At 72.9% G+C, this 55,340-nt stretch carries 55 protein-coding genes and 3 pseudogenes (1 of these 58 running past the window's edge); 25 read left to right on the forward strand and 33 right to left on the reverse strand.

Annotated features, from left to right (window positions below):
- Both ACWDEN_RS26670 and ACWDEN_RS26675 read right to left on the reverse strand, forming a co-directional pair.
- Positions 1–630, reverse strand: a 630-nt coding sequence (locus ACWDEN_RS26670; protein ID WP_351623439.1) for a maltotransferase domain-containing protein, incomplete at its 3' end; no start/stop codon positions are given.
- Between the two features lie 107 nt (positions 631–737).
- Positions 738–1,037 (reverse strand): DUF5133 domain-containing protein, encoded by a 300-nt coding sequence (locus tag ACWDEN_RS26675; protein WP_228622012.1) that lies wholly within the window; start codon positions 1,035–1,037, stop codon positions 738–740.
- 327 nt (positions 1,038–1,364) lie between these two features.
- Here ACWDEN_RS26675 and ACWDEN_RS26680 point away from each other — a divergent pair, with 327 nt between their 5' ends.
- The gene (locus ACWDEN_RS26680; protein ID WP_450860283.1) at positions 1,365–1,976 is read left to right on the forward strand and encodes a pep a2; all 612 of its coding nucleotides are present in this window, start codon (positions 1,365–1,367) and stop codon (positions 1,974–1,976) included.
- The gene (glgX, locus tag ACWDEN_RS26685; RefSeq protein ID WP_450860284.1) at positions 1,973–4,117 is read left to right on the forward strand and encodes a glycogen debranching protein GlgX; all 2,145 of its coding nucleotides are present in this window, start codon (positions 1,973–1,975) and stop codon (positions 4,115–4,117) included. The genes ACWDEN_RS26680 and glgX overlap by 4 nt, the downstream gene beginning before the upstream one ends.
- A 58-nt stretch (positions 4,118–4,175) precedes the next feature.
- On the opposite strand, the gene ACWDEN_RS26690 is transcribed toward glgX, so the two are convergent.
- On the reverse strand, positions 4,176–4,985 hold the full coding sequence (locus ACWDEN_RS26690; RefSeq protein ID WP_351620853.1) for a VOC family protein: 810 nt from the start codon (positions 4,983–4,985) through the stop codon (positions 4,176–4,178).
- A 129-nt stretch (positions 4,986–5,114) separates the two neighbouring features.
- Here ACWDEN_RS26690 and ACWDEN_RS26695 point away from each other — a divergent pair, with 129 nt between their 5' ends.
- Entirely contained in the window at positions 5,115–5,429 is a 315-nt protein-coding gene (locus ACWDEN_RS26695; RefSeq protein WP_351620854.1) for an ANTAR domain-containing protein, read from the forward strand.
- 42 nt (positions 5,430–5,471) lie between these two features.
- Here the strand turns inward: ACWDEN_RS26695 and ACWDEN_RS26700 are convergent, their stop codons facing one another.
- Positions 5,472–6,263, reverse strand: coding sequence for an RNA polymerase sigma factor SigF (locus ACWDEN_RS26700; protein WP_351620856.1), 792 nt, complete (start codon positions 6,261–6,263; stop codon positions 5,472–5,474).
- A 249-nt stretch (positions 6,264–6,512) separates the two neighbouring features.
- On the opposite strand from ACWDEN_RS26700, the gene ACWDEN_RS26705 reads away from it, so the two are divergent.
- From ACWDEN_RS26705 to ACWDEN_RS26720, 4 genes and pseudogenes are all read left to right on the forward strand, one after another.
- The gene (locus tag ACWDEN_RS26705) at positions 6,513–6,998 is read left to right on the forward strand and encodes a MarR family winged helix-turn-helix transcriptional regulator (protein ID WP_351620859.1); all 486 of its coding nucleotides are present in this window, start codon (positions 6,513–6,515) and stop codon (positions 6,996–6,998) included.
- Positions 6,999–7,702: 704 nt separating this feature from the next.
- A pseudogene (locus ACWDEN_RS26710) lies at positions 7,703–8,518 on the forward strand (ATP-binding cassette domain-containing protein); the annotation flags it as partial.
- The gene (locus tag ACWDEN_RS26715; RefSeq protein ID WP_450860285.1) at positions 8,478–9,338 is read left to right on the forward strand and encodes an ABC transporter permease; all 861 of its coding nucleotides are present in this window, start codon (positions 8,478–8,480) and stop codon (positions 9,336–9,338) included. The pseudogene ACWDEN_RS26710 and the gene ACWDEN_RS26715, both read left to right, overlap by 41 nt.
- A 191-nt stretch (positions 9,339–9,529) precedes the next feature.
- Positions 9,530–10,054 (forward strand): hypothetical protein, encoded by a 525-nt coding sequence (locus ACWDEN_RS26720; RefSeq protein WP_450860286.1) that lies wholly within the window; start codon positions 9,530–9,532, stop codon positions 10,052–10,054.
- Positions 10,055–10,124: 70 nt separating this feature from the next.
- On the opposite strand, the gene hemC is transcribed toward ACWDEN_RS26720, so the two are convergent.
- From hemC to ACWDEN_RS26755, 7 genes are all read right to left on the reverse strand, one after another.
- Positions 10,125–11,060, reverse strand: a complete 936-nt coding sequence (gene hemC, locus ACWDEN_RS26725) for a hydroxymethylbilane synthase (RefSeq protein ID WP_351620866.1) — start codon at positions 11,058–11,060, stop codon at positions 10,125–10,127.
- Between the two features lie 72 nt (positions 11,061–11,132).
- Positions 11,133–11,957 carry a hypothetical protein gene (locus ACWDEN_RS26730; protein ID WP_450860287.1) on the reverse strand — a complete coding sequence of 275 codons (825 nt, stop codon included), beginning with the start codon at positions 11,955–11,957 and terminating at the stop codon, positions 11,133–11,135.
- 26 nt (positions 11,958–11,983) lie between these two features.
- Positions 11,984–12,460: an N-acetyltransferase family protein gene (locus tag ACWDEN_RS26735; protein WP_450860288.1), complete on the reverse strand. Its 477-nt coding sequence runs from the start codon at positions 12,458–12,460 to the stop codon at positions 11,984–11,986.
- Positions 12,457–12,975, reverse strand: coding sequence for a hypothetical protein (locus ACWDEN_RS26740; RefSeq protein ID WP_450860289.1), 519 nt, complete (start codon positions 12,973–12,975; stop codon positions 12,457–12,459). Before ACWDEN_RS26740 ends, ACWDEN_RS26735 begins: the two co-directional genes overlap by 4 nt.
- 84 nt (positions 12,976–13,059) lie before the next feature.
- The gene (locus ACWDEN_RS26745) at positions 13,060–14,016 is read right to left on the reverse strand and encodes an ATP-dependent DNA ligase (RefSeq protein WP_450860353.1); all 957 of its coding nucleotides are present in this window, start codon (positions 14,014–14,016) and stop codon (positions 13,060–13,062) included.
- A 469-nt stretch (positions 14,017–14,485) separates the two neighbouring features.
- Positions 14,486–15,991 (reverse strand): glycerol kinase GlpK, encoded by a 1,506-nt coding sequence (gene glpK / locus ACWDEN_RS26750; protein ID WP_450860290.1) that lies wholly within the window; start codon positions 15,989–15,991, stop codon positions 14,486–14,488.
- Positions 15,992–16,035: 44 nt separating this feature from the next.
- Entirely contained in the window at positions 16,036–16,803 is a 768-nt protein-coding gene (locus ACWDEN_RS26755) for an IclR family transcriptional regulator (protein WP_450860291.1), read from the reverse strand.
- A gap of 166 nt (positions 16,804–16,969) precedes the next feature.
- Between ACWDEN_RS26755 and ACWDEN_RS26760 the strand changes: the two genes are divergently transcribed.
- On the forward strand, positions 16,970–17,392 hold the full coding sequence (locus ACWDEN_RS26760) for an ATP-binding protein (RefSeq protein WP_450860354.1): 423 nt from the start codon (positions 16,970–16,972) through the stop codon (positions 17,390–17,392).
- Here the strand turns inward: ACWDEN_RS26760 and ACWDEN_RS26765 are convergent.
- The 3 genes from ACWDEN_RS26765 to ACWDEN_RS26775 all read right to left on the reverse strand — a co-directional run bounded on the left by ACWDEN_RS26765 (position 17,389) and on the right by ACWDEN_RS26775 (position 20,430).
- Entirely contained in the window at positions 17,389–18,561 is a 1,173-nt protein-coding gene (locus tag ACWDEN_RS26765) for a PP2C family protein-serine/threonine phosphatase (RefSeq protein WP_450860292.1), read from the reverse strand. The genes ACWDEN_RS26760 and ACWDEN_RS26765 overlap by 4 nt on opposite strands.
- Positions 18,562–18,656: 95 nt before the next feature.
- A complete protein-coding gene (locus ACWDEN_RS26770) occupies positions 18,657–19,415 on the reverse strand; it encodes an IclR family transcriptional regulator (RefSeq protein ID WP_351620888.1) in 759 nt (252 codons plus the stop codon).
- A gap of 124 nt (positions 19,416–19,539) precedes the next feature.
- Positions 19,540–20,430, reverse strand: a complete 891-nt coding sequence (locus ACWDEN_RS26775; protein ID WP_450860293.1) for an EamA family transporter — start codon at positions 20,428–20,430, stop codon at positions 19,540–19,542.
- Positions 20,431–20,498: 68 nt separating this feature from the next.
- Here ACWDEN_RS26775 and ACWDEN_RS26780 point away from each other — a divergent pair, with 68 nt between their 5' ends.
- Positions 20,499–21,356 (forward strand): LysR family transcriptional regulator, encoded by an 858-nt coding sequence (locus ACWDEN_RS26780; protein WP_450860294.1) that lies wholly within the window; start codon positions 20,499–20,501, stop codon positions 21,354–21,356.
- 471 nt (positions 21,357–21,827) lie between these two features.
- Here the strand turns inward: ACWDEN_RS26780 and ACWDEN_RS26785 are convergent, their stop codons facing one another.
- The 3 genes from ACWDEN_RS26785 to ACWDEN_RS26795 form a co-directional block, all read right to left on the reverse strand.
- On the reverse strand, positions 21,828–22,643 hold the full coding sequence (locus ACWDEN_RS26785) for an XRE family transcriptional regulator (protein ID WP_450860295.1): 816 nt from the start codon (positions 22,641–22,643) through the stop codon (positions 21,828–21,830).
- Between the two features lie 185 nt (positions 22,644–22,828).
- Entirely contained in the window at positions 22,829–23,461 is a 633-nt protein-coding gene (locus ACWDEN_RS26790) for a hypothetical protein (protein WP_450860296.1), read from the reverse strand.
- Between the two features lie 243 nt (positions 23,462–23,704).
- On the reverse strand, positions 23,705–23,992 hold the full coding sequence (locus tag ACWDEN_RS26795) for a putative quinol monooxygenase (protein WP_351617923.1): 288 nt from the start codon (positions 23,990–23,992) through the stop codon (positions 23,705–23,707).
- A gap of 184 nt (positions 23,993–24,176) precedes the next feature.
- Here ACWDEN_RS26795 and ACWDEN_RS26800 point away from each other — a divergent pair.
- The 4 genes and pseudogenes from ACWDEN_RS26800 to ACWDEN_RS26815 all read left to right on the forward strand — a co-directional run bounded on the left by ACWDEN_RS26800 (position 24,177) and on the right by ACWDEN_RS26815 (position 28,031).
- Positions 24,177–24,700: pseudogene (locus ACWDEN_RS26800) on the forward strand (MarR family winged helix-turn-helix transcriptional regulator).
- Positions 24,701–24,781: 81 nt separating this feature from the next.
- On the forward strand, positions 24,782–25,162 hold the full coding sequence (locus ACWDEN_RS26805) for a DoxX family protein (RefSeq protein WP_450860297.1): 381 nt from the start codon (positions 24,782–24,784) through the stop codon (positions 25,160–25,162).
- Entirely contained in the window at positions 25,159–25,626 is a 468-nt protein-coding gene (locus ACWDEN_RS26810) for a peroxiredoxin (protein WP_351617929.1), read from the forward strand. The genes ACWDEN_RS26805 and ACWDEN_RS26810 overlap by 4 nt, the downstream gene beginning before the upstream one ends.
- Positions 25,627–25,667: 41 nt before the next feature.
- Complete coding sequence (locus ACWDEN_RS26815) at positions 25,668–28,031, forward strand: SpoIIE family protein phosphatase (protein WP_450860298.1); 2,364 nt, start codon at positions 25,668–25,670, stop codon at positions 28,029–28,031.
- 18 nt (positions 28,032–28,049) lie between these two features.
- On the opposite strand, the gene ACWDEN_RS26820 is transcribed toward ACWDEN_RS26815, so the two are convergent.
- The 4 genes from ACWDEN_RS26820 to ACWDEN_RS26835 all read right to left on the reverse strand — a co-directional run bounded on the left by ACWDEN_RS26820 (position 28,050) and on the right by ACWDEN_RS26835 (position 31,136).
- Entirely contained in the window at positions 28,050–28,484 is a 435-nt protein-coding gene (locus tag ACWDEN_RS26820) for a cupin domain-containing protein (protein WP_351617933.1), read from the reverse strand.
- A gap of 105 nt (positions 28,485–28,589) precedes the next feature.
- The gene (gene ligD / locus ACWDEN_RS26825) at positions 28,590–29,600 is read right to left on the reverse strand and encodes a non-homologous end-joining DNA ligase (protein WP_450860299.1); all 1,011 of its coding nucleotides are present in this window, start codon (positions 29,598–29,600) and stop codon (positions 28,590–28,592) included.
- A gap of 6 nt (positions 29,601–29,606) precedes the next feature.
- On the reverse strand, positions 29,607–30,215 hold the full coding sequence (locus tag ACWDEN_RS26830) for a DNA polymerase ligase N-terminal domain-containing protein (RefSeq protein ID WP_450860300.1): 609 nt from the start codon (positions 30,213–30,215) through the stop codon (positions 29,607–29,609).
- A 57-nt stretch (positions 30,216–30,272) separates the two neighbouring features.
- A complete protein-coding gene (locus tag ACWDEN_RS26835; RefSeq protein ID WP_351617941.1) occupies positions 30,273–31,136 on the reverse strand; it encodes an oxidoreductase in 864 nt (287 codons plus the stop codon).
- Between the two features lie 160 nt (positions 31,137–31,296).
- Between ACWDEN_RS26835 and ACWDEN_RS26840 the strand changes: the two genes are divergently transcribed.
- Complete coding sequence (locus ACWDEN_RS26840) at positions 31,297–32,172, forward strand: helix-turn-helix domain-containing protein (protein WP_351617944.1); 876 nt, start codon at positions 31,297–31,299, stop codon at positions 32,170–32,172.
- Positions 32,173–32,185: 13 nt separating this feature from the next.
- On the opposite strand, the gene ACWDEN_RS26845 is transcribed toward ACWDEN_RS26840, so the two are convergent.
- On the reverse strand, positions 32,186–33,016 hold the full coding sequence (locus ACWDEN_RS26845; RefSeq protein ID WP_450860301.1) for an aldo/keto reductase: 831 nt from the start codon (positions 33,014–33,016) through the stop codon (positions 32,186–32,188).
- A gap of 291 nt (positions 33,017–33,307) precedes the next feature.
- Between ACWDEN_RS26845 and ACWDEN_RS26850 the strand changes: the two genes are divergently transcribed.
- Entirely contained in the window at positions 33,308–34,303 is a 996-nt protein-coding gene (locus ACWDEN_RS26850; RefSeq protein WP_450860302.1) for a TauD/TfdA dioxygenase family protein, read from the forward strand.
- 196 nt (positions 34,304–34,499) lie between these two features.
- On the opposite strand, the gene ACWDEN_RS26855 is transcribed toward ACWDEN_RS26850, so the two are convergent.
- The gene (locus ACWDEN_RS26855; RefSeq protein ID WP_351617953.1) at positions 34,500–35,528 is read right to left on the reverse strand and encodes an LLM class flavin-dependent oxidoreductase; all 1,029 of its coding nucleotides are present in this window, start codon (positions 35,526–35,528) and stop codon (positions 34,500–34,502) included.
- 68 nt (positions 35,529–35,596) lie between these two features.
- Positions 35,597–37,099, reverse strand: coding sequence for a metallophosphoesterase family protein (locus ACWDEN_RS26860; protein WP_351617955.1), 1,503 nt, complete (start codon positions 37,097–37,099; stop codon positions 35,597–35,599).
- 94 nt (positions 37,100–37,193) lie between these two features.
- Between ACWDEN_RS26860 and ACWDEN_RS26865 the strand changes: the two genes are divergently transcribed.
- From ACWDEN_RS26865 to ACWDEN_RS26880, 4 genes and pseudogenes are all read left to right on the forward strand, one after another.
- A complete protein-coding gene (locus tag ACWDEN_RS26865; RefSeq protein ID WP_450860303.1) occupies positions 37,194–37,481 on the forward strand; it encodes a DUF1905 domain-containing protein in 288 nt (95 codons plus the stop codon).
- A 79-nt stretch (positions 37,482–37,560) separates the two neighbouring features.
- Positions 37,561–37,800: a hypothetical protein gene (locus ACWDEN_RS26870; RefSeq protein WP_351617961.1), complete on the forward strand. Its 240-nt coding sequence runs from the start codon at positions 37,561–37,563 to the stop codon at positions 37,798–37,800.
- 667 nt (positions 37,801–38,467) lie between these two features.
- Positions 38,468–38,983 (forward strand): annotated as a pseudogene (locus tag ACWDEN_RS26875) (hypothetical protein); the annotation flags it as partial.
- A gap of 125 nt (positions 38,984–39,108) precedes the next feature.
- Entirely contained in the window at positions 39,109–40,785 is a 1,677-nt protein-coding gene (locus tag ACWDEN_RS26880) for an IS1182 family transposase (RefSeq protein WP_450860304.1), read from the forward strand.
- A gap of 55 nt (positions 40,786–40,840) precedes the next feature.
- Here ACWDEN_RS26880 and ACWDEN_RS26885 read toward each other — a convergent pair whose 3' ends face one another.
- Together ACWDEN_RS26885 and ACWDEN_RS26890 are read right to left on the reverse strand one after the other, a co-directional pair.
- Positions 40,841–42,040, reverse strand: a complete 1,200-nt coding sequence (locus ACWDEN_RS26885; protein WP_450860305.1) for a glycoside hydrolase family 64 protein — start codon at positions 42,038–42,040, stop codon at positions 40,841–40,843.
- Positions 42,041–42,225: 185 nt separating this feature from the next.
- Entirely contained in the window at positions 42,226–42,846 is a 621-nt protein-coding gene (locus ACWDEN_RS26890; protein ID WP_450860306.1) for an L-threonylcarbamoyladenylate synthase, read from the reverse strand.
- Positions 42,847–43,108: 262 nt separating this feature from the next.
- Between ACWDEN_RS26890 and ACWDEN_RS26895 the strand changes: the two genes are divergently transcribed.
- Positions 43,109–44,665, forward strand: coding sequence for a helix-turn-helix domain-containing protein (locus ACWDEN_RS26895; RefSeq protein ID WP_351617969.1), 1,557 nt, complete (start codon positions 43,109–43,111; stop codon positions 44,663–44,665).
- Between the two features lie 177 nt (positions 44,666–44,842).
- Here ACWDEN_RS26895 and ACWDEN_RS26900 read toward each other — a convergent pair whose 3' ends face one another.
- Positions 44,843–46,093, reverse strand: coding sequence for a serine hydrolase domain-containing protein (locus ACWDEN_RS26900; protein WP_450860307.1), 1,251 nt, complete (start codon positions 46,091–46,093; stop codon positions 44,843–44,845).
- A gap of 281 nt (positions 46,094–46,374) precedes the next feature.
- Between ACWDEN_RS26900 and ACWDEN_RS26905 the strand changes: the two genes are divergently transcribed.
- Positions 46,375–46,611 (forward strand): hypothetical protein, encoded by a 237-nt coding sequence (locus tag ACWDEN_RS26905; RefSeq protein WP_351617974.1) that lies wholly within the window; start codon positions 46,375–46,377, stop codon positions 46,609–46,611.
- A gap of 4 nt (positions 46,612–46,615) precedes the next feature.
- On the opposite strand, the gene ACWDEN_RS26910 is transcribed toward ACWDEN_RS26905, so the two are convergent.
- A complete protein-coding gene (locus tag ACWDEN_RS26910; RefSeq protein ID WP_351617977.1) occupies positions 46,616–47,083 on the reverse strand; it encodes a hypothetical protein in 468 nt (155 codons plus the stop codon).
- Between the two features lie 289 nt (positions 47,084–47,372).
- On the opposite strand from ACWDEN_RS26910, the gene ACWDEN_RS26915 reads away from it, so the two are divergent.
- On the forward strand, positions 47,373–48,722 hold the full coding sequence (locus ACWDEN_RS26915; protein WP_450860308.1) for a transaminase: 1,350 nt from the start codon (positions 47,373–47,375) through the stop codon (positions 48,720–48,722).
- A 33-nt stretch (positions 48,723–48,755) separates the two neighbouring features.
- Complete coding sequence (locus ACWDEN_RS26920) at positions 48,756–49,196, forward strand: Lrp/AsnC family transcriptional regulator (protein ID WP_228622050.1); 441 nt, start codon at positions 48,756–48,758, stop codon at positions 49,194–49,196.
- A gap of 12 nt (positions 49,197–49,208) precedes the next feature.
- On the opposite strand, the gene ACWDEN_RS26925 is transcribed toward ACWDEN_RS26920, so the two are convergent.
- Positions 49,209–50,315 carry a PP2C family protein-serine/threonine phosphatase gene (locus ACWDEN_RS26925; protein ID WP_351617983.1) on the reverse strand — a complete coding sequence of 369 codons (1,107 nt, stop codon included), beginning with the start codon at positions 50,313–50,315 and terminating at the stop codon, positions 49,209–49,211.
- 262 nt (positions 50,316–50,577) lie between these two features.
- Here ACWDEN_RS26925 and ACWDEN_RS26930 point away from each other — a divergent pair, with 262 nt between their 5' ends.
- Both ACWDEN_RS26930 and ACWDEN_RS26935 read left to right on the forward strand, forming a co-directional pair.
- Positions 50,578–51,486: a GNAT family N-acetyltransferase gene (locus ACWDEN_RS26930; RefSeq protein ID WP_450860309.1), complete on the forward strand. Its 909-nt coding sequence runs from the start codon at positions 50,578–50,580 to the stop codon at positions 51,484–51,486.
- Positions 51,487–51,610: 124 nt separating this feature from the next.
- Positions 51,611–52,456, forward strand: a complete 846-nt coding sequence (locus ACWDEN_RS26935; RefSeq protein ID WP_450860310.1) for a lipocalin-like domain-containing protein — start codon at positions 51,611–51,613, stop codon at positions 52,454–52,456.
- A gap of 151 nt (positions 52,457–52,607) precedes the next feature.
- On the opposite strand, the gene ACWDEN_RS26940 is transcribed toward ACWDEN_RS26935, so the two are convergent.
- From ACWDEN_RS26940 to ACWDEN_RS26955, 4 genes are all read right to left on the reverse strand, one after another.
- Positions 52,608–53,510: a Gfo/Idh/MocA family protein gene (locus tag ACWDEN_RS26940; RefSeq protein ID WP_450860311.1), complete on the reverse strand. Its 903-nt coding sequence runs from the start codon at positions 53,508–53,510 to the stop codon at positions 52,608–52,610.
- Between the two features lie 35 nt (positions 53,511–53,545).
- Entirely contained in the window at positions 53,546–54,529 is a 984-nt protein-coding gene (tgmB, locus tag ACWDEN_RS26945) for an ATP-grasp ribosomal peptide maturase (RefSeq protein ID WP_351617992.1), read from the reverse strand.
- A 16-nt stretch (positions 54,530–54,545) separates the two neighbouring features.
- Positions 54,546–54,737 (reverse strand): putative ATP-grasp-modified RiPP, encoded by a 192-nt coding sequence (gene tgmA / locus ACWDEN_RS26950; protein WP_020938095.1) that lies wholly within the window; start codon positions 54,735–54,737, stop codon positions 54,546–54,548.
- 177 nt (positions 54,738–54,914) lie between these two features.
- Positions 54,915–55,340, reverse strand: the 3' portion of a protein-coding gene (locus ACWDEN_RS26955) for a fructosamine kinase family protein (RefSeq protein WP_351617999.1). 417 nt of this gene lie beyond the right edge of the window; 426 of the gene's 843 nt are visible here — the last part of the coding sequence; the start codon falls outside the window, past its right edge; the stop codon is at positions 54,915–54,917.

Here is a 55,340-nt window from a genome sequence, read left to right on the forward strand (position 1 = left end):
CGAGCGCGGGAAGAACTCGTACCAGGAGCCGTACAGGGCCCGCTCCCGCTCCACCAGCAGCGGCATGGGATCGGAGGCGGTGACCAGCTCCCGCAACGGATAGCGCGTCAGCAGCGCGTCCACCTCGGGCGACAGGGCCGCCTCCAGGCGCTCGTGCACCGACAGGGAGTCGTCGCCGAGGGCCTGCGCGGCGGCAAGGACAACGTTGCGCTCCGGGCCCTTCGGCACTCCGGCGGCCGCCCGCTCGTACAGCTCGGCGCCCTCCTCCAGCACCAGCCCGATGTCGATCCCGGCCGGCACCTTGACCGAGGCGGTGTGCCGCCAGGTCGCCAGCGGATGGCTCCAGGCCTCCACCCGGAAGGTCCAGCGGCCCGTCACGTCCGGGGTGACGTCCGCACCCCACAGGTCACTGCCGGGGGAAAGCTCCCGCATCGGCGTCCACGGGCCACGGCGGCCCTTGGGATCGCGCAGGACCACATTGGCGCCCACGGCATCGTGCCCTTCACGGAACACGGTGGCGGTGACCTGGAAGGTCTCCCCGGTCACCGCTTTCGCCGGGCGCCTGCCGCACTCCACGGCCGGCCGGACGTCACGTACCGGGACGCGGCCGATGGCCGGGGTCCTGCGCATGTATCTCACCTCCGCCGTGCGCGAAGCCGGGCACCCGGCCCGGCTTCGCGATCCGAGAGGGGCCGACTCACGCCGGCCCCGGGGGGAACGCCTTGTACGGTGCCAGGTCAGGGGCTTGGCGCCGTGGAACGCCGCTCCGGTGGCGGCGCCCTTCTGGCCGATCGGCGCGGCCGCGGCCGTCCGTCCTGCTCGCGCAGGTAGGTGACCAGATTGGTGCGCAGATAGCGTTCGGCGGCGTCCGCGGCCTCGCGGGCGCAGCGTTTGCCCATCAGTACGCACAGCGTGTAGCCCGAGTCCTCGAAGGTGGCCCGGACCGTGCGGTCGTGGGGCGAGGCGAGCATCACGCGCTCCCACGCCCGGTAACGCCGCAACGCCCGGGCCACTTCGGCCTTGGCGGGTAGCAGCATTGCCCTCTTCACCTTCCACGCTCTCGACTGGGCGCGTTCCCGACGGTCGGGTGGTGTCCGCGCACGGAAGGGCACGGCACCGTTACGGCGATCGAGGCTTTCACTTATGGTGCACGGACGACGACGCAGCGTCTTGTTGGATCTTCAACGACGGATGTGTGTCGGGCCCTCGTGTTGCACGAATGGCGTAGCGCGGTCACCGTGGAGGTGACTCAGAAGCGATCAGCGCTCACGCTATGTGTCCGGGATCCCTCCCGGACAGGCATCCGGGACCCGTCCCGGGCGGGCGAGGGGAGCGAGAGCTTCGCCGGTGAGGAGCAAGCGACGATGAAGACCGCAGTGCCCTGCTACTACCACCTCGACGTGGAAGTCAGCCCGGAACGGGTGGGTCAGGTCAGCCGCATCCTGGCCGCCCACCTCCGCTACTGGGATCTCGAGAACCTCACGGATCCCGTCTGCCGCGGCGCCGAACTGCTGCTGCGGGCGATCGACCAGCACGCCTCCGACAAGCACACCTCGATCGAGATGTGGTGGAACGGCCAGCACCTCATCACCGCCTTCGGTGACGACGACCCCGACCTGCGGCCCGACCTGGACCTGCGGTCCTGCCTGGCGGACATCGCCGCCATGAGCGACGGCTGGGGCTGCTGTGCCTCGGACACCGGCAGCAAGATCATCTGGTTCTCGCAGCGGGCCCGCGCAGGTGAGCGCGTCCCGCTGGTGCCGACCGCCCCCGCGCCGACGCTGCGTCAGGGGCTGCAGGTGCCGCGCGAGGAGCGGATGGCGGTGCTGGCCGCGCCAGCGGGGGCCGTGGACGACGCGCTGGGCGCGCCGGCCGCTGATCCGGCGGAGGCGATGGCCGTGTCGGCCGCCGATCCGGGCGGCGCGATCGCCGCGCCTGCCGCCGGTCTGGACGACGCCCTGGAGGGCAGCCGGTGACCGCCCGAAGGACCAGGAAAGGGCTGCCCGTGTGGAGCGGGCAGCCCTACCCGTTGGGTGCCGCGTTCGACGGGCAGGGCACCAACTTCGCCCTGTTCAGCGAGGTGGCCGAGCGGGTCGAGCTGATCCTCGTCGACGACGCGGGCAAGCAGACGCCCGTGCGGCTGCACGAGGTCGACGGATTCGTCTGGCACGCCTATCTGCCCGGCATCGGGCCGGGCCGGCGCTACGGCTACCGGGTGCACGGCCCCTGGCAGCCCTCGCTCGGCCACCGGTGCAATCCGGCGAAGCTGCTGCTCGACCCGTACGCCCGCGCCGTGGACGGCCAGATCGACAACCACGCCTCGCTGTACGAGCGCGCCCCGGACGGCCCGGCCCCCGCCGACAGCGCCGGGCACTCCATGCTGGGCGTGGTCACCGACCCGTACTTCGACTGGGGCGACGACCGTCCGCCCCGGACGCCGTACTCGGACTCGGTGATCTACGAGGCCCATGTACGCGGCCTGACCCGCACCCACCCCGAGGTCCCCGAGCGGCTGCGCGGCACCTACGCGGGCCTCGCCCATCCCGCCGTCGTCGAGCACCTGACCTCGCTCGGCGTGACCGCGGTGGAACTGATGCCGGTGCACCAGTTCGTGCAGGACGGCGTGCTCCAGGACCGCGGCCTGTCCAACTACTGGGGCTACAACACCATCGGCTTCTTCGCCCCGCACAACGCCTACGCCGCCTTCGGCACCCTGGGCCAGCAGGTCAACGAGTTCAAGGCCATGGTGAAGGCGCTGCACGCGGCCGGCCTCGAGGTGATCCTCGACGTGGTCTACAACCACACCGCCGAGGGCAACGAGCTGGGCCCCACACTGTCCTTCCGGGGCATCGACAACGCGTCCTACTACCGCCTGGTCGACGGCGACTGGGCGCACTACTACGACACCACCGGCACCGGCAACAGCCTGCTGATGCGGCACCCCTACGTGCTCCAGCTGATCATGGACTCGCTGCGGTACTGGGTCACCGAAATGCACGTCGACGGCTTCCGCTTCGACCTCGCGGCAACGCTCGCCCGGCAGTTCCACGAGGTGGACCGGCTCTCGGCGTTCTTCGACCTGATCCAGCAGGACCCGGTCATCAGCCGCGTCAAGCTCATCGCCGAGCCCTGGGACGTGGGGGAGGGCGGCTACCAGGTCGGCAACTTCCCGCCGCTGTGGTCGGAGTGGAACGGCAGGTACCGGGACGCCGTACGGGACTTCTGGCGGGCCGAGCCCGGTTCGCTCGGCGAGTTCGCCTCCCGGCTGACCGGCTCCTCCGACCTGTACCAGCACAGCAGGCGCCGGCCGCGCGCGAGCGTCAACTTCGTCACCGCGCACGACGGTTTCACCCTGCGCGACCTGGTGTCGTACAACGACAAGCACAACGAGGCCAACGGCGAGGACAACCGGGACGGCGAGAGCCACAACCGGTCCTGGAACTGCGGCGTGGAGGGCGCCACCAAGGACCCGGCCGTCCTCGAACTGCGCGCCCGGCAGCAGCGCAACCTGCTGGCCACGCTGCTGCTGTCGCAGGGCATCCCGATGCTCTGCCACGGCGACGAACTCGGCCGCACACAGCACGGCAACAACAACGCCTACTGCCAGGACAACGAGATCTCGTGGATCGACTGGGAGGTGACCGAGGAGCAGCGGTCCCTCGCGGAGTTCACCCGGCGGCTGATCGCCCTGCGCGCCGCGCACCCCGTGCTGCGGCGGCGCCGCTTCTTCCGCGGCGAGACCGTGACCAACGCCAGGCAACCGCTCCCCGACCTGATGTGGTTCAGGCCCGACGCCCGTGAGATGGCGGCCCGGGACTGGCAGCGCGGGGACGCGCACTCGGTGGGGGTGTTCCTCAACGGCGACGCCATCGCCGAGCGCGACGCCCAGGGGCGCCGGATGGTCGACGACTCCTTTCTCCTGCTCGTCAACGGCTACTGGGAACCGGTCGACTTCCGTCTGCCCGACGACACCTTCGGCGAGCGCTGGACGACCCTGATCGACACCGCCGACCCGGACGGCATCCCCGACGAACGCGAACGCAAGGCCGGCACGAGGCTGCGCGTGGTGGCCCGCAGTCTCGTCCTGCTGTCGCGCCCGTCACGCGTGGCGAGCTGAGGGGCCGGCTGCGGCGGACGGCCCTCCGCCCGGCGCACCCGGCGTGACCGGCCCCGGCTCAGCGCAATCGGCGTGACGTCACGGTGAACTGGGCCCCGTCGGCGTCGCGGAGGATCGCCTCGTCCTCGCTCTCGCTCAGCACGCTGCCACCGTGCTTCTCCGCCGCCCGGGCGCAGTCCGTGACGTCCGCGACGGCGAAGTGGATCTGCCAGTGCGGCCGGACGGAGGGATCCGGTGCCGCCTCCGCCGCCCCCGAGTCGATGCGCGCCACGATGTCGCCCTGGCTGCGCAGTACCACCTCGCCGCCCTCGTACTCCACCTCGCAGCAGCCCGGCAGCCCGGACGCCCAGTCGAGGATCTCGCCGTAGAACATCGCGGCGTCGAAGGCGTCGCGGGTGTGCAGCCGGATGAACGTCGGTGCCGCCCGCCGCCAGGCCTCCCAGTTGGCGACCAGCTCCCCCTGCCAGATGCCGAAGGTGGCCCCGTCCCGGTCGGCCAGCAGCGCGGCACGGCCCGGCGGGAAGGACAGCGGCCCGACGGCCGCCGTACCGCCGCGCTCGCGGACCCGCGCCACCGCCACGTCGGCGTCCGGCACGGCGAAGTACGGCGTCCAGGCCACCGCCATCTGCCACATGGCCGCGACGGCGGCGATGCCGGCCACCGGCACCCCGTCCGCCAGCGCGAAACGGAAGTGCTCGCCGAGTTTCGCGCCGCGCCAGCGCCAGCCCAGGACGGCCGAGTAGAAGTCCTGGGTGGCCTTGAGGTCGCGGCTGGTCAGGCTCACCCAGCACGGGGCACCGAAGACGGAGTGCGTGGAGACGACGTCTCGCCTCCGCGGTCCACCACTGACGGGGGCGTTGTGGTTCATGTCAGTCGCGTCCTGCTCTCGGGGGCCGGGCGGCCACCGCTCTCGCACCAGTGTCCAACCGGAAGGGGGCCGATGCCTCCTCGAGTACCCCCGGTGGCATCGGTGCAGGCCGGCGAGGACGATGGGGGCATGGGAGCGAACGAGCCCGACAGGCTCTCCGCGCTGCAGGCCGAGGTCGACCAGATGAAGGAGGCCGTGGTCTCCCACGCGGTCGTCGACCAGGCGATCGGGATGGTGGTGGCCCTGGGCAGGGTGACCCCGGACGAGGGCTGGGAGGTGCTGAGGGAGGTCTCCCAGCACACCAACATCAAGCTGCGCAACATCGCGGAGCTGATCCTCATCTGGGGGCGCTGCGGCGACATCCCGCCCGATGTCGGCGCGGCGCTGGAGGACGCCATGGACAGGTACGGCCCCACTCAGGTGCCCGGAACCTCGGACGGGTGAGTTTCGGGGGGTGTGCCGGTCGTACGGCGGGCCCGGCGTGAATCAGCGGGCCTCGGCGAGCAGTTCCTCGCGCAGCCGGTCGAAGCAGCTGCTGAGCAGCCGGGAGACGTGCATCTGCGAGATGCCCAGCTGCTGGGCGATCCGGCTCTGCGTCATCCCGCGGAAGAACCGCAGGTAGAGGATGATGCGCTCGCGTTCCGGCAGCGCCTCGAGACACGGCCTGACGGCGGTCCGGTCGATCACCAGGTCGTATCCGGGGTCGGGGTCGCCGAGGGAGTCCCCGAGGGCGTAGCCGTCGGTGCCGGCCACCTCGGCGTCCAGGGACAGCGCGGAGAAGCACTCGAGCGCCTCCATGCCGGTGCGGACCTCGTCCTCGCTGAGCCGCGTGTGGGCGGCGATCTCCGCCACGGTGGGCGGGCGCCCCGAGGTGCTCTGGGCCAGTTCCTTGCAGGCGGAGCGGACCCGGTTGCGCAGGTCCTGTACCCGGCGCGGCACGTGCAGGGTCCACATGTGGTCGCGGAAGTGGCGCTTGATCTCACCGGTGATGGTGGGCACGGCGTACGCCTCGAAGGCACGGCCACGCTCGGGGTCGTAGTGGTCGACGGCCTTCACCAGGCCGAGGGCGGCCACCTGGTACAGGTCCTCCAGGGTCTCCCCGCGGCCGCGGAACCGCACGGCGATCCGCTCGGCCATGGGCAGCCAGAGCCGGACCAGTTCATCACGCAGCGCCCGCCGGTCGGGGCCGTCGGGCAGCGTCGCGAGCCGCTCGAAGGAGTCCGCCGTGTCGGGGGCGTCATCGTGGGGGTGGGAAGTCGTGCTGGCGGTGACACTCATGGTGCGCACCTCTCTCAGCAGGTGCTGGATGTACAGACACCGTGGGAGGCGCGCTCGGACCGGGAAACGGGTAACGGGGCGTCCGGCAAGGTGCCGACTCCCACGGAAGTGCCTCCGGTCCGAAGCACTGCCCATTGTTTTCCCCCTCCCGGACATCACAAACAATTCAGTACAAATGGGGTGCGAGCCGGGTCGGTCTTGGCCTCCCCTTGGCGGGAATTACCTCTGTAAGAGAGGTAATCTTCTGGTGTGGAACCCGGTACGCCACAGCGAACGGCAACGGAGTCGGAGACCCTTCCGGAGGAGCTGGCGGACGCGCTGGTGCGCATCCAGCGGCTGATCCGGCGGCGGCTGCGTGACGGGCTGACCGAGCCCCGGCTGCGCGGCGCCGAGGTGGAGCTGCTCCGACTGGTCGAATCCCGGCCCGGCATCGGCATCTCGGACGCGGCGAGGGCACTGCACCTGGCCGGCAACTCCGTGTCGACGCTGGTCAACCAGCTGCTCCGGGGCGGCTACCTGGTCCGTGAGACCGACCCCGCCGACCGGCGCGCGGCCCGGCTGCAGCTGACCGCCGCCGCCGCGAAGCGCCTCGGCGACTGGAAGCGGCGCCGGGCCGAACTGGTCGGCCGGCACGTGTCCCGCCTCGACGACACCGACCGGGAGGCCCTGCGCGCGGCCCTGCCGGCACTGCGCAAGCTGGCGGCCGGCCTGCACGAGGAGGCCGAGGAAGCATGACGGAGGCCGACGACCATGACGGAGGTCCACGAGCCATGACGAGGAACACCGCGGAAACCCCCGCCGACACCTCCGGCGCCTCCACGGACGCGGCCGACAGCCCTGCCGCCTCCGTGGACACCGCCGACAGCCCCTATGCCGCAGCCGCCGCCGGGGCCGTCGGTGCCGACGCGGTTTCTGGCGCGTCCGGGCAGGCTCTCGATGTGCCCGGTGCGGCCGTCGGCTCTGCGGGAATCGTGGGCGCGTCGCCCGAATCCGCCGAGGGCGTCGACGCATCCGTCAGGGCCGCTGGTGGCCTTGGCGCGTCCGGTGAGAGCCCCGGTGCGCCCGCCGCAACCGTCGGCTCGGCGGTAGCCGTCGGCCCTGCCGGAACCGTCCGTGCGGCCCCCGGATCCGCCGAGCATGTCGATACAGCTGACGCCGCCCCCGGCGCTCCCGCCGCTGCTGTCGGCGCCGCCGGAATCGTGGGCGCGTCGCCCGAATCCGCCGAGGGCGTCGACGCGTCCGCCAGGGCCGCCGGTGGCCCTGGCGCGTCCGGTGAGAGCCCCGGTGCGCCCGCCGCAACCGTCGGCTCCGCCGTCGCCGTCGGTCCCACCGGAACCGCCCATGCCGCCCCCGGATCCGCCGACCCCGTCGATACAGCCGGTGAAGTCGCGACAGCCGGTGCAGTCGCGCGCCCCGCGGCCGCCCCCGCCCCGGTCGCCGACGCAGTCAGCTGCACCCGGCTCGTCTACGCCTTCGGTGACACGCGTGCCGTCGACGGGCTCGACCTGGTTGTCCGGGAGGGGGAGGTGTTCGGGCTGCTCGGGCCCAACGGTGCCGGGAAGACGACCGCGATCCGCTGCATCACCACCCTGCTGCCCGTCCCCGCCGGCATGGTCGGCGTCTTCGGGCACGACGCGGCCAAGGAGCGGATGGCGGTGCGCCGGCTGCTCGGCTATGTCCCCCAGCAGCTGTCCGCCGACAGCGGGCTCACCGGCCGGGAGAACGTCGCCCTCTTCGCCCGTGTCTTCGACGTCCCCCGCCGCGAGCGTGCCGAACGGGTCACTCAGGCGCTGGCCGCCGTCGGCCTCGCGGACGCCGCCGACCGGCTCGCCGGCACCTACTCCGGCGGCATGGTCCGCCGCCTGGAGCTCGCCCAGGCGCTGGTGAGCGCGCCCCGGCTGCTGATCCTCGACGAACCGACCATCGGGCTCGACCCGATCGCCCGCACCGGCGTCTGGGAGCACATCAACGCCGTCCGCGCGGCCACCGGCATGACGGTCCTGGTCACCACCCACTACATGGACGAGGCCGACCAGTACTGCGACCGGGTCGGCCTGATGCACCGCGGCCGCATCCGCGCCCTCGGCACCCCGGCCGAGCTCCGCCGCGGCCTCGCCGAACGCCTGGGCACCGGCACCCTGCCCACGCTGGAGGACGTCTTCCGCGACGTCGCCGGCAGCGGCCTCGACGACCACTCCGCAGGAGGTTTCCGCGATGTCCGCAGCACCCGCCGCACCGCGCGCCGAGTCGGCTGACCGCGCCCCCGGCAGCGCCACCGCCCTGCTACTCAGCCCGCCCGTGCCGCGCACCGGCTGGCGGCTGCTGCCCGCCCGGGTCGCCGCCCTGTGCGCCGTCGAACTGCAGAAGCTGCGGCACGACCGCACCGAGCTCTACACCCGCGCGGTCCAGCCCGCCCTGTGGCTGCTGATCTTCGGCCAGACCTTCACCCGGATACGGGCCATACCCACCGGCGGCGTCCCGTACATCGACTTCATGGCGCCCGGCATCATCGCCCAGTCGGCGATGTTCATCGCGATCTTCTACGGCATCCAGATCATCTGGGAGCGCGACGCGGGCATCCTGAACAAGCTCCTCGTCACCCCGACCCCGCGCTCGGCGCTGATCACCGGCAAGGCGTTCGCCGCCGGGGTGAAGTCGCTGATCCAGGCGGTCGTCGTGATCGTCATCGCGGCCCTGCTCGGAGTGGCCCTCACCTGGAACCCGCTGAAGCTGCTCGGCGTCGCCCTCGCCGTCGTACTCGCCTCCGCGTTCTTCTCCTGTCTGTCGATGACCATCGCCGGCATCGTGCTCAGCCGCGACCGGCTGATGGGCTTCGGGCAGGCGATCACCATGCCGCTGTTCTTCGGCTCCAACGCCCTGTACCCCGTCTCGGTGATGCCGGGCTGGCTCCAGGCCGTCAGCAAGGTGAACCCGCTGAGCTACCAAGTCGACGCCCTGCGCGGCCTGCTGCTCGGCACGCCCGCGCACCTCGGCGCCGACTTCGCCGTCCTGGCGGTGGCCGCCGCGCTCGGCGTCACCGCGGCCTCCTCGCTGCTCGGCCGCCTGGCCCGATGATCTTGCCCGCGGACGTGATGTGCGGCACGCACCCGTACCCCCTGCGAAGCCGCCGGGTACGGATTCTTCCTGGGCAGCGCTTGATCAGCGATCAAAGCGGGCGAACCCGCTGGCCACAGTGCATTCCACTCATTTGACAGTGCGCTCAGCGCACAGATAGACAGCAGCTCTCGGAGGTCGAGAGGGGCACTGTGTACGAGCCGAACGTGGTCGGGGACTGGCAGGAGTACGACGAGCATGCCGGTCTGCGGGTCCGCGTCCACCGTCTGGAGGCCGCGGAGCCGCCGCGCGGACGTGACGACGCCGCCGTCGGGCTGACGTACTTCACGGTCCGTGTGACGGTCGAGAACCGCGGCGCCCAGCCCTACGGCATCCACCTGGAGGACGGCCAGATCGACGTCCGGGTCGGCCCCGACGGCGAGGGCGCGTTCATCGACTGGCGCAACTCGCAGTTCATCGAGGGCTTCGACGTCTACCCCCTGCGCCGGGCCACCGCCGTGCTCTACGCCGCCGCCCCCGAGGCCGCGCTGTCCCACGTGGACGTGCAGGTGCAGCTGCGGGTGGAGGACGACTGGGCCGACCGCCGGCTGTGGACCGGCGGCATCGGCGTCGTGGAGGCGACCCCGGCGGCCGCCCCTGCCTCCGCCGGGCAGCACAGCCTGGCCCACCAGGTCAGCGCCTTCCTGAAGGACCAGACGGAGCCCGGCACCGCCTGACGCGGCCGGACGGGCGCCGCCGCAGGTCCCGGGACGGAGCCGTCGCACGACCCCGTGCCCGACCGTGTGGTCAGTGCGGGATGCCGTCGATGATCTCCCGCGCGCCCTGCCGCAACAGCGCCACCGCGACCGAGGTGCCGAGCGTGGCCGGGTCGAGCCGGCCCGCCCACTCGTGGGCGTTCAGCCGGGTCTTGCCGTCCGGAGTGAACACGCAGGCCCGCAGGGACAGTTCCCCGCCGCGGTCCACGCGCGCGTACCCGGCGATGGGGCTGTTGCAGTGGCCCTGCAGCACGTGCAGGAACATCCGCTCGGCGGTCGCCTCGCGATGCGTGTCCGGGTCGCCGAGCCCGCTGACGGCGTCGATCAGATCGCTGTCGTCCTCCCGGCACTGCAGCGCGAGGATGCCCGCACCGATCGGCGGCATCATCTCGTCCGGCGACAGCACCTCGCTGATCACGTCCGTCCGGCCGATCCGCTCCAGACCGGACATGGCCAGCAGCAGCGCGTCCGCGTCCCCGGCGGCCAGCTTCTCCAGCCGTCGATTGGCGTTGCCGCGGAACGGCACGCACTCCAGGTGCGGATGCGTGGCGGACAGCTGGGCCACCCGGCGCACCGCGGAGGTGCCGATCCGGGTGCCGGCCGGCAGTTCGTCCAGGGTGAGCCCGCCCGGGTGCACCAGCGCGTCCCGGATGTCGTCCCGCTTCAGGAAGGCGGCGAACACCGTCCCGGCGGGCAGCGGCCGGTCGGCGGGCACGTCCTTGACGCAGTGCACCGCGAGATCGGCCTCCCCGGCCAGCAGGGCCGCGTCGACCTCCTTGGTGAAGGCCCCCTTGCCCTCGACCTTGGACAGATCGCCGAGCCACTTGTCGCCGGTGGTCTTCACCGGCACCACCTCGGTGCGCACACCGGGGTGAAGGACGGCCAACTCGGCGCGCACGCGCTCGACTTGGGCCAGGGCCATGGGGGAGTCGCGGGAGACGACACGGATCAATTCCGGGACGGACATGGGGACACGATAGACCCTCGGGCCCGACGCCCGGTCGGGGCCCACTGGCGCTGCGCCGGGGTCCCGCTCCGGTCACCGCCAGTCGTACGGGTACAGGTCCGAAGCCCAGCCGGGACGGGCGGCGAGCGCGTCGGCCCGCTCCGGGGTGCGCAGCAGGCACCGGTGCCGCAGCAGGTCACGCCGCTCGGCCGGGGTCAACAGCGCCTCCGCGCCGTCCGCGTCGACGGCGTCCACGTGCGTGTCGCCCAGGATGTTGAGACGGTCGCCGGTGTTGGTCCTGACGTCGACGCGGAAGCCGGTGCGCCACTGGGAGTTGGATCCCCAGCCCATGGACGGATCGACCGTGGGCCGGTGCCGGCGCCGGAAGGTCCAGTACAGCGGGGAGCGGTCGGCTACGCCGCGCTCCGCGTGCCGCGACCCGGCCCGCACGCGCACGCCCGCCCGGCCGAACAGGACACCGCCACCCAGCCACAGGCCCGGCCAGACGACCCCGGTGATCCTGATCGGCTCGGCGGGGTCGGCCGCCTGCTCGACCTCCACGATCTCGTGCAGGAACGGGTCGAACACCGCGGTCTCCTCGAACGGCGCCATCCCGAGCCCCGTGAAGAACGCCGGATACTGCTCCCCGCTGATCCCGGGTCCCGCCCAGTGGTCGTGCCCGGGCGGCTGGAAGCAGAGCAGCAGCGCGTCGGCGACCCGGCTCAGCGCGTACAGCTCCCACAGGTCCTCGTGCAGCCGCGCCCGCTGTGGCTCACCCTGCTCCGGCAGGGGTCCGCCCAGCAAGCCGGCCACCGTGGCGAGGCGCTCCCGGTAGGCCGCTCCGGCGTATGCGGCCCATGGGCCGGCGACGGCGTCGTACGCGTCCGTGCCCGTGTGCTCGAGCAGCCGCAGGTACAACTCCCGGGCGGCGACCGGTTCCCGGCTCAGGCGACCGCTCCGCCGACCGGGAGGCTGTAGCGCAGCTTCTGCTTCGCGCGGGCGCTGAGCCGGTCGTAGAACCGGACCGCCCCTTCGTTCCAGGCGGGTGTCTGCCACTGCACCTCCGGGACGCCGAGCCGCCGTGCCTCGGCGACCACCGCGTCCACGAGCAGCGGGCCGAGGCCGAGGCCGCGGTGGCCGGGGGCCAGGAACAGGCAGTCCATGTGCAGGTACTCCCGCCCGTCCCAGGTGGACAGTTCGGGCGCGCAGGTGGCGTAGCCGACGATCTCCCCGTCCGGGGTCTCGGCGACCAGGCAGCGCAGTCGCGGGGCGGGGGTGTCGAACAGCAGGCCGGCCAGCCGGCCGGCGAGGTCCGGCACGGGCGGGGCGGCGCGTTCGTACGCGGCGTGCTGGGCGGCCAGTTCGGCCACGCGCGGCAGATCGGCCCGGCCGGCATGCCGTACCAGGGCAGTCCCGGTCACCGGACCTCGCCCTCCAGGGTGTCGGCGCTCCAGGCGGTCAGGCGCTCGGCGAGCGGACCCCTGCCGTCCAGGACGTGCCGGGAGAAGGCCTCCCGCTCGTGCGCCAGCAGCGCGGCCTCCCAGACGCAGGGCGCGAGCCCCGCCCGGCCCGGCCGCAGCTCGGCCGGCCGCCCGGCCGGGCCGGTGAACACGGCCAGGTCGGACATGTGTCCCTCGATCCAGTTGTGCACGAGGAGGTAGTCGCCGTCGCCCCCCGCGTGCACGAGCAGGACCGCCAGGCCCAGCGAGCCGCGCGCCTGTCCCAGCGTCAGATGGCCCGCCGCCAGGTCCAGCGCCGTGTCCACGTCCTGCGGACCGACCGTACGCCCCGGTGCCTGCAGCGCGTACACCTTGACCAGATGACCGGCGGCTTCCCGGACACCCAGCGCCCGGGCGCTACGGCCGTGATGGCCCTCGGCGAGGGCGAGGAGTCCGGAGGCGTCGATCGCGGGGGGCAGCTCCACGTGAAGATCCATCGGGCCATGATGGGGGCCGGATGCGGCGGGCGTCCATGGCGGGGGCGGGCACCGCACGGCATGGCGGCGCACCGGCGTGTCTCCTCAGTCGAAGCCCTCCGGCAGGTCCGCCGCGGATTCCTCCGGGGTGAGGTCCGGGCGGAGCCGCAGCCAGGACGGCTGGCGCAGGAGGCCGGCCCGGGTACGGGTGCTGTAGCCGACCTCGCCGACCAGCCGGGGCAGCACCCAGCGGGCGCCCGGGACGCGCGGCACCGGATCGAAGGGGCACCGCTCGCTCGCCGCCGCCCGCAGCAGCGCGGCCAGCTCCGTCCGCTCGGCCTCGCTCCAGCCGGTGCCCACCCCGCCGACGTACCGCAGCCGGCCGCCCGCGTCGCGCTGACCGGCCAGCACCGCGCCGGGCAGCCCGCTCAGCCGCCCCTTGCCCGGCAGCCAGCCTCCGACGATGACGTCCTCGGCACGCATGTTCCGGATCTTGATCCACGCGCGCGAGCGCACCCCGGGCTCGTACACCGAGTCCAGCCGCTTGCACACCAGACCCTCCAGGCCGTGCTCCCTGGTCGCCGCGAGCGCCTCGGCGCCATGTCCGGTCACCGCACCCGGAGTCGACCAGTAGGGCCCGGCGAGGCCCAGCTCCGTCAGCCGGGCCCGCCGCCGTACGTACGGCTGTCGCAGCTGGGACTCCTCGCAGTACGGCACGTCGAACAGCACCAGGTGCACCGGCACCTGGGCGGCCCGGCGTGCGGCCCGCGCGGGGGCGTGCGCCAGTCCCATCCGGCTCTGCAGCAACTGGAAGTCGGCGCGGCCCTGTTCGTCGAGGGCCAGCACCTCGCCGTCCAGTACGGCGGGCGTGGTGCCCAGCGCGCCGCCGAGCGGCCGCAGTTCCGGATAGGCCGCGGTGATGTCCTCGCCCGAGCGGGCACGCAGCAGCAGGCTGCCGTCACCGGGCAGATAGACCATGACCCGCTGGCCGTCCTGCTTGGTCTCGTAAGCCCACCGCGGGTCCTGGGCGGCGGGCGGGAGGGGGCCGGGCGTGGCGAGCATCGGCGCGATGAGCGGCAGGGGTACGGCGGTCACGGCTGAAGATCTCGACCGCTCCCGGCCCCCTCACGCGCCTTGGACCGCCGGTTCCCCTGAACGGGCTCGCGCGGGGTGCGGGTGCCGGGGATACCGGCCGGCTCGCGCGGGGTGGCGGGAGCCGCGGACACGGTCGGGCAGGCCCGGCCACCGGCGATGTCCGCGCTCGATCCGCGGGCTGCGAGCTGCCAGTGGCGGACATCGCCTCGCAGGCCCGGCAGCGGCACGGCGGACGGCCGCAGCAGAACGCCGCCTGGTGGCGGAGATGTGCCCCTGGGCGGGGACCGTCCGGGGCGGCGCCGCGCCCCGTCCCCACGGGCCGCGGCGCACAGGGGCGGCCTCCGCTCAGGGCCGCCCGGCTCCGGTGGATGTCTTGCTTGAGTCAGGCAAGTACATGGGGCTTACTTGAGTCGAGCAAGTTCATAAGGCACCGCACCTACGGCCGTCGAACCCAGCCCAGGGACCGTTCGACGGCCCGCTGCCAGTTGTCGTACTCCGACTCCCGCAGTTCGGCGTCCATGGCGGGCAGCCACTGGGCGGCCCGGTGCCAGTTGCGGCGCAGCACTTCCAGATCGGACCAGTAGCCGGCGGCCAGCCCGGCCGCGTAGGCGGCGCCCAGCGAGACCGTCTCGGCGACCATGGGCCGTACCACGGGTACGTCGAGCACATCGGCCACGAACTGCATGAGCAGGTTGTCCGCGGTCATGCCCCCGTCCACCTTGAGCTGCCGAAGGGGGACCGAGGAGTCGGCGTTCATGGCGTCGACGACCTCCCGTGTCTGCCAACCGGTGGCTTCCAGGACGGCCCGCGCCAGGTGCCCCTTGGTGATGTACGAGGTGAGGCCGACGATGACCCCGCGTGCGTCGCTGCGCCAGCGGGGCGCGAACAGACCCGAGAACGCGGGGACGATGTAGCAGCCTCCGTTGTCCTCGACCGTCCGCGCGAGGGTCTCGATCTCCGGGGCGCTGTTGATCAGTCCCAGGCGGTCCCGGAACCACTGGACGAGTGCGCCGGTGACGGCGATCGACCCTTCCAGGGCGTAGGCCGGCTGCTGGTCCCCGATCCGGTACGCGACGGTCGTGAGGAGCCCGTGCCGGGACCGCACCAGCTGGCTGCCGGTGTTGAGCAGCAGGAAACTGCCCGTACCGTAGGTGCACTTGGCCTCGCCCGGGGAGAAGCAGGTCTGGCCGAAGAGGGCGGCCTGCTGGTCGCCGAGGGCGGCGGTGATCGCGACCCCGGGCAGCAGCGAGCGGGCTTCGCCGTACGTCTCGGCCGAGGACCGGATCCCGGGCAGCATCGCGCGGGGCACCCCGAAGAAGGCCAGCAGCTCGTCGTCCCAGGAGAGCGTGCGGATGTTCATCAGCATGGTGCGGCTGGCGTTGGTGGCGTCGGTGATGTGCAGGCCGCTGTCGGCGCCCCCGGTGAGATTCCAGATCAGCCAGCTCTCCATCGTGCCGAACAGCACCTCGCCGTCCATGGCGCGCTGTTCGACCCCCTTGACGTGGTCGAACAGCCACCGGATCCGCAGCGCGGAGAAGTAGGTCGAGGGCGGCAGGGCGCACCGCTCCAGGAAGAACGCCTCACCGGGGCGCTGTCCGAGCTCGTCGACGAGCGGCTCCGTGCGGGTGTCCTGCCAGACGATCGCCCGGCCCAGCGGGGCGCCGGTCCGCCGGTCCCACAGCACCGTCGTCTCGCGCTGGTTGGCCAGGCCGATGGCGGTGACCTGCCCCCTGTCGACACCGGCCTCGGAGAGCGCCTCGGGCACGATCTGCCGCAGGTTGTGCCAGATCTCCACGGCGTCGTGCTCCACCCAGCCGGGCCTGGGGAAGTGCTGCCGGTGTTCCTTCTGCGCGACCGAGACCAGCCGCCCACGGTGGTCGAACAGGATGCATCGGGTGGAGTTGGTGCCCTGATCGATGGACATTACGTACCGGTCAGCCATGATCGGGTCTGCCTTCCGACGGATCGAGGGGCGGCTGTCCTGGCCTACCAGCGGGCGGCTCCCAGGTCCCTGGAGATCGCCCGTGCGGCTTCACGGAGCAGCGTGATCAGGTTCGGGCGGGGGTGCCCCTGGCTGTCGCAGATCCGCTCGACCGGCCCGGACAGCCCGATGGCACCGACGACGAGGCCGCCGTGCCCGCGGATCGGCGCGGCGATTCCGGCCTCGCCCATGCTCATTTCCTGGATCTCGGCGGCCCATCCGAGTTCCCTGACCTCCGCGAGCGCCCGGGCGAGCCGCTCGGGATCGGTCAGGGTGTGCCGGGTGTACGCCTCCAGCTCCTGGTCCCCGACCGGCTCGACGCCCGCGGTCCCGTACGCCAGCAGTACCTTGCCGAGCGAGGAGGCGTGCAGGGGCAGCAGGGAGCCCACGTCCAGGGTCTGGAAGGTGTCGTCCGGCCGGAACACGTGGTGGACGACGAGGACGCTGCCCTCCAGGGGGGTGCCCAGGCGTACCGCCTCCCCGCTGCGGGCGGCCAGGGCGTCGGCCCAGTTGAGCGAGCGCGAGCGCAGCTCGTTGACGTCGAGGTAGCTGGTACCGAGGTGCAGCAGGGCGGCTCCGAGCTGGTACTTGCCGGTCGCCGCGTCCTGCTCCACGAAGTCCACGTGCTGGAGCGTGCGCAGAATGCCGTGGGCGGTGCCCTTCGCCAGCCCGAGCGAGGCCGCCACCTCGCCGAGACCGAGTCGGCGGGGCCCGCCTGCGAGCAGACGCAGAATCGCTGCCGCCCGTTCGATCGACTGGACTGGGCCGGCCATGAGGCGAGCCTATTACCCGCACGGACGCCGTGCCCGCGGGAGGGCGTTCGGTAATGCCGACCGCCGTTCATTGACCGGTCCGATTTGTGTCCATAACGTGCATGCGAGTCCGGAACACGCCGGCATGACGGCGCTGGACCGGCCGTACGCACCACCGGGAGAGAACATGGCGGCACAGCTCAAGACGCTGGTTCAGGCGGCATACGAACACGTGTGTCCGGTGCCGCCCGTCGCCGGCGCCGTCTCCGCCGTACGCCGTCGTGCGGCGGCGGTCCTCGCGGACTGGAGTGTGTGTCCGCACCTCGTCGAGGACGCGCTGCTCGTGGTGTCGGAGCTCGTCACGAACGCGATCGTGCACGCCCGGCCGCCGGCCGTGCTCCGGCTGTCGTGGGTGCAGGGCGACGGTGGTCGCACCCTGCGCGTCGAGGTCGCCGACGCCGGCCCCGCCCTGCCGGTGGGCCCGTCCCTCGGAATCGATCCCGACGAGCACGGCAGGGGCGAGACGATCGTCCACGCACTGACGACTCGCCATGGCATACGCACCCACCTCGACGGAGTCGTCCGCTGGGCCGAACTCGACGCGCCCTAGAGTGCGGCCTCGCACCATGACGGCACGCTCTCCGGCTCGTCCACGGTCCTCTTGCGCAGCAGGAGCAGGGCGGCGTCGTCGTGCAGCCGGCCGCCCACATGCGCCAGCAGTTCGTCGTGGAGCGCGGTGAGGGTGCGCGCCGGCTCGTCGCAGACATGGCGGGCCACCCCTTCGGCCAGCGGATAGAAGTCGCGTGCGTGATCGCGGGCCTCCGTGACCCCGTCGGTGTACAGCAGCAGCTGGTCTCCCACTGTGAAGGGCAGCCGCTGCAGGCGGGGGGTCTGGCCCGAGAGGGCGCGCAGCCCGAGGGGCGGAGCGGGATGGGTGGGCTCCACCGCCGCGACCTCTCCGGAACCGGATATCAGCAGCGGCGCCGCATGTCCGCAGTTGACGATCTCCAGGTGTCCCGACTCGGGGTGTCCGGCGACCACGGCGGTGACGAAGTCGTCGGGACCCAGGTCGCGCGCCAGGCTCCGCTCGATCCTCGCGACGACGTCGAGCAGGTCGGGCTCGTCGTAGGCGGCCTCGCGGAACACCCCCAGCACCAGGGCGGCGGTCCGTACGGCGGGCAGCCCCTTGCCGCGCACGTCGCCGACGATCAGCCTGACGCCGTACGGCGTGGGCACCAGGGCGTAGAGGTCCCCGCCGATCCGTGCCTCCGCCGCCGCGGCGCTGTAGCGGACGGCCACCTGGAACGGGCCCACGGTGCCCGGGACCGGCTGGAGCAAAGCGTGCTGGGCGGTCTCGGCGACCGAGCGGACGGCGGCGAGGACCCGTTCACGACGGCCCCGCAGTGCGCTGGCCAGGCCGCTCGCCGCGGTGACGGCCAGCAGGGCGGCGAGCACGGCCGCCAGTTCGCCGGCCGGCACCCCGTGCTCGCTGCCCAGCGCCGCGCCCGTCGCCACGGTGAGCAGACCGACGCACAGCACGCCACGCGGCACGTTGGTGGAGGCAGCCAGAGCCGGGCCGACCGCCAGCAGCGGCAGCCAGATCAGCCCCCCGCCCACGGCGACGTCGACGAGCGCGACGAGGGCCACGACCAGCACCGGAAGCCCGGCGGCCAGTTGCCCGGCGGCACAGCGGTGATCCGGATCCCGCGTTTCGGCCGCACAGTTCCTGAACAGCCGCGTAGGTGCATGGCCGCCGCCATGCTGTCGGGCCTGGAGCATCTCGTCCGCAGTCCTCGCCTGTACGTGGGTTACACCCGGAATGTCCGTTTCATCAATCGAACGGGCTGGGCGAGGGAGCCACAAGGAGTGGGTTTTCAGATAGTGAGCGAGAGACTCCTGGTCACCCGGTTCGCGACCGGAAGCAGGCGTGCCCGGATCTCCTGGAGCTGGGCCTGCCGCTCCACCGGCAGGGAGACGCCGAGCGAACCGGGCGTGCTCCCGCGGTAGACCGGCACGGCGACGCACACGGTGCCGAGCGCGTATTCCTCCAGGTCCGTGACGGCCGGTGCCAAGGGGGGCGCCGCGATCCTGCGGAGCAGCTGCGGAAGACTGGTGATCGTCCGTGGTGTGAGGTCGGCGAGGTGGTGCCTGGACAGATAGTCCCGGCGGGCGTCCTCGTCCAGCTCCCGCAGCACGGACTTGCCCAGTGCGGTGGCATGTCCGGCGTCCTCGAAGCCCACCCAGAGATCCACCCGGGGCGTGCGGGGGCTGTCCACGATCTCGGCCACCCTGATCTCGCCCTCCTCGTAGAAGGTGAGGTAGGCGGCGGTGGCCAGCTCGTCGCGGAGGGCGGCCAGCGCCGGGCGCACACGGCTGAGCAGCGTCTGCGTGCGGCCCGCCGTGTGCAGGGAGTTCAGCTTGTCGCCCAGGATGAAGCCGCCGTCGTCCAGTTTTCGCACGTATCCGTCGTGCACGAGGGTGCGCAGCAGGTGATACGCGGTGGCGAGCGGCAGCTCCGTCTCGCGTGCCAGCTGTTTCGCCGGCGCGCCGTTCTCGTGCGCGCTCACCGCCTCCAGCAGACGGAAGGCCCGCTGCACAGACGTGATCAGCGTGGGGCCGTCCTGCGCACCCATGGAACAAGAGTGCGCCGGGCGCCCGGCCGGGGCAAGGCTGGGCGCACCCCGGGGGCGGCGAGGCGGACGCCCACGATCCCGCCACAGGGTCAGCGGACCGCCGGAGCGTGGCTGCCGGTCGTGCTCAGCGGCGCGTGCTCGCGATGCTCACCGCGTTGGCCGCCACCACCGCGCCGATGCCCGTGCACTCCGCGCCGCCCAGGTGCTGGCCGAGGACCACCCAGCCGACCACGGCCGCCAGCACCGGGTTGACGCTCATGAACAGACCGAAGGTCTGGGCCGGCACCCTGCGCAGGGTGAGCAGATCGGTCAGGTAGGGCACGGCAGACGACAGCACGCCCGCCGCCACCGCGCACAGCAGCGCCCCGGCCGTCGGCGGATGCCGTACGGCGAGGACGATGCCGATCGGCAGGAAGGTCAGCGCCGACACGCACGCGGCCGCGGCCGACCCCTGGGCGCCCGGGATGCGCCGCCCGACGACCCGGTTGAGCAGGATGTACGAGGCCCAGCAGCAGGCCGCCACCAGGCCCAGACCCATGCCCAGGTAGTCGGCGGACGGCTGGGGGCGCATCAGCACCACGACCCCGGCCCCGGCCAGCGCCGCGCACCCCGCGTCCAGCCGGCGGCGCGCGGCGGCCAGCGCGATGCTGAGCGGGCCCAGGAACTCCAGGGTCACCGCCAGCCCGAGGCCGATCCGGTCGATGGCGCTGTACAGGGTCAGGTTCATGGTGCCGAAGACCCCGGCGAGCAGCAGCACCGGCCACCACTGGCGCCGGGTGAAGTCACGCAGGCGCGGCCGGCCGACGGCCACCAGGACGAGCGCGGCGACGTACTGGCGTACCGCCACCACGCCGAGCGGACCGAGGACCGGGAAGGCCAGCGCGCCGATGGCCGCACCGGTCTGGTTGGACAGGCCGCTGCCGAACATGGCGGCCACGCCGGCCAGCCGCCCCGGCGCGGGGTCCTGGATCGCGGGGGACGCCGTCGCCGCGGGCCGTCCGGGAGCTTGTCGCATGCGAGGAGCGTCCGCCCGGCCGTCGCTTGCGCAAAATGCATGCACCATATGATCTATACGCTTGACGTATGAATGAGCTCGAGCTCCGGCAACTGCGCTGTCTCGTCGCCATCGTCGACGAGGGCACCTTCACCGACGCGGCGATCGCCCTCGGGGTGTCCCAGGCAGCCGTCTCGCGCACCCTGGCGGGGCTCGAACGGACCCTGGGCGTACGACTGTTGAGGCGGACCTCGCGTGCGGTGGCCCCGACGGCGACCGGGCTGCGGGTGGTGGCGCAGGCCCGGCGGGTGCTGGCGGACGTCGCCGTCCTGGTCCAGGAGGCCACGTCGGGGCACACCCGGCTGCGGATCGGCTACGCGTGGTCGGCCGTCGGCCGCCACACCGTCGCCTTCCAGCGCCGCTGGAGCGCCGCCCACCCCGGGACCGATCTGCATCTCGTCCGCGTCAACACGGCGTCCGCCGGTCTCGCCGAAGGCGCCTGCGACCTCGCGGTGATCCGCCGGCCGCTGGAGGACCGCCGGTTCGACACCGCCATCGTGGGGTTGGAGCGGCGCCTGTGTGCGATGGCCGCCGACGATCCGCTGGCCCGCCGCCGATCCGTACGGCTCGGCGAACTCACCGGCCGGATCCTCTGGGTGGACCGGCGCACCGGCACCACCACGCCCGAGCTGTGGCCGCCCGACGCCCGCCCCGCCGTGGAGGAGACGCACGACGTCGACGACTGGCTCACCGTCATCGCCGCCGGACGCGGCATCGGTGTCACCGCGGAGTCGACCGCGAACCAGTACCCACGGCCCGGCGTCGTCTACCGGCCGGTGCGTGACGCCGAACCCGTCGCCGTACGGCTCGCCTGGTGGCGCGACGATCCGCACCCGGCCCTCCAGGCGGTCCTCGAACTGCTCAGTGAGCTGTACCGGACGGGCTGAACGGCCGGCGCGAGAAAGCGCGGACAGAACAGGCGGCCGAAGCGGCCGTCCGCGCCCACCTCGCCCGCGTGATCGAGGCGCTCCGGGACCGAGCACCCCAGAGGTGCGCTGACCATCGGCGTCCTGACGACGGCCCACCACGCGGGCGGCGTCCTCTCCGCCCACGTGGCCACGCGGCTGGTGGAGCCGCACGGCTGGTGGTCCGCCTTCTCGCGTCCCCATGCCGCTGGGACCGACTTTCCTGGTCGTCTTCCGCACCGGCGTGTTCCCCGACCGCGCCCGGACGATGAGCTACACGACCGTGTCCATTGGGCTACACCGCCTTCGCCCTCGCCGGTGTGTCGTCCATGGTGTTCAGCGGCATCGCGCCCCGCGCTCGTCCCGGCTCCCCGAGCGCAGCGGCACCGGGCGGAAGCTCGTCACCGCCGGCCGACCCGCCCCCGCGCACGGCGCCGTAGGCGTCGCACGGGGTCAGTCCTGTGCTTCCGGCTCCACGTCCAGTCCCGTGCAGGCCAGTTCCCGGGCCACCTCGGCACACGCCTCCACGCCGCGCGGCGAGGACACCGAGAGCATCGGGCTGCTGTCGCCGGTGGGGTCGTCCGCCGGATATCCGGCCGACATCAGGTCCTGGCCCGCGCGCACCGACACCTCACGGGCCCTGGGCGACCGCAGCCACACCTCCGACCAGGCGGTCCCGCACGCCGGGGACCAGCGCAGCCGGACGGTGTAGCCGGGGTCGGTGACGGTGCTCGTGGTCCGCGCGTCCCGGGCGCACACCGTGGCGTCGGGCAACTCGCCCTGGCAGGACCGGCCGTGACAGCGGGGCACCGTCGGCAGGGTCTGCGCGGCGGGCGTGGTGCCCGGCCGCGCGGACAGGGCGACAGTGGCTGCGGTCACCGCTGCCGCCGTACCGAACAGCGCGAACAGGGACAGCGGCAGCCATGACGGGAGCCAGCTCGGAAGCCGGGGCGCGAGCCGGCTGAGCCGCCGGCCGGGGCCGGGTTCCTCGGGCGCGGCCCCCGGTGCGCCGGCCGCGGGCGGGGGAGGCCCGGCCGCGGCCCACACCGTCAGTACGGCTTCGGGGTCGGCGCCGGCGAGCCGGCACAGCGCTTCCACGGCCTGCCGTGGCGGCGCAGTGCCGCCGGACAGATAGCGGTGCCACGCGGACTTGCTGTACGGGGTGCGCGCGGCCAGCGCCGCCAGGCTCAGCCCCGTACGGTCCTTCAGCTCGCGCAGTCCCACCAGCAGTGCCTCGTCCGGCGTGGTCGTTGCTTCGGGGTGCCGCATCGCGCGTCCTCGACTCCCTCTCCGCTATGGGCAGTTTCGCCCCTGTTGTCGGAATGGCTTCCCGGGAGGACGGCGGCTGCAACACACGGTGAGGTATGAGGACGGTGAGGTGAGCGTGACCGAAGGCCCGTTCGGGGGTCGTCGAACGGGCCTTCGGTGGCTGGGCGATGCTGCGGTGAGTGCCGTCAGCACCAGGGGAGGGCGCGGTCGGGGCGGATGTAGTGGGCGGAGACGTAGCCCGCGTGGTGCGGCAGCCGGTACCAGACGCGGTTCCCGTGCACCGAGGAGCCGCGCGTCCTGCAGGTGAGGACCAGGACCCGGCCCGTCCGCCGGTGGCCGATCACCCCGTAGCCGGTGCCGGGACCGGAGCGGACGTTGAGCGGGGCGTGGCGGGTCGTGACCCGGCCGGTGAGGGGCCGGAAGTGACGGTAGGTCATCCACCGCGCCGCGAGCCGGTACTGCATCCGGGGCGCGGCGATGCGGTACGGCGCCGATGGCCCGACGAGGCGGTAGGCCGCCGTCTGCGGCAGGAAGCGGTGCGCCGCCCGCCGGGCCGTGAGGCGGTGGATCCGGTGTACTCGGCGGGCGTGGTGCGTGCGGAGGTGGGTGCGGTGGTGCCGGTGGGTGGTGCCGTACCTGCGGTGGTGGACGCGCCGGCCGGTGTGGTGCTGGGCGCGGTGGGCGGGGTGCTGGGTGGTGGCGCTGGGGACCGGGTGCGGGGTGGCGGCGCTCGCCGTGGTGACGCCGGCCGCCGTGGGCAGGAACGCGAGCACCGCGACCGTCGCCAGTAGTCCGCTCTTGAGAGTCCGTCGGATCATGGAAGCCTCCGCTGTCGTTCTCGTGACCACGAGCAGTGATCACGACAGTCAGGGTTTCCGTGACGAGCCGTCAGAACGCCGCTTCCGCGTCCCCCGGGACGACTGGGACGTCCCACGGGACGGGCGCCCGCAACCGGACCGGGCCCACCCGGTCCGCGGCGCGGAGACGTTCTGCCGTCCCCGGACGTCCTGGCACCCGTCCGGGTGACGTGTCCCGAGGGGAACCCGCGGCGTCCGCGGCGGTCAGAGCGTCTCGGCGAAGGTGATCGTCCGCTCCTTCAGCAGCGGGAACACCGTTCCCCGGATCAGCTCCGCGAAATGGTCCGTCTCCTTGTGCGCCTCGAAGCCGGCGCGGTCCGTGTAGCGCTCGTACAGGACGAAGGCCCCCGGCCGGTCGACGACCTCGTGCGCCTCGTAGGCGAGGTTCGCGCGCTCCGACGGGACCAGTTCACGCATCTTGCGCAGCGCGTCGCGCACGGTGTCCGCGTCGGCTGGGGCGCACTGGTACTGGGCGACGACGGCGAAGGCCATGGCATTCCTCCGGTGTTCCAAGGTGTTCCCGAGGGGATGGACTCGCCGATTCCAGCACGCTTGCGCCGGGGGGTGGCCCGTACGACACGCGACCAGGTCCGCGGACGGCCGACCGTCGAGGGCGGCCCGAGAGCCCGGCCGGGAACTTACTTGACTTACGCAACGAGCTGGTGAACTGACGGGTATGCCCACGGAACCGCTGTCCGACCTGCCCGTCGCCTCCCCGGAGGTCACCGAGATCGAGCGTGCCCTGACGCGCATCACCTACCTCGGCACCCGGGCCCGGCAGCACGAGCGGCTGATGGCGCTGGCCGGGGTGCCGCTGGACCGCGCCGCGGTGGCCCCGCTGCGGCAGATCGCCGACTCCGAGCCGCTGCGGCCGGGCGAGCTGGCGCAGCGCCTCGGCGTGGAGGCCTCCCATGTCACGCGGACCGTGCAGCAACTGCAGAAGGCCGGATACGTCATGCGCGCCCCGACCCCGCCGACCGGCGCGCCCAGCGCATCCAGCTGACCGGCGCGGGCCGGGAGGCCGTCGACCGGGTCCGCGAGGCCGGGGCCCGCGGCATGCAGCTCGCCCTCGCCGACTGGCGGCCCGAGGATCTGCGGCAGATGGCGGCCCTCTTCCACCGCATGGTCGACGACTTCCTCGCGTACACGACCGACGAGGACTCCGGCCGGGAGGCGGACGACACCGTCGCCACGGCCTGACGGGCGGCGTTCTGCGGCAACGGGCCACCCTTGCGCCTACCGTCCAGTAATATCCGGCGGCAGGTCATCAGAGGAGGAACCGTGCCCCGGTCCGAACGCTCACCCCTGCTGCTCGCCGGCCTGCTGGCCACGGCAGGCGTCGCCCACTTCGCCGCCCCGCGACGGTTCGACGCCACCATTCCGCGCGCGCTGCCGGGCTCGCCCAGGGCATGGACGTACGGCAGCGGGGTCGCGGAGCTGGCCCTGGCGGCCGGGATCGCCGTGCCCCGCACCCGCACGGTCGCCGCGAAGGCGGCCGCGGCGTTCTTCGTCGGGGTGTTCCCGGCGAACGTGCAGATGGCCGTGGACTGGCGGCACCGGCCCGCACCGCTGCGTACGGCCGCCCTGGCGCGGCTGCCGCTGCAGGTGCCGCTGGTGCTGTGGGCCCGGGGAGTCGCCCGGAACGAGGAGGGACGGTCATGACGGAACGCATCGAGGTCGGGGACAAGGCCGAGGACTTCGCCCTGCCCGACGACACCGGCACCACCCGCCGGCTCACCGAACTGCTGGCCGACGGACCGGTGGTCCTCTTCTTCTACCCGGCCGCCCTCACCCCCGGCTGCACCGCGGAGGCCTGCCACTTCCGCGACCTCGCCGCCGAATTCGCCGCCGTCGGGGCCCGGCCGGTCGGCATCAGCGGCGACAGCGTCGACAAGCAGCAGGAGTTCGCCGGCCGGCACGGCCTCGGCATGCCGCTGCTCTCCGACGCCGACGGCACGGTCCGCGAGCGGTTCGGCGTCAAACGGGGCTTCTCCCTCGCGCCCACCAAGCGCGTCACCTTCGTGATCGCCCAGGACCGCACGGTGCTGGAGATCGTCCGCAGCGAACTGCGCATGAACACCCACGCCGACCGGGCCCTTGCCGCCCTGTACGCCCACCAGGGCTGAACGGCTCCCGTCCACAAGGGGGCCGGGACGCCCTGTGCTTGATGTGCCGGGACAATCGGAACATCCTTGAGCATATGAAGCATGGCGCCGCCGTGGCGGTCATCGACGCCCTGGGTACGGTGACCGGATGGAGCGAGGGTGCGCGGCGGCTCACGGGCCACCCGGCCGAGGACGTCGTGGGCCGGCCCGCGGCCGGGCTGCTCGCCGGGGACATCCCGGACGCCACGCTCGCCGCGCGGGCCGGCACCGTCGCGCTGCGCCACCGTGACGGCCACCGCGTCGACGTGGCCCTCACCGCCTGCCCCGTCGCCGGAGCCGACGGGGAGCCCACCGGGTTCGTCGTCACCGCCGGCCCGCCCGGCAGCGCCCTGGCCGCCGAGGTCTTCGAGCAGGCCTCCGTGTCCATGTCGGTCTTCGACCTGGAGCAGCGCTATCTGCGGGTCAACGACGCCGCCTGCAAGGTGATGGGCGTTTCCGAGGCCGCGCTCACCGGCCGGTTCTTCCCGGACACCGTGGAGGAAGCCGAATACAACGTGGGCTTCCTGCGCCACCTCCGGGAGGTCGCCGAGACCGGCCGACCCGTCCGCTACGAGAGCTTCGCCGGCGCCCCCGCACTGAACCGGGAACACCTGTGGAGCATCGAGATGTGGCCGCTGCGCGACGGCTCCGGCGAGCTGACCGGGGTCGCCATGGCGGCCCTCGACAGCAGCGAGCAGTACTGGGCCCGGCGCCGCCTGGCCCTGCTCAACGAGGCGTCGACCCGCATCGGCACCACCCTGGACGTGGTGCGCACCGTCGAGGAACTGATCGACGTCCTCGTCCCGCGCTACGCCGACTTCGCCGGCGTGGACCTGCTCGACTGGGTGCTCGGCGCGGACGAGCCGCCGATGCCACCCGACGGCGGCGTCGTTCTGCACCGCGTCGCCCACGGCTCCACCCGCGAGGGCGACCCCGGTGCGGCCGTCCCCCTCGGCGAGGCCGACGTCTACCCGCCGCACTCCCCGCCCGCCCGCGCCCTGCGCGACGGCCGCGCGGTGCTCAGCCAGGCCGGGGAGCCCGAGTTCGTCGAGTGGCTCGCCGAGCGCAACGCGCGCTCGCCGCAGGGCCGCCCCCACCGGCAGGACGCCCACTCCCTGATCGCGGTGCCACTCCGGGCCCGCGGCACCACCCTGGGCGTCGCGGTGTGCGTCCGCATCGACCACCCGGACGCCTACGGCCCCGACGACGCCGTCTTCGCCGAGGAACTCGGCAGCCGCGCCGCCGTCTGCATCGACAACGCCCGCCGCTTCGCCCGCGAACGCTCCACCGCCCTCGCCCTCCAGCACAGCCTGCTGCCGTGCGGCCTGCCCCGACAGGCCGCGGTCGAGGTGGCCCACCGGTATCTGCCGTCCGGCTCCCTGGCCGGCATCGGCGGCGACTGGTTCGACGTCATCCCGCTCTCCGGCGGCCGGGTCGGCCTGGTCGTGGGCGACGTGGTCGGCCACGGCATCCAGTCCTCGGCCACCATGGGCCGGCTGCGGACGGCCGTGCGCACCCTCGCGGACGTCGACCTGCCGCCCGACGAACTCCTCACCCACCTCGACGACCTGGTCACCCACCTGGCCGCCGAGGACAGCCGCGAGGAGATCGCCGAACTCGGCGCCACCTGCCTGTACGCCGTGTACGACCCCGTCTCCCGGCGGCTCAGCCTCGCCGCCGCCGGCCACCCGGCCCCGGCCGTCGTCCTGCCGGGCGGCACCGCCGAGACCGTCGCCATGAGCGCCGGACCACCGCTCGGCGTCGGCGGCCTGCCGTTCGAGGCGACGGAGCTGCGCCTGCCCGAGGGCTCCGTCATCGCGCTCTACACCGACGGCCTGGTCGAGGACCGGGACCGGGAAGTCGGCGACGCCACCGAGGAACTGCGCCGGGCCCTCAGCGTACCCACCCGCTCCCTCGAGGCCCTGTGCGACGACGTCCTGAAGGCCGTCCTGCCCGACCAGCCCGGCGACGACGTCGCCCTGCTGCTCGTGCGCACCCGCGCCCTCGGCGCCGACCGGGTCGCCACCTGGGACATCCCGCCCGACCCCGCCGAGGTCGGCGCCGCCCGCCAGGCCGTCGGCGAACGGCTGGCCGCCTGGGGGCTGGACGAGGCCGCCTTCGTCACCGAACTCGTCGTCAGCGAACTCGTCACCAACGCCATCCGTTACGGCGAACCGCCCATCCAGCTCCGGCTGATCCGCGACCGCGCGCTCATCTGCGAGGTCTCCGACGCCAGTTCCACCTCACCGCATCTGCGCCGGGCGCACGCCTACGACGAGGGCGGCCGCGGACTGCTGCTGGTCGCCCAGCTCACCCAGCGCTGGGGCAGCCGGCAGACGGGCCGGGGCAAGACGATCTGGGCCGAGCAGGCGCTGCCCGGCACCTGATCGGCTCCCGGCACCCGGTCACTGGAACGGGCAGCCCGGGTTCGGCGCGTCCTCCGAGAACGGGGCGCCGTGCGGCAGCACGTACAGCACATCGAGCACGAGCGGGGTGTCGCCGAGGTTCCGCCCGATGTGCACGTGGTCCGCACCGGCCGGCTCCTGGATCGTCGCGCCCCTCCGGTACACGCCGTCCGAGGCGCAGGCGGAGTCGAAGTGGCTGAGGGTGCCCTGCTTCACCACGCCGTACAGCGGGCCGTCGTGGTAGTGCCAGCCGGTGCTCTGGCCGGGCGGAATGGTGATCTCCCGCAGGGTGTAGTCGGTGTCGCCGACGGTGGTCCGGCTGATGATCCGGGCCGTCACACCCGGGCCCGGCGGGGTAGCCTGCGCGGTGCCGCAGGCCAGAACGGTGGCGACGGTCAGCGCGCCGGTGACGGCGGCGCGGAGGGCGGTACGCATGCGGGGCCTTTCGGAGGCGAGCGGGGTGTCGCCGAGAACATAAAGGCACCACAGGGGAGTTGGGGGCGGAACCCGAAGATCCGTATGCGTACGTGACCGCGGGTCTCAGGCCGCCGCGTGCTCGCGGACCACGTCCCGTGGCCGTTTGTCCGCGCGCAGTCCCAGGTAGCGGGGATGCCGCAGCATCCCGTCCCGGGTCCACTCGGTGAAGGCGATCTGCGCGACCAGCTCCGGCTTCACCCAACGGGCGCGCACCTCGCGTACGGCACCGCCGAAGGGCGGGGTGTCCCGCCGCAGCCCGTCCAGCCGCTCACGCAGATCCAGCAGGGCGCGCCGGTCGAAACCGGTTCCGACCTTCCCGGCGTACCGCAGCCGGTCACCGTCGTAGAAGCCGAGCAGCAGCGCACCCAACCCGACGCGGCTGCCCGCCGGTTCGGTGAAGCCGCCGATCACGAACTCCTGCCCCTGCGCGCACTTGAGCTTCAGCCAGTCCGGGGACCGGCGCGTCCGGTACGGCCCGTCGGCCCGCTTGGCGATCAGTCCCTCCCAGCCCCGGCCGCAGGCCTCGGCCAGCAACTCGGCGCCGCCCGCGTTGCGATGCGGGGTCAGCCGCAGCGGGGCGCGAAAGGACAGCGCCCGCCGCAGCAGCGACTTGCGGACGCGCAGGGGGAGTTGACGGGTGTCCGCGCCCTCCAGGCGCAGCAGGTCGAAGAGGTAGTACATCACCGCGACCCCGGACGCCTCGATGTCCCGGCGCCGGGTCAGCCCCAACCGCCGCTGCAGCCGGGCGAAGTCGGTACGGCCGCCGCTGAACGCGACGACCTCGCCGTCCACCGTGAAGTCGGTGCACTCCTGCGCCGCGAGCGCCTCGACGATCTCCGGATAGGTGTCGTTCAGCCGCTGGCCCGTGCGCGAGAGCAGCCGTACCCGGTCGCCCTCACGCACCGCCAGCAGCCGGACGCCGTCCAGCTTCCGCTCGAACAGCCAGCCCTCGCCGAAGTCCCGCCGGTCGCTCAGCGTGGCCAGCATCGGTGCCGCGGCGAGTTCGGGGCCCGGCCGGGCCGGACGCAGCAGCTCCCGCCGGCCGGCCGGCAGCGCGTCCAGCAGGCCCGGCACCGCCCCTCACTCCTCGCCGTCGGCCGCGACCTGCGCGAGGGTGCGTCCGGTGCGCACCGAGCGGGCCCGCCGGGGATCGGGGGTGCCGTGCCCGGCCGACCGCGCCGGCCCCTTGCGCACCAGCAGCCAGGCCTCCTGTTCGCCCTGGTCTCCCCGGAAGCGGGTGAGGGCGTACTCGCCGCGCAGTTTGCTGCCGTGCAGCCGGAAGGTGGCGTGCCCGCGCTCCAGCGACTCCGCGAAGTCCACCGGGCGCCCCCTGCGGTCGTGGCTGAGCGGCTCGTACGTGCCGTTGTCCCAGACGATCACGGTCCCGCCGCCGTACTCGCCCTCCGGGATCACGCCCTCGAACTCCTCGTACTCCAGCGGATGGTCCTCAGTGGGCACGGCCATCCGCTTGTCCCCGGGATCCGTGGACGGGCCCTTCGGGACCGACCACGACTTCAGGACGTCGTCGACCTGGAGCCGGAAGTCGAAGTGCATCCGGCTGGCGTCGTGGATCTGCACCACGAAATGCGGCTCGTCACCCCCGGCCCGGGGCTCCCGCCCCGACGGCTCGCGGGTCCGCTCGAAGTCACGCCTGCCGCGGTACGTCCGCAGCCGGTCCTCCGCTGCCACCTGCGGCTCCTTCCGTACGACCGCCTGACGGGCCCCGGGTACCCCGGACCGCGCCGTTCAGCCCGCGATGCCGTCCAGCTCGGCGACCGCGTCGTCCGGCAGCACCAGGGACGCGGCGGCGATGTTCTCCCGCAGGTGCTCGGGGGAGGAGGTGCCGGGGATGAGCGCGATGTTCGGCGACCGGCGCAGCAGCCAGGCCAGCGCCACCTGCTGCGGCGAGGCCTCCAGCCGGGCGGCGACCTTCGCCAGCGTGTCGGACTGCAGCGGGGTGAAGCCGCCGAGCGGGAAGTAGGGCACGAAGGCGATGTTCCCGGCCGCCGTGCGCTCCACGAGGGCGTCGTCCTGCCGGTTGGCCAGGTTGTACAGGTTCTGCACGGTCACCACGGGCGCGATCGCCAGCGCCTCGTCCAGCTGCGCCGCGGTCACCGTGCTCAGCCCCAGGTGCCGGACCAGCCCCCGCTCCCGCAGCTCGGCCAGCGCGCCGAACTGCTCGGCCAGGGAGTCGTCGTTCGGGGCGTCCACGTCACCCACCCGCAGATTGACGACGTCCAGCGACTCCACACCGAGGTTCCGCAGGTTGTCGTACACCTGCGCCTTCAGGTCCTCCGGGTGCCGGGACAGGATCCAGCTGCCGTCGGCTCCCCGCCGGGCGCCCACCTTGGTCACGATGTGCAACTCCTCGGGGTAGGGGTGCAGGGCCTCCCGGATGAGCTCGTTGACGATCACGGGGCCGTAGAAGTCGGCGGTGTCGATGTGCGTGATGCCCGCCTCCACCACCGCACGGAGCACCGCCACCGCCCGGTCACGGTCCTTCGGCGGGCCGAAGACGTGCGGCCCGGCCAGCTGCATGGCGCCGTATCCGATCCGCGTCAGAGCCAGGCCGTCGGCCGGGGTGAGGGTGCCGCCGAGCTGTGCAGTCATGTCGTACCTCTCAGGGGGAAGCTCGAGATGTGCGAGCCACCGGTCCTGCCGGCGGCCCGCTCTCCACCCTGCGCCCGTCACGCCCGCCGTTGCAGTACCCCGGCGATCCTGGGAGTGACAGGGCCAGTCACCGCCGGCCCGGCCGCCGTACGGTGGGGCCATGGACCGAACGAACACGCTCGGCGAGTTCCTGCGCGCCCGCCGGGCGCTGGTACGGCCCGAGGACGTGGGGCTGCCCGGCGGCGGCCTGCGCCGGGTGCCGGGGCTGCGCCGCGAGGAGGTCGCGATGCTGGCCGGCATCAGCTCCGACTACTACCTGCGGCTCGAGCAGGGCCGCGACCGCAACCCGTCCGTGCAGGTCCTCGAGGCCATCGCCCGCGTCCTGCGGCTCGACGCCGACGCCACGGCCCACCTCGTGGGCCTCGTCCAGGACCGGACCGGCCCAGGAGCACGGTCCGGGCGCCGCACCCAGCAGGTCCCGGCGAGCCTGCTGCAGCTCATCGACGGCTGGCCGCGCAACCCCGCCTACGTCCAGAACCGCTACGCCGACTGCCTCGCCGCCAACCCCCTCGCGAGCGCGCTCACCCCGAACTACCGGCCCGGTGTCAACCTCCTGCGGGCCGTCTTCCTCGACCCGGCCGAGCGTGAGCTGCGCCGGGACTGGGAGGACCTCACCGAGGAGGGCGTGGCCGTACTGCGCTCCGAGGCGGGCGCGGACTCCGACGATCCACGGCTGCGGGACCTGGTCGGCGAGCTGTCCCTGCGCAGCGAACGCTTCCGCACCCTGTGGGCCCGGCACGAGGTACGGCCCCGCCGTGGCCGGGTGAGCCATCTGACCCACCCGCAGGTCGGCGACCTCGACCTGCGGTCGCACAAACTGTCCGTGGACGGCACCGACGGACTCACCCTCGTCGTCTTCCACGCCGAGCCCGGCAGCCGCAGCGCCGAACTGCTGGACATCCTGGGCAGCCTCGCCGCGCCGACCGGTGACGGCGCCCGGCCCGGCAGTGCGCGGGAGCGGATCGAGGAGCAGTAGGGCCCGGCCCGGTTCAGAACTCCTCGTGCTTGTCGGGATCGCCGCCCAGTCGGCGCGGGGCGTGGTGGGAGATCGCCGCCAGCTGGCCGGAGTCCAGCTCGAAGCCGAAGACGTCCAGGTTGGCGCGTTGCCGGCCCGGGTCGGCCGACTTCGGGATGGGCAGCGCGCCGACCTGGAGGTGCCAGCGCAGCAGCACCTGCGCCGGGGTCACCCCGTGCGCCGCGGCGACCTCGGCGACCGCGGGATCGTCCAGCAGAGCGCTGCCCCGGCCCAGCGGGCTCCAGCTCTCGGTGACGATGCCCTTGTCCGCGTGGAAGGCGCGCAGCTCCTCCTGCGGGAACATCGGGTGCAGCTCGATCTGGTTCACCGAGGGCAGCACCCCGGTCTCCTTCTCCAGCCGCGTGATGTGCTCGGGGGTGAAGTTGGAGACGCCGATCGAGTGGACCAGCCCGTCCTCGCGCAGCTCGATCATCGCCTTCCAGGAGTCGACGTACCTGCCCACCCGGGGGTTGGGCCAGTGGATCAGATACAGGTCCACGTACTCCAGGCCGAGCCGCCGCCGGGACTCCTCGAAGGAGGCGAGGGTCTCGTCGTAGCCGTGGTGGCGGCCGGGCAGCTTGGTGGTCACCACCACCTCCTCGCGGGGGACGCCGCTGCCCGCTATGCCCCGCCCGACCCCGGTCTCGTTGCGGTAGTTCGTCGCGGTGTCCACGAGCCGGTAGCCCAGGTCGAGCGCGGAGCGTACGGCCCGCTCGGCCGCCGCGTCGTCCAGCGGCCAGGTACCGAGGCCGATGGCGGGGATCGTCGTACCGTCGTTGAGCGTGTGCGTCGGAATGCCGTTCACGATGGGACCCTCCGTCGACTGTGTCGTCCCTCCAGCCTCACGGAGGGGGTGAGCGGTGATCAACCGGACGGATGGGGAGAGGACGGGGGACGGCACGGGCGGCGGCGCGGCCACCGGCCCGACCCGGTCGCCCGCGGCCTGCGCGCCGCCGTACGGCCGTGCCCCCTCCCACGTCGAGCAGGAAGCCCCGTCCCACAGGGACCTCACCAGCACAGGCAGCCCGTTCGCCGTGTGAGGGCCGGGATGTCACGATCTTCGGTGGAGCCGGTTCGGACGAGCACGGGAGCGCGCATGTCGACGCACAGGGCCACCGCGGACCAGACGGAACGGGTCGAGGGCGCGGAGGCGAAGGTCCCAGGCGTTCGGGTGAAGCCGGTCGCCGGGCACATCGGCGCCGAGATCACCGGCGTCGACCTCGCCGGGCCGCTGCACACCGCCCTGGTGGCCCTGATCCGGCAGGCCGTGCTGCGCTGGAAGGTGGTCTTCTTCCGCGGGCAGGAACTGGACCACGCCGGGCAGGTCGCCTTCTCCCGCCGCTTCGGTGAGCCGGTCGTGCTGCCGCGTCGCGGTCCGCACTCGCCGCCGGACTTCCCGGAGGTCGAGACGACGGCCGACCGGCTGGAACTGGCCGGACGCTACGGCATGGAGCACGACGAGTGGCTGCACCGCCGCCGGCACACCCTGCTGCGCGGCTGGCACTGCGACTACGGGACGCGTATCGACCCGCCGGCCGCGACCATCCTGCGCGCCGAGACCGTCCCGCCCTACGGCGGCGACACCACCTGGGCCAACCTGGCCGCCGCCTACGCCGGCCTGTCGGCGCCGGTGCGGGCCTTCGTGGACGGCCTGCGCGCCGAGCACCGGCTCGGCGTGGGCTACCAGCCCCGGCCCGGAGACGACGCCTATGTCCGTCACCTCCTGGACCACCAGGTCGTCTCCGAACACCCCCTGGTGCGGGTGCACCCGGAGACGGGGGAGCGGGTGCTGTTCGTCAACGGCTACTACGTGGAGGAGATCGTCGGCCTCTCCCGTCCGGAGAGCACGGCGATCCTGGACATGCTGGTGGAGCAAGCGGTCCGCCCCGAGTACACCGTCCGCTTCCGCTGGGAGCCGGGCAGTGTCGCGTTCTGGGACAACCGGGCCACCATCCACCTCGCCCCCAGCGACAACGCCCACCTGGGCTTTCCCCGGATCATGCACCGGGTGATGCTCGCGGGGGACGTGCCGGTGGGGGTGGACGGCAAGCCCTCGGAGGCGGTGGTGGGCACGGAGCCGGGCCGCTGGTGAACGAGCAGGAGTGGCGCCAGTGGTCAGGGCAGCACGAGGTGCCCGGCGGCGGACCCTTGGACGGGCACCAGGAGCCGTCGGCCGGCGGCCCGTCGGCAGGCGGGGCCGCAGAGACGCCCGGTGCCGAGACCGACGGCCGGCCCGCCGCCACCGCACTGCCGGGCCTGTCAGACGTCCCGGCATCGGAGGCCGGCGGTCAGGCCGCCGGCCGCCACCCCAGCGCCGGGCCCAGCTTCGTCGCCATGTCCGTCAGGATCTGTACGTAGTCCTCGTGCTCGAAGGTGAACGGCAGTGCGAACGCCACCTCGTCCACCTCCCGGAACGCGGCGTGCGCGAGCAGCCGTTCGGCGATCTCCTCGGAGGTGCCGACCAGGTCCGGAGCGAACAGCAGCCGCCCCGGTCCCTGCGGGGAGGCCGTGCGCGGCAGCCGCTTCGCCGCGTACGCCTCGTACGTGGCGCGCTGCTCCGGGCTCGCGGAGTCGGTGGGTATCACGACCAGGCCGTGCGAGACCCGGGCCGCCTCGCCGTCGGGGTGATGGGCGCGGAACTCCCGGACGAGGGAGAGCTGGATCTCGGCGAAGTCCCATGGCCCGTCCGGCTGTTCCGCCTTGACCACGCTGCTGGTCAGGAAGTTCATCCCGTGCTCGCCCGCCCAGCGCGCCGAGCGCAGGCTGCCGCCGCCGTACCACATCCGCCGGCCGAGCCCCGGGGAGTGCGGCTGGACCACATCGCTGAACACCTCGAATCCCTCGACCCCGGCGAAGTCGCTCGCGGGCTTGCCCCGCACCAGGTCCAGCAGCCGCCGCACCCGCTCGTAGCCAAAGTCCTCGGCGTCGGCCGTGTCCGGGTACAGGGCGTCCTTGACCCGCTCGAAGTGCATCGGCGGGCCCACGCTGACGCCCGGGTTCAGCCGGCCCCCGGACAGGACGTCCACCGTCGCCAGGTCCTCGGCGAGACGCAGCGGGTTCTCCCAGCCGAGCGGCGTCACCGCGGTGCCCAGCTCGATGCGGCGGGTGCGCTGGGAGGCGGCGGCGAGGACGGCGACCGGGGAGGAGATGCCGTACTGCAGATGGCGGTGGCGCAGCCAGGCGCTGTCGAAGCCGAGCCGCTCGCCCAGCTCGATGATCTCCAGCGTGGACTCGTGGCCCCGGGCCGGATCCGCCGGGTCGAACAGGCCGATGGTGAGGAAGCCGAGCTTGCGCAGTGGGCGGGCGGTGGGCGGCACGGGCTCCTCCAGCGGTCGTAAGGCGCTTCGCCCTACGATTCTGGCAGGCGAGTGTGACAACCGTGTGATCACTTCAGCGGGATGACGATCTCGTCCTCGACCGGCGGATCGACCTCCTGCGCCCGGTTGCCGGTCGCGGCGAAACAGCGCAGCCGGACGGCCTCCGGAGCGACGTCCAGACGCAGGAAGCACTTGAAGAACGGCGGGCTGTAGGTGGCCGAGCCGGGCGAGAACAGCTGGGTGTAGACCTTGCGCACGGGCAGCCGGAACCGGGAGGTGCGGTCCGGGCGGCCGCCGGTGCCGAGGAGGCTCGCGACCAGCCGGGTGCGCCGGGTGATCCGGGCCCCGGGGTCGGGCTTGCGGCCCGGCTCGATGCCGAGGCGCTCGGCGACGACCGCCGTGGCCTCCGCCTCGGACAGGGTGAAGAAGCGGCGCAGCCGCAGCCGTCGGCCGTACAGGCGGCTGTAGAAGGCCAGGGAGTCGCCGCGCAGCGGATAGCAGCGGAAGTCCCGCTCGGTGACACCCGCGACCGAGATCCGCGGGATGGTGTGCGTGGCGTGCATGAACGCCCCGCCGCCGCCCGCGACCACGTACTGGACGGTCCGGCCGTCCACGTCGACCGGATAGCGCTGGTAGTTGTGGATGTCGCCGCCGATCGCGGCCACATAGTGGTGCTCCGGGTCCCGGACGATGTCGTCCACCGTCCCTCCGCCCTCGATCGCGCACGGGTGGTGCTCACCGTCGACGTACAGCGGTGACCCGGTGATGAGGATCTTCGGCCGCGGTCCCCGGGAGACCTCGCGCAGCCAGGCGCCCTGTTCGGCGTCGATCGTGCCGAGCAACCCGGTGTCTATGCCGACGATCCGCACCGGACCCGCGTCGATCGCCCAGTACGGCCCCGGCTGTACGGCCTGCTGGCCGGGCGCGGACCGCAACTTCCGGGCGGCGGCGAGCCGTTGCTCGTCGGCCGGCCGGGCCCGGTGCCACAGCAGGGCCCGCCACCAGGCTCGGCTGAGCGGGCGCGGCCGGGGCTCGGGGTCGAGCGGCGGGGTGTCGGCGCAGAAGACGCGCATGAAGGCGCCGAGGTCTTCGTACCAGTCGTGGTTGCCCGGTATCGCGTAGATCGGGGCCGGATAGTCCCGGTAGGGCCGGAAGAACTTGTTGGCGTAGTCGTCGGTGTTGCCCACCGGATAGATCACATCGCTCGCGATCACCGCGAAGTCGGTGTCCTCACCGGCCTTCAGGAACCCCGGCACGACGGCGTATTGGGGATCGTCGCCCTCCCCGGTGTCCCCGATGACCATGAAGGAGAACCAGTCACCGGTCTCCCGCTCGATCACCTTGCCGGCGGGCGCCCCGGCCGCCTCCCGGCGCGCAACCCAGCGGCTGCGGGTACGGCCGGTCGGGTCGCCGAACCAGGACGCCAGCACGCCGTTGCGGGCGGACCACAGGGTCCGTGGATTCAGCCACGACAGCTTCTCGACGTGGTCCGGCATCAGCTGTTTGTAGGTACCGGGCTCGGCGGAGCCCCAGCCGGCGCCCTGGGCGGTATCACGCGAGGAGTCAGACACGCCGTGAACAGTAACAACGCACCGATCACAGGAGGTTGGCGGGGCCTCGGCCGGTACGCTGGGAGGCCGCTGAGCGAGAGGGGCAGGCAGACCAGTGGAACTCGCCTTCGCCGGACGGGTCGTGGAGTGGCGGGGGCCGGCGCCGTACTACTTCGTCGCCGTGCCGGACGCGGAGTGCGTCGACATCCGTGACGTGGCCGCGCTGGCCAGTTACGGCTGGGGCGTGATCCCGGTCGAGGCCAGAATCGGCGGCACGGACTTCACCACGTCCCTCTTCCCCAGGGACGGCGGGTACCTCCTGCCGCTCAAGAGCGCCGTGCGCAGGCCGGAGGGGCTCGCGCCGGGTGACGAGGTGACCGTCGCGATGACGGTACGGCTGTGAGGCCCGAGGCGAACCCGGGACGCGTGAACAGAGCGGGCCGTCGCTACTCGTAGCCGGGTGCGCTGTCGAGGAGGATCCGGTGCGGCTGCTCGTTGCCGTGCGCAGGCCGCGCGGGATCGAGGGGTGTGCCACCGACGAGGCCACCGAGGCGGTCGCCTTCGCGCTGGGCGGTGCGCTGTGGACCGTGCCGATGCGCGGCGGCGACCCCCGTGGCTGCCGGCCACACGTCCCGCCGCCGATCCGCGCCCCGATCCCTCCGGCCGTCGTATCGCCTACGTCTGCCGACGCCGCGCTTCCCGGCGGGCCGCGCGGTCACTGATGGGCGCCCGACGGCACCGCCCCGCTGCGCGCCCGGACGGATCGCGGTCGCGTGCGGCGCTGTACCGCACGACCCGGCCACGCCGGACAGCCCGCCCGAGGTCCGTCGCCACGCCTCCGCCGGCGCCCCGAACCCCGACGTCACCCTCTGGCCGGCCCCGGTCGAGCCCAACGGCCGGCTCACGCCCGTCCGTTGGGGGGGTATCCGGCACCTCACGGCCGACCCCGAACCGGTCACGCCGCCGGGACGCCAGCTGTGTGCCGTCCCCGGCGTCGACGGGGACGAGGTGCTGTTCACCGCGTCCGACGAGCCCACCGCGGTCGGACCGTGGTCCCGGCGGCCGGGGACCGAACCGCGCCGCCGGAGCACGGGCCCGGTCCTGCACGGGGGTGTGCTGCGCGGCGGCACCCTCGTCCGTACCACCCCACCGGCACCGGCGGCCCGCGCCCGCGTACCGAGGTGCTGCGCACCGGCCGGAGGCCCTCCACCTGCCCTCCTGGCACCGGGACGACGGCCCGCTTCCGGTGCTGTGTGACCCCTGCGGCGGCTCGGGCGGTCAGTGCGTAACCGCGGCCACGACGGGAAGACGCTGGTGTCGCAGTGGTTCGCCGAGCAGGGCTTCGCGGTGCTGGTGACCGACGGCCGGGGCACCCCGGCGCGCGGACACACCGGCGCCACCGGCACCGCGGCCTTCGCCTGGGCGGTCAACCCCAGTGGCGGCGGGGGTTGCACCTCGACCCAGTTGCTGAACAACCCCGGCTCCGAGTCCGGCGGCACCGGCTGGAGCGCGACCAGCGGCGTCGTCACCAACGACACCGGTGAGGGGGCCCACGGCGGCGGCTTGTACAAGGCCTGGCTCGACGGCTCCGGCACCACCCACACCGACACGCTGTCCCAGTCGGTGACGATCCCCGCGGGCTGCAAGGCGACCCTGACCTTCTACCTGCACATCGACACCTCGGAGACCACCAGCAGCACTCAGTACGACAAGCTGACGGTGACCGCGGGTTCGAAGACCCTCGCGACCTACTCGAACCTCAACGCGGCCTCCGGCTACGGCCAGAAGACCTTCGACCTGTCCTCGCTGGCGGGCCAGACGGTCACCCTGAAGTTCAACGGCGTGGAGGACTCCTCGCTGCAGACCAGCTTCGTCGTGGACGACACCGCCCTGACCACCGGCTGAGTCACCCGTCGCGGCCCCGCACCCGAGTGGGACGCTGTTGGTTTATTCGGGGCCTCGCGTGACGTCGGCCTTCGAGACCTGGTTGTGGTCTTGAAGGCCGACGTTGTCGTATGGGGTGGGTGCGGATGTCGATGCAGCCGAAGGGATCTGGGGAGATTCCGGCGGAGACGGTGCGGGTGGCTCGGGCCGCGTTCCCGAAGGGGAGCCTGGCGATCCGGGTGAGGGACGAGCTGGGACCGTTGTTCAGGGACGAGGAGTTCACGGACTTGTTCCCGGTGCGGGGCAGGCCGGCCTGGTCGCCGGGCGGGCTGGCGCTGGTGTCGGTGTTGCAGTTCGTGGAGGGGCTGACCGACCGGCAGGCTGCTGAAGCGGTGCGGGCCAGGATCGATTTCAAATACGCACTCGGGCTGGAACTGGACGACCCGGGATTCGACTTCTCGGTGCTGTCGGAGTTCCGTGAGCGGCTGGCCGGGGCGGACAGGGGACGGCGGGTGCTGGACGGCATTCTGGCCGCGGCCCGTGAGAAGAGGCTGCTCAAGAGCGCGGGCCGGGCCCGGACGGACTCCACGTATGTGCTGTCGGCGGCGCGTGAACTGTGCTGGCTGGAGATGGTGGCGGAGACGTTGCGGTCGGCGTTGAACGCGCTCGCCCAGGCTGCCCCGGCCTGGCTGTCGGGGGTGGCCCAGCCGGAGTGGTTGAGGCACTACGCCACGCGGGCGGAGGACACGCGATTCCCCACCGGCCGCGTGAAGCGGGACGAGGTGGGGACACGGATCGGCCGGGACGGGACGTGTCTGCTGTCTGCGGTCTTCAGCGCTGATGCCCCCGCCGGGCTGCGCGGGCTTGCCGAGGTGGAGACTCTGCGGCAGATGTGGGTCCAGCACTTCCACCACGTGGACGGCGAGGTGAGGCGCAGGGGCCCAAAAGACCGTCCGCCGGGCGCGCTGCGCCTGGTCACCCCCTATGACACCGACGCACGGGGCAGCGTGAAGCGCGACACGATGTGGGACGGCTACAAGGTTCACTTCACCGAGACCTGTGAGCCGGACGCCCCGAACCTGATCACGAACGTCGCCACGACGGTGGCCACCGTCCAGGACCGGTCGATGGCCGAGACCATCCACCACCAGCTCGCGGCCCGTGACTGCCTGCCCGCCGAACACTGGGTGGACGCCGGCTACCCCACCGCCCCCGCCCTGGTCAGCGCCCGGCGCGACCACGGCATCGCCCTGCACGGCCCCATCCAGGCCAACAACAGCGCCCAGACCAGCGCCGAAGGCGGCTTCGCTCAGGACGCCTTCACCATCGACTGGGACCACCAGCAGGCCACCTGTCCCGGCGGCCGCACCAGCACCACCTGGAGCGAAAGGCTCTCCCAACGCGGCCAGCCGGTGCTGCGGGTGGTGTTCTCGGCCAGTGACTGCCGCCCCTGCACCATGCGGCAGGCGTGCATCAACACGCCCAACATCAAACGGCCCCGCGAACTGCGACTACGCCGCCACGACGAGCACCACGCGCTCCAGGCTGCCAGGACCGAACAGCAGACCGACGCCTGGAAGGAGCGCTACAAGGTCCGGGCGGGCGTCGAAGGCACCATGTCCCAGGCCGTCCAACGCTGCGGCGTGCGCAGATCCCGCTACCGCGGGCTGGCCAAGACCAGTCTTCAGCACCAGCTCACCGGCGCTGCGATCAACCTCGCCCGCATCGATGCCCACCTCACCAAGACGCCCCGGGCACGCACCCGCACCAGCCACTTCGCAGCACTTCGCCCCGCCGAGCTCATCCTCGACAGGGCGAAGTAGGACCAGGCCCCGAATAAACCAACAGCGTCCCCGAGTGGTGCGGGGCCGTGGCACGTCAGCTCAGCGGATCCAGCGTCAGATACGCCTGCTGCGGGCTGCCGTCGTGGACCAGGGACTCCTGGTTGCCGACGTCGTCGAAGGCGAAGGCATAGGCCTTGCCGTCGGCCATCTGCGCATGCACCGCACGCGCGTACTGGTTCGTCACCGCGTCCTGGTAGAAGGCGGCCGTCGAGGTGTCCGGCTGGTTCGGGTTGACCAGCAGGGTCGAGCGGTTGAAACCGGCGCACAGAGTACGGGAGATGGGGCCCCGCACATTGTCGTTGGGCGCGTCGAGCAGCTTGTGGCAGCCGAAGACGCTGTCCGCGTCCGGCTTCCGGAAGCTGGTGACCACCGCACCGGAGGCGTTGGTGAAGTTCATGACGTCGCCCGAGACCCGGCCGTAGTACTTGGTGCCCGGCTGGTCGGCGAACGGCGTGACGGTCAGCGTCGACGTCGTGTACTTCTGCCAGACCCGGTTGACGTAGTCGTCCATCACGCTCGCCGGCAGGGCCCCGGTCTCCACGCCGTACAGCGGCGACAGAGCGCGCAGCACCGTGCCGTCGGAGCGGGTCTGGATCAGGCCGGGCCAGCCGCCCGACCGGCTGCGCAGCGCGTCGAAGAAGCCGGTGTAGCCACCGGACTTCAGGTGCCCGGTGAAGCTCACGCTGCCGTCGGAACGCTGTACACCGACCGCGTACGGCGCCGAGAACATGTCCACCTGGGTGCTGTTCAGCCACAGCCCGGAGTCGTTGAGGGTGTACTCGGACCAGTTGAACAGGATGTTCCGGTTGGGGTCGGACGGGTTCTGCACGGCCGGCTGCACCAGGCCGCCGGTGGTCAGCCGGAAGTCGAGCTTCTGGCCGTAGGAGAAGTAGATCCGGCCGGAGAACTTCGGTATCCGGATGGTCGTGGACTGTCCGGGGGCCGGGCCGGCGATCGCCGCGTCCGGGGCGGGTGTCGGCGGGTTGCCGCCCGCCGGCCAGGCGTGGAAGCCTCCGTTCGCGTCGGCCCAGCCCTGCTGTCCGGAGGACAGCTGGGTGCCGAGGTCGTAGACGTAGACCGGTGCGGAGCGGCCCGAGTTGTTGGTGATCTTCAGCGGGACGGTGTCCGGCACCGCGGCACCGGCGTGGTCCGGGGCGCCGAGGGCGAGCACCCCGCCGACCAGGGCCGCGGCGGCGGCCAGGGGCAGCGCGGGGCGGGTGAGTTGATGCGGCACTCTCTTGCCTCCGTGTGGGGTCGGGGTCGTACGGACATTGGTCCGTACCTGTTCTGAGAGCGCTCTCAGACTCGTACCAGGGCGCGTGCATGTCAATACAAACGGCGGACCGGCCTACCGCGCCCGTGCCGGGCGCCGGGCAGGCCTTCCACGTGCCGGACCCGGCTACCGGGAGCGTCACGCCCTCATTCGAAGCGGCTGGTGTCCCCTGCGCCCCGCCGTACGATCTCCGCCTCCCCGCTGGAGAAGTCCACGACCGTCGTCGGCTCGGTGCCGCAGTCGCCCGAGTCGACCACCGCGTCCACCGCGTGGTCGAGCCGGTCCTTGATCTCCCAGCCCTGCGTCAGCGGCTCATTCTCGTCCGGCAGCAGCAGCGTGCTGGACAGCAGCGGCTCGCCCAGCTCCGCCAGCAGCGCCTGGGTGACCACATGGTCGGGGATGCGCACGCCCACGGTCTTCTTCCTCGGGTGCAGCAGTTTGCGCGGCACCTCGCGCGTGGCCGGGAGGATGAAGGTGTAGCTGCCGGGCGTGGACGCCTTCACGGCCCGGAAGACGTCGTTGTCCACCCGCACGAACTGGCCGAGCTGCGCGAAGTCCCGGCACATCAGGGTGAAGTGATGCCGTTCGTCCAGATGACGGATGGAGCGGATCCGGTCCATGCCGTCCCGGCTGCCCAGCCGGCAGCCCAGTGCGTAACACGAGTCGGTCGGGTATGCGATGAGTGCTTCCGAACGCACCGCGTCGGCGATCTGGGCGATGCTGCGCGGCTGCGGGTTCTCGGGGTGCACGTCGAAGTACTTCGCCATTCACCGAGCCTAATGCGCCGGCGGCCGGTCGGCGCGCACCGTCGGCTCGCGGGCGAGATCGTTGTGTAGTTCGCGGATTCCGGGGCATGCGAGCCATGAGCAGTCCGAGGCATCCCCCCCCGCCCCGGACCGCGACATCTCCGCCGGCGTCCCATCCCCCCCGGGCCGCCGGCGGAGCCGTGTCCGGCGCGGGAGCACCGGCGCCTCCGGTAACGTACGGATGCGTAAGCCCAGGTCAACACGGAGGTGAGGAGAGCAGGACGTGGCCGTCCGACCGGACGAGGGCCCCGCGTTCCCGCAGCCGTACGGCGCGGACAGTGGCTGGGCGCAGGAGCTGCTGGACCAGCTGCGGCCCGCCGGACGCGATCCGCGCCGGCTCGTCGACTGGCTCGCCCGGACCGTGCGGGCCTCGGTGTGCCTCCAGGACGGCAGCGGTGGCCTGCTCGCCGGTGAGCGCCTGTCGCTCGACCCCGCCGTGCTCGCCGACATCCTCGCCGGCCGGGTCTGCGCCGCGTCCCTCGACGACGGGGCACGGCATGTGCGGCTGGTCGGCATACGCCATCCGGGGCCCGGCCCCGCGGCGGGGGCCGTCCTGGCCGTGGCCCGCCCGGAGCCCTTCGACCGGCGCACCACCGAGATCCTCGGCCACACCGTCGGCGTACTGGAACTCCTGCTCAGGGAACGGGAGTCGGCCGAGTCCGGGCGGCGGCTGCGGCGGGCCACGGCCGATCTGCGGCTGGCGATCCTGCAACTGCTCATGGTGGAGGACACCGTCTCCGCCCGCCGGGTCGCCGCCGGGCTGTGGCCGGGCCTGCTGGAACAGGACACCGCCCGGGTCTACGTCCTCGAGGGCACCGCCGTGGAACGCGACCGGCTCGCCGACGCGTGCGTGGACGCCACCGAGGGCCGGGCGCTGGTCGTGCGCTGCCCCGCGGTGGACGAACACGTCATCGTCGTCGGCCCGTCCGCCGAGGTGGGGGAGCGGCTGCGGTCCCTCGTCGCCGACCGGCGCGGCACCTTCCTCGGCGGCAGCCCCCGGCAGGGCCTCGCCCTGACCGCCACCGCCTACGGGCAGGCCGTCACCGCCCTCGCCGTGGCCCGCTTCCGGTCCGACCGGTACGCCGTCTACGCCGCCCGCACCCGCCCCGCACAGCTCATGGACCCCACGGCGCTGCGGGCCTGGGCCGCCGCCGTACTGCGCCCGCTCGACCCGCTGCCGCACCACGTGCGCGCCGAACTGCTCGCCACCACGCGGCTGGGCCTGGAGTTCACCGCCGTGAACGCGGCCAAGGTGCTCGGCGTCAGCCGCAACACCGTCCGCGCCCGGATGGACCGGGTCGCCGCGCTGCTCGGCGCCGACCTCTCCCGGCTGCCCGTCCGGGCCGTGGTCCACGCCGCCCTCAACACCGAGGCGGCACACGGTCCGTACGACCCCTCCGGCGGCGCACCCGGTCCGACGGCGCGGACCCGGCTCACCGAGCTGCTCGGCACGAGCGCGCTGCGCTCCTGGGCGGAGGGGCTGCTCGGCCGCCTCGACGAGGACGGCCGGGACCTGCGCGGCACCCTGCGCGCCTGGACCGGCGCCGACGCGCACGCCGAACGCGCCGCCCATGTGCTCGGCGTACACGCCCAGACCGTGCGCGAACACGTCCGGGCCGCCGAACCCGTCCTGGAACGCCGGCTGACGGCAGGCGGCACCGACCTGTACGAGGTCGTCCTCGCCCAGCTCGTCACCGGTGAGCTGTCCGTGCCCGACCTCGGTGTACCCGGTCCCGGCGGGCCGAACCCGGACCAACCGGACTCGTCTGTGCACCGGTGAGTCCCGTGCGGGCCCTGCCGGGCACGCGTGCACTACCCCGTGTTTGGCAGGGCGCGTACCTTTTCCGCAGTCCGCGGGGCACGACCGGAACGGGGGACCGGTCGCGGCCCCGCGTACGGCTCCGGCGCCCGAACCGGACCGTGTCCCCTGCGGGCGATGCCCGCGGCGCGTGCCGCCTCAACCGGTGTGCGTGACCGGCAGATTGTAGACGTGCGCCGGGGAGATGATCTTCGTGATCGCTTCGACCAGGACGGTGCTCGGCTCCTGGGACCGGTAGCCGGTGTCGGTGTTCAGGAGTGCGACCAGTGTCGTCCGGGTCGACGGCAGGTAGACGGCCACCGTCTCGTACCCCGGCAGGGAGCCGTTGTGGCCGATCCATCCCTGCACGTCGAAGATGCCCAGGCCGTATCCGGCGCCCTTCGTCGCGCCCGCCGGCGGTGTGGTCAGCCGCTGCTGCTGCGTCGCGGTACTGACCATGCGCGTGCCGTCCGGGAACCGGCCCCTGGCGACCGTGGGCGCCCAGGTGCGCAGGTCCCGCAGGGTCGAGATCATCGCGCCGGCGGCCCAGCCCCAGGACGGGTTCCAGTCGGCCGCGTCGGCTTCCCTGCCGTTCGCCGTCTGCCGGGTGTAGCCCTGCGCGTGCGGGGCGGGGAACTCGCCGCCGGCCGGGAAGAGCGTGTGCTGCATGCCTGCCGGAGCGAGAACGTGCTGCCTGATGTAGTCCCCGAGGTGCTGCCCGCTCTCCTTCTCCACCACCAGACCGAGCAGGATCAGGTTGGTGTTGCAGTAGGAGAACTTCCGCCCCGGCTGGAACAGCACCGGATGCCTGAAGGAGTAGGCGAGCAACTGCCGGGGCGTGAAGGGCCGTTGCGGATCCGAGGTGAGCGCCTTGTCGAAACCCGGATCCTCGGAGTAGTTGAACAGTCCGCTGCGCATGCCGGCCAGCTGACGCAATGTGATCCGGTCGCCGTTGGGCACACCGTCGATGTACGTGCCGATCGGATCGTCCAGACCCACCTTCTTCCGGTCCACCAGCTGCAGCAGCGCCGTCACGGTGAACGTCTTGGTCTCGCTGCCGATCCGCATGTAGAGGTCCGGCGCCATCCTCTGGCCGGTTTTCTTGTCGGCCACCCCGAAGGAGCGGACGTAACTGGGCTGTCCCGGCGTCCAGATGCCGACGGTCACGCCGGGGATGTTCGCCTCGCGCATCACCCTGCCCACGGCGGCGTCCAGTCGGCGTGCCACTGCGGGGGTGAGGTCACGGACGGCCCCTGCCGAGGGGGCCGGGCCGGGCGTGTCGGTGGAGAGGGCGGCCGGCGCCGAGGCCGGGAACGCCCGTACGGGCGCGGCGGCGACCGGTGCCGACAGCGTCGCCACCGTGACGGCGACCGCGGCCCCCCTCAGCAGGCGTGCGGACGTACGCGGCATGGGCTGACTCCAGGCACGAGAGGGGTCACCGTGCGATGAGCGGGACGCCGAAGCCCTGGCTCTCCCAGCATAGGAGCGCCCTCTCCGCCCCGCCCGCCGGGCGAAGGGGCGGCCGCCCCGCTCGCCGCCTGCCGACGGGATGCTTGTCCGACGGGAGGCAGGCCTCGCGGCGGAATGCTTGTCCGACAGGCGGAAGACCTCGTTCGAGCGACGGCCTCACCCGAGCCGGTGAGCCTGCGCGGCGGGCCGTACCGGCAGCGCACCACGGGCGTTGCCCCGGCATGAACCGCTTGGACCCGGCACACCTCTTGGACCGGCTGGACCGGATCGAACGGCGGGACCGCAGGCGCCGGGCGGGCCGGCCGCCACGGGCGGACCAAGCCCCGGAGCCGATCTACGCCGGCCTCGTCGCGGAATGGCGCGCGCAGGGACGCACGGTGCCCGCGGACCCCGACGCGCTGTCGGCCGTACTCCCCGGGGCCGGCCCGGGTGCGCGACCTGCGCCCGAGCGCGCCTGAACCGTCACTGCCCGCGCAGCGGCGAGAGGACGGCGAGGGTGCCGTTGGCCTGCCGCAGCGCCTCCTCCAGGTCGCCGGGCGAGTGGAGCGCGCCGGAGCCGTCCGGCGGTACGAGCCATTCCAGGAAACGCGCGGGCCGGTACGGCGGCGGTACGGCGACCCAGGCGCCCTTGGTCGCGTACCGCAGACCGGCTCCCACCCAGCCCCCGGAGGGGTCCGGCGGCAGGAAGAACCCGACCCGGCCCGCCGCCGTGTCGACCAGTGTCGGCCCCGGCACGGGCAGCCCGGGCCGCCACAGCTGGTCGAGGGTGAGCAGGCCCAGCCGCTCCGGGACGCTCAGCACGTCCCAGAAACGGCCCGCCTCCAGCAGTGCGACGCCCTCGCCGTGATCCCACTCCCATTTGCAGGAGCGCGGGTCCGCCGCCGCGGCGGCCAGCCATTCCACGCCCCGCATCCACATCGTGTTCGTCATGCACTGCTCCGGGTGTCCTCGTCCGCCTGCCCTCGGCATATGCATGCTCGTAGATATTTCTACGTGGCGGAAGGGGTGGCGCGGCCTGGCGTTTGTACGGGGATGTTCGAACTCCGGCTATGGGTTCGTCAGTTGGAGGAGGGGGATGCGTCACCCGCGCGGGGATCGTGTTACAGGCGGGCGCTTGATTCAGTCGTGCTGACGATCGAATCGTGCGTCCAGTATTGAGCACATTGCTGTTTCAGTCGTATGGTCGCGCCATTCGTCACCGTCTCCAGTGAGGTACTCCATGGACCGCACGCGCCTGCACGCCCTCCTGGCCCGCGAGAGCGCCGAGGCCGAGCGCCTGGGCCCGCGCTCCCGTGCGGCCTACGCGGGCGCCGACCACCTCTTCGGCCGGGTGCCGATGACCTGGATGAACAAGACGGCCGGTGCCTTTCCCCGCTATCTGGCCGGTGCGCGCGGCGCCCGGGTCACCGATGTGGACGGGCACGAGTACATCGACTTCTGCCTCGGCGACACCGGCGCGATGGCCGGCCACTCACCCGCCCCGGTCACCGAGGCCGTACAGCGCCGGTTCGCCGAGCTGGGCGGGGCCACGGCGATGCTGCCGACGGAGGACGCGGAGTGGGTCGGCGCCGAGCTGACCCGCCGGTTCGGTCTGGCGCGCTGGAGCTTCTCGCTCACCGCGACCGACGCCAACCGCTGGGCGATCCGGCTCGCCCGGGCCGTCACCGGGCGCCCCAAGATCCTCGTGAACAGCTACTGCTACCACGGCAGCGTCGACGAGTCCCTGATCGTCGTCGGCCCGGACGGCACGGGCACCGCTCGCCCCGGCAACGTCGGCGCCCCGTGCGAGGTGACGCTGACCAGCCGGGTGGCGGAGTTCAACGACCTCGTCGGCCTGGAGCGCGAACTGGCCCATGGTGACGTCGCCGCCGTCCTGATGGAGCCCGCTCTCACCAACATCGGCATCGTTCTGCCCGATCCCGGCTTCCTCGCCGGCGTACGCGAGCTGACCAGGCGGTACGGCAGCCTGCTGATCAACGACGAGACCCACACCTTCTCCGCCGGACCCGGCGGCTGCACCGCGGCATGGGACCTGGAACCCGATCTGCTGACCATCGGCAAGGCCATCGGCGGCGGCATCCCGGCCGGCGCCTACGGGCTGTCCGCCGAACTCGCCGAGCGGCTGCTGGCCCGCACCGACCTGGACCTCGTCGACATGGGCGGCGTCGGCGGCACCCTCGCGGGCAACGCGCTGTCGGTCGCCGCGATGCGGGCCACCCTCGAACACGTCCTCACCGACGAGGCGTTCGCCCGGATGGCCAAGCTCTCCGAGCGCTTCGAGGCGGGTGTCCGGGCAGGCGTCGCGACCCACCGGCTGCCGTGGTCCGTGAGCCGGATCGGCGCCCGCACCGAGTACCGTTTCACCAGCCCGGCACCGCGCACCGGCAGCGAGTCCGCGGCCGTCTCCGACCCGGAGCTGGAGGACTTCCTGCACCTCTACCTCGCCAACCGGGGCATCCTGCTGACCCCGTTCCACAACATGGCGCTCATGTGCCCGGACACCACCGAGCAGGACGTCGACACCCACACCGAGCTCTTCGCCGCCGCCCTCGCCGAACTGGCGGGCTGAGAGCCGCGGCCGGACCGCACTGAAAGGACACGCGTGGACGAGATCGACCGGGCCATCCTGCGCGAGCTGCAGACCGACGGCCGTATCGCCTACGCCGACCTCGGCCCGAAGGTCGGCCTGTCCGCCTCGGCGGCGCGGCAGCGGCTGCAGCGCCTGCTGGACTCCAAGGCCGTCCAGGTGGTCGGGGTCACCGACCCGATGGCCATGGGCGGACAGGCCATGGCCCTGCTCGGCATCGGCGTCGACGGCGACCCCCGCGCCGTCGCCGACGCCCTCGCCGAACGCCCGGAGGTCGTCTACTCGGTGCTGACCTCGGGTGGATTCGATCTGTTCGCCGAGGTGGTCGCCCCCGGCCCGAAGGCCCTGCTGGACTTCGTCAACGACGTGGTACGGCCCCTGGAGGGCGTCCGCGAGATCCAGTCCTTCCCCTACTTCGGCATCCACACCCACCGCTTCCTGTGGGACGTGGGCTGACCGGCGGAGCGGTCAGGCGGCCGGTGGCGCGGGTGCCAGCACCAGCATGGTGACGTCGTCCCGGATCTCGTACTGGTGCCGCACGAGCTCCGTCCACACCGCCCCGGGCAGCTCGGCGGAGGCCGTGCCGGTCAGGGCGGCGAGCCGCGCGGGCAGCGGGTAGAAGGCGCCGTCGGCGTCCCGCGCCTCCCACACCCCGTCGGAGGCCAGGAACAGCCGGTCGCCCGGCCCGAGCGTCACGGTGACCTCCTTCGGCGGGCCGACGCCGACCAGCCCGATTCCCAGCGGCGGTCCCGGCACGACCGTCACCTCCAGGGCGGCCCCCTCGTGCAGCAGCACGGGCGCCGGATGACCGCAGGCCACCACCCGTACGGCACGCCCGTCGGGGGAGAACTCCAGCAGCACCCCGGTGGCGAACAGCTCCGGGTGCCGTACGTCCGCCGAGTCCACCGCCAGCCTGCGGTCCATCCGCGCGGCGACCGACTCCAGGTCCGGCTCGTCCAGCACCGCCTCGCGGAACGCGCCCAGCAGCGACACCACCGTCGCGACCGCCGACAGCCCGTGCCCCTGCACGTCGCCCATCACCGCGCGCACCCCGTACGGCCCGTGCCGCACGTCGAAGAAGTCCCCGCCCACCAGCGTCCCGTCCTGCGCGGCGCGGTAGAAGCCCACGCAGCCCACGCCACCGACCCGCTCCGGCAGCAGCGGCATCACGGCCCGCTGCACGGCCTCGCCGATCGCCCGCTCCGTGTCCAGCTGGGCGTCCCGGCGGCTGCGCACATACGACACGAACACACTCAGCACGGCCACGAACACGATGGTGAGCAGGTCGGTGTTGCCGGGGCGGTTGAGATGGGTGGCGGGGATGTTCAGCACCACGACCACTCCGGCGCCGAGGAACGCGGTGGCCAGCGGGCCGTACGACAGGACGGCCAGCGGCGGGATCGCCCCCAGCACGAAACCGGAGTCCCGCGCGGCGGGAGTGGACACCGTGGCCACGGTGACGCCCACGAGCAGCACCACGGGCAGCACCCGAACCCACCACGGCGGCGGCGCGCCCCGCAACCAGCCGCGATCTCCAAGGTCCCGATGCGATGACCCGCCGCGCACCGATCTCACAACCCCAAGCTACGCCGCCCTCCGCACCCGGGCTTCCCGTGGCGGACACCAGCCCCTCGCCCCCGCCGCGGCCGGCGAAAAGCGATGGACCCCCGCGTGCTGCCCGCGTAGCCTGAGCCGGCACGCCCGAGACGGACGGAAGGAGGCGAGCGTCATGGCCACTGTCATCCTGCGCTCCCGCCTCCCCGTCACCCGGGTGTGCCGCGCCTGACCGGGAGCGCGTCCCCGCCGCCGTGCGGCGGCACGCATCCCGGAGGATTCCATGACCACCCTGGTCATCCGCGCGCTCGACGAGAGCACCGCGCACCTTTTCGACACCATGCCCGACCCGCTGGCGTTCCGTGACAAGCACCGGAACACCCGCTTCCGCCCCGACTGGCAGCGCATCGCCGTACGGGACGGCCGCACCGTGGCCCGCGCCGCCTGGTGGAGCCGGCCCGAGGACCCCGAGCCGCTCCTGATCAACTGGCTCGACGTTGCCGAGGGCGAGGAGGAGGCCGGGGCCGAACTCCTGCGGACGGCGCCCTGGCAGACCGGCGAACTCGAACTCGACCTGCCCTCCGGCTGGCGCGCCGACCCCCGGCTGCGGGCCGCCCTGGGCACGCGGGCCGCCGCCGCGCGCGCGGCCGGCTACACGCCCCTGGTGGAGCGCTTCCTGTACCGCTGGACCCCGGACCGGGGCCTGCCCGAGCGCCCCGGCCGCCTCGTGCATGCCGCCGAGCCGGACGACGCCGTGTTCCACGACCTGCTGCGCCGCATCCACTCGGTCACCCTCGACGCCCACGCCCGCCGGGCCCTCGAACAGGGCGGTCCGGACCTGGCCGCACAGCAGGAACTGGACCTCTTCCACTGGTTTCCGTCCCCACGCGCCTGGTGGCGGACCGCCCGCACCGCCGAGGGCGAGCCGGTCGGCATCCACATCCCCGCCCGCAACCCGTCCGGCCCCTGCGTCGGTTTCATCGGCGTCGTGCCGGAACAACGGGGCCACGGCTACGCCTACGACCTGCTCAGTGAATGCACCCACTTCCTGGCGGCCCAGGGCGCCGACTTCATCGCCGCCGCCACCGACCGGACCAATTTCCCCATGGCCGCGCACTTCAGCCGGGCCGGCTATCCCGTCGTACGGGAGCGCATCAACTTCTGGACCGGCCGGGCTGCCGGCGGCGGGTGACCTGCCGGGCGTCGGTGGTGACCGGCGAGGCGGGCTTGCCATGGCCGGCGGGCGTGTTCACCGGACGTTCTACTGTTGATCAAGGAGACCGGCCGTCAACGGCCTCCCGGTGACAGGAGTTTGCATGACCACGACCCGCCCCACACTGATCGACGCCGCCGGCGGACTCGCCGCGAGCGCGACCGTCGACGCCGACTCCTGGTGGTTCAGCGCCAGACTGCACGACCACGAGAAGGTCTTCTGGGTGAAGATCCACGCCATGGAGATGAACGGCGCCTGTCTCAGCACGGTCGCGCTGCTCCAGGAACCGGACGGCCGCACCGGCGACAAGCACGTGATCGAGGCTACGGGCGGCGTGACGGTGTCGGCGGACTCGCTCGACGTGCAGACGTCGATCCTGAGCCTGAGCGGGGACCTGGACGAGCTGGAGACAGCCGGTGCCACGGACGCCGCCTCGATCCGGCTCACCCTTCGGCGCGAGGGCCCCGTGCTCTACAACGGCGGCGCCGGGGTGTTCCCCTTCTTCGGCGGGACGACGGGGCAGTACGCGCTGCCCGGTCTGACCACGTCGGGAACCATCACCGTGGAGGGGGTCACCCACCAGGTCGGCGGACGCACCTGGTTCGACCGCCAGTGGGTTTCCGGGGCCACCGAGGCACCACGGTTCACCTGGCTCGGACTCGACCTCGGCGCCGGCCGTTACATGAGCGTCTGGGACGGGGTGGGAGACGGCACCTGCTGGCTCACCGAGCTCGGCCCGGACGGCTCACACCTGATCACCCAGGCCCGGCGAACCGACCGGGACGGGCACTGGGTGCTGACCGTTCCGAGCCTTGACGCGTCCCTCGACATCACACGTCGTGAGCTGTTCGCCACGCAGGGCGCCTACACCGGTGCCTGCCAGGTGACCGGCACGCTCGCGGGAGAGGAGATCGCCGGGCACGGCTTCACGGACATCATCGGCGCCTGAGGTCCCGGCTTCGGGCCTCGGGGCGAGCCGGAGCCATGCGTCTCACCCCGAGCGCCGGTGTCCACGGCCGACGGCGCCGCCACCGCCGCCGTTGCCGGGCGATCGGCAACGGGGCACGGGGCACCGGGCGTCCGTCGGCCCCCGTCACCGGTCAGTCGGTCGGGCTCGGATCCCTGCCGTCCGCCAGCCGGGCCTGCGCCGTCGCCAGGATCTCGGTGACACGGAGGCCGAACGCGGCGTCGCAGGCATGGGGACGGCCCGTGCGGGCGGCCGTGAGCAGGACGTCGGTGGCGCGGGCGAGCGCGGGGACCGCCCCCTCGGAACTCCCCGGCATCAGCGCCACGCCTGCCTCGCCGCGCAGTTCCACATCGGCTCCGGCCGCCGCCGGCGGCGCCGTCAGGCTCAGCGTGAGCGTGCTCGACGCGCCGGTGGCATGGTCGAGGACCAGATGCACGGTGTCCGCCGGACCGTGCGCCGCCGCCACCACCTGCCGTACGTCGCCGAGGATCGGCAGCAGCACCGACAGGGCGTGCGGGCCGACGTCCCACAGCGCGCCCTTCTCGCGGCGCCACGGCGAGGCCGCGAACGGGCTGTCGGAGGTGAACACGGCGCCCAGCCACTGTGCGCGTGCCGTGAACCAGCCAGCCACGGCCGCCTGTTCCTCGATCCAGGCGTCCGGCTCCTTCTGGAAGCGCGCGGTGAAGAAGACCACCGAGGCCACCCCGGCCCGCTCGACCGCGTCCACCACGGCCCGCCCCTCGGCCACCGACACCGCGAGCGGCTTGTCCAGCAGCAGATGACGGCCCGCCCGGGCCGCCCGCACCGCCAACTCGGCCTGCACGGACGGCGGCAGGGCCACGGCGACGGCGTCCACGCCGGCCAGCAGCGCGTCCACGTCGTCGTATGCGGGGACGTCGTACTTCTCGGCCAGCGCGGTGACGGCCTCCGGGCGGCGGCCCCACACCCCGGCGAACTCCACGCCGGGGTGCCCGGCGAGAGCGGGGGCGTACGCCGCCCGGGCCCATGGGCCCGTCCCCAGCAGTCCGATACGCATGTGGCGTTCCTTTCTCCGAGCCGATCCCCGCACCCTCAAGATGCTGCGCTCCGGCCGCCCTGCCCACACCTGCCGTCCGCAGCCCCGTCCGCGGCAAGCCACTGGGCGATCGTGGCGGCGATGGGCTGACCTGTGTCCATCTCGACGAACCCGAACTGACCCGACTGGTTGCACTCCAGGAACCACCAGATCCCGTCGGCGTCCTCGGCGAAGTCGAATGCGCCGTAGGCCAGTTCCGCGCCCCTCATGTACCGCCGTACGCCCTCGGCGACGCGCGGGTGCACATCCGCCGGGAGCCAGGGAGAGACCGACGGGGCGAAGCGGACGTCCACGTCGTCCGGGTGGGCGTCCAAGTCGGCGGGCTTGCGCGCGGCCAGGAGCGTGTCGCCGACGACGGTGAGCCGGATGTCGGCCCGTTTGGCGATCCGCCGCTGCAGCAGCGTCGGGCCGAAGGCCACCGCCGAGAAGTCGGTGTCCGGTGCGACGCGGCTGGTCGGCACCGCGCGCGGCGGCTCCTGCGGATGCGCGCCGGACACCGGCTTGACCACCAGATCCGGGAAGCGCTCCGCGAACTCCCGGGCCGCCTGCGGGAACGTGGTGATCAGCGTGGCCGGCACCGCGAGGCCGCTGTCCTGGGCGAGATGCAGCTGCCAGGGCTTGTGGCGGGCGCGGCGGGCCGCGTCCGGATGGTTCATCCAGCGCGCGCCGGTCGTGCGCAGCATGCCGTACAGCGCCTGCGACGACTCCTCCGTCAGCCAGGCCGACGGCTGGGCGGCGCGGGCGGCGGCGTCGCCGGGCCTGCGCACCCAGACGGAGCGCAGGCCGCCCATGCTCACCAGACGCCCGCCGACGGACAGATGCCCGCGGCAGGCGCCCCGCACGTACTCGCCCGACAGCGCCACCCCGTTGGTCAGATCGGCGGGGTCGAGCCGGACGACGGGCACACCGGCCTCGCCCAGCCGGAGGACCACCATGTCCGCCGTCACGTCCTCTTCACTGGTCAGAATGAGCACGGTCATCTTCCACGGCCCGCGTTCAGTCGTCGAAGTGCGTCTTGGAACCCGCCGTCGAGGTCGTGGTCCCCAGCGCCCTCAGGGTCGCGTGGTCGGTGGCGGCGATCCGCCCGTCCGGGAGGACGTTCAACTGCAGTCCGGAGTCGTACGCGTACGGAGTGGTGACGTCCAACTGCACAGCGGGGCGCGCGTAGTTGAGCGTGAACGGTTGCATGGTCTCTCCCTGATTAGGCTTTCACGTCCTTATACGAATCGAACGGGTGATTGGTTTCCTCACGCTGAGTAACCGCAGGTCGGAGGGGGGACAAAAGCACCGCAGGACGGCGTGCCTGCATGGCCGATGACGCCGATGAAGCCCAAGACGTTGCGTCGCCGCGACGGAAAAGGGTGGTCACCCCGCGAGCGACAGCGCGGTCCGCGCCACCGTCAGAGCCTGCTCGGCGTACCCGCGTCCGAAGAGCACGGCGTGGACCAGCAGCGGGAACAGCTGGTGCACGGCCACTCGGTCGCGTCGGCCGGGCGCGAGCGGTGCCGTCTCCTCGTACCCCGCGAACACCCGGTCCAGGTGGGGGCAGCCGAAGAGCTGGAGCATCGCCAGGTCCGTCTCCCGGTGCCCGCCGTGCGCGGCCGGGTCGATGAGCCGGACCTCGCCGTCGGCGCCCCACAGCACGTTGCCGTTCCACAGGTCCCCGTGCAGCCGCGCGGGCGGCTCGGCGGGTCCCGCCAGGTCGGGCAGTCGCGCGCAGACCCGCTCGAACACGGCCGCCTCGCCCGGGCGGAGCGTGCCTCGGTCGACCGCGCCGCGCACATACGGCAG

The sequence above is a fragment of the Streptomyces sp. NPDC001153 genome, assembly GCF_053598315.1.

Excerpts from the sequence above, each read along its gene's own strand:
- ACWDEN_RS26675 (WP_228622012.1), bottom strand. The coding sequence starts at position 1,037 with ATGCTGCTACCCGCCAAGGCCGAAGTGGCCCGGGCGTTGCGGCGTTAC.
- ACWDEN_RS26680 (WP_450860283.1), top strand. The coding sequence starts at position 1,365 with ATGAAGACCGCAGTGCCCTGCTACTACCACCTCGACGTGGAAGTCAGC.
- ACWDEN_RS26690 (WP_351620853.1), bottom strand. The coding sequence starts at position 4,985 with ATGAACCACAACGCCCCCGTCAGTGGTGGACCGCGGAGGCGAGACGTC.
- ACWDEN_RS26695 (WP_351620854.1), top strand. The coding sequence starts at position 5,115 with ATGGGAGCGAACGAGCCCGACAGGCTCTCCGCGCTGCAGGCCGAGGTC.
- ACWDEN_RS26700 (WP_351620856.1), bottom strand. The coding sequence starts at position 6,263 with ATGAGTGTCACCGCCAGCACGACTTCCCACCCCCACGATGACGCCCCC.
- ACWDEN_RS26715 (WP_450860285.1), top strand. The coding sequence starts at position 8,478 with ATGTCCGCAGCACCCGCCGCACCGCGCGCCGAGTCGGCTGACCGCGCC.
- hemC (WP_351620866.1), bottom strand. The coding sequence starts at position 11,060 with ATGTCCGTCCCGGAATTGATCCGTGTCGTCTCCCGCGACTCCCCCATG.
- ACWDEN_RS26740 (WP_450860289.1), bottom strand. The coding sequence starts at position 12,975 with ATGGATCTTCACGTGGAGCTGCCCCCCGCGATCGACGCCTCCGGACTC.
- ACWDEN_RS26745 (WP_450860353.1), bottom strand. The coding sequence starts at position 14,016 with ATGCTCGCCACGCCCGGCCCCCTCCCGCCCGCCGCCCAGGACCCGCGG.
- glpK (WP_450860290.1), bottom strand. The coding sequence starts at position 15,991 with ATGGCTGACCGGTACGTAATGTCCATCGATCAGGGCACCAACTCCACC.
- ACWDEN_RS26755 (WP_450860291.1), bottom strand. The coding sequence starts at position 16,803 with ATGGCCGGCCCAGTCCAGTCGATCGAACGGGCGGCAGCGATTCTGCGT.
- ACWDEN_RS26760 (WP_450860354.1), top strand. The coding sequence starts at position 16,970 with ATGGCGGCACAGCTCAAGACGCTGGTTCAGGCGGCATACGAACACGTG.
- ACWDEN_RS26765 (WP_450860292.1), bottom strand. The coding sequence starts at position 18,561 with ATGCTCCAGGCCCGACAGCATGGCGGCGGCCATGCACCTACGCGGCTG.
- ACWDEN_RS26770 (WP_351620888.1), bottom strand. The coding sequence starts at position 19,415 with ATGGGTGCGCAGGACGGCCCCACGCTGATCACGTCTGTGCAGCGGGCC.
- ACWDEN_RS26775 (WP_450860293.1), bottom strand. The coding sequence starts at position 20,430 with ATGCGACAAGCTCCCGGACGGCCCGCGGCGACGGCGTCCCCCGCGATC.
- ACWDEN_RS26780 (WP_450860294.1), top strand. The coding sequence starts at position 20,499 with ATGAATGAGCTCGAGCTCCGGCAACTGCGCTGTCTCGTCGCCATCGTC.
- ACWDEN_RS26785 (WP_450860295.1), bottom strand. The coding sequence starts at position 22,643 with ATGCGGCACCCCGAAGCAACGACCACGCCGGACGAGGCACTGCTGGTG.
- ACWDEN_RS26790 (WP_450860296.1), bottom strand. The coding sequence starts at position 23,461 with ATGATCCGACGGACTCTCAAGAGCGGACTACTGGCGACGGTCGCGGTG.
- ACWDEN_RS26795 (WP_351617923.1), bottom strand. The coding sequence starts at position 23,992 with ATGGCCTTCGCCGTCGTCGCCCAGTACCAGTGCGCCCCAGCCGACGCG.
- ACWDEN_RS26810 (WP_351617929.1), top strand. The coding sequence starts at position 25,159 with ATGACGGAACGCATCGAGGTCGGGGACAAGGCCGAGGACTTCGCCCTG.
- ACWDEN_RS26815 (WP_450860298.1), top strand. The coding sequence starts at position 25,668 with ATGTGCCGGGACAATCGGAACATCCTTGAGCATATGAAGCATGGCGCC.
- ACWDEN_RS26820 (WP_351617933.1), bottom strand. The coding sequence starts at position 28,484 with ATGCGTACCGCCCTCCGCGCCGCCGTCACCGGCGCGCTGACCGTCGCC.
- ACWDEN_RS26835 (WP_351617941.1), bottom strand. The coding sequence starts at position 31,136 with ATGACTGCACAGCTCGGCGGCACCCTCACCCCGGCCGACGGCCTGGCT.
- ACWDEN_RS26840 (WP_351617944.1), top strand. The coding sequence starts at position 31,297 with ATGGACCGAACGAACACGCTCGGCGAGTTCCTGCGCGCCCGCCGGGCG.
- ACWDEN_RS26850 (WP_450860302.1), top strand. The coding sequence starts at position 33,308 with ATGTCGACGCACAGGGCCACCGCGGACCAGACGGAACGGGTCGAGGGC.
- ACWDEN_RS26880 (WP_450860304.1), top strand. The coding sequence starts at position 39,109 with ATGTCGATGCAGCCGAAGGGATCTGGGGAGATTCCGGCGGAGACGGTG.
- ACWDEN_RS26890 (WP_450860306.1), bottom strand. The coding sequence starts at position 42,846 with ATGGCGAAGTACTTCGACGTGCACCCCGAGAACCCGCAGCCGCGCAGC.
- ACWDEN_RS26900 (WP_450860307.1), bottom strand. The coding sequence starts at position 46,093 with ATGCCGCGTACGTCCGCACGCCTGCTGAGGGGGGCCGCGGTCGCCGTC.
- ACWDEN_RS26905 (WP_351617974.1), top strand. The coding sequence starts at position 46,375 with ATGAACCGCTTGGACCCGGCACACCTCTTGGACCGGCTGGACCGGATC.
- ACWDEN_RS26910 (WP_351617977.1), bottom strand. The coding sequence starts at position 47,083 with ATGACGAACACGATGTGGATGCGGGGCGTGGAATGGCTGGCCGCCGCG.
- ACWDEN_RS26915 (WP_450860308.1), top strand. The coding sequence starts at position 47,373 with ATGGACCGCACGCGCCTGCACGCCCTCCTGGCCCGCGAGAGCGCCGAG.
- ACWDEN_RS26930 (WP_450860309.1), top strand. The coding sequence starts at position 50,578 with ATGACCACCCTGGTCATCCGCGCGCTCGACGAGAGCACCGCGCACCTT.
- ACWDEN_RS26935 (WP_450860310.1), top strand. The coding sequence starts at position 51,611 with ATGACCACGACCCGCCCCACACTGATCGACGCCGCCGGCGGACTCGCC.
- ACWDEN_RS26940 (WP_450860311.1), bottom strand. The coding sequence starts at position 53,510 with ATGCGTATCGGACTGCTGGGGACGGGCCCATGGGCCCGGGCGGCGTAC.
- tgmB (WP_351617992.1), bottom strand. The coding sequence starts at position 54,529 with ATGACCGTGCTCATTCTGACCAGTGAAGAGGACGTGACGGCGGACATG.
- tgmA (WP_020938095.1), bottom strand. The coding sequence starts at position 54,737 with ATGCAACCGTTCACGCTCAACTACGCGCGCCCCGCTGTGCAGTTGGAC.